Source organism: Paraburkholderia sp. GAS42 (assembly GCF_050436565.1).
Lineage (GTDB): Bacteria > Pseudomonadota > Gammaproteobacteria > Burkholderiales > Burkholderiaceae > Paraburkholderia.
The window spans coordinates 115,343-172,076 of sequence record NZ_JBNDML010000010.1 but is presented as its reverse complement, the minus strand read 5'-3'; the positions used below and the strand labels follow the sequence as shown (position 1 = coordinate 172,076).

The 56,734-nt window shown below is 61.5% G+C and carries 56 protein-coding genes (2 of these 56 cut by a window edge); 21 read left to right on the top strand and 35 right to left on the bottom strand.

Translation table 11 applies throughout. From position 1 onward, the window contains the following. From ltaE to P3T16_RS16950, 3 genes are all read right to left on the bottom strand, one after another. Window positions 1–405, bottom strand: the 5' portion of a protein-coding gene (gene ltaE, locus P3T16_RS16960) for a low-specificity L-threonine aldolase (RefSeq protein WP_429343142.1). The gene continues 600 nt to the left of window position 1, outside the view; the window shows 405 of its 1,005 coding nt (coding positions 1–405); the start codon lies at window positions 403–405; the stop codon falls past the left edge of the window. Window positions 406–542: 137 nt separating this feature from the next. Then, the gene (locus tag P3T16_RS16955; protein ID WP_429343141.1) at window positions 543–1,280 is read right to left on the bottom strand and encodes a peptidoglycan DD-metalloendopeptidase family protein; all 738 of its coding nucleotides are present in this window, start codon (window positions 1,278–1,280) and stop codon (window positions 543–545) included. A 28-nt stretch (window positions 1,281–1,308) separates the two neighbouring features. Beyond that, window positions 1,309–1,620 (bottom strand): cupin domain-containing protein, encoded by a 312-nt coding sequence (locus P3T16_RS16950; protein WP_429343140.1) that lies wholly within the window; start codon window positions 1,618–1,620, stop codon window positions 1,309–1,311. Window positions 1,621–1,966: 346 nt separating this feature from the next. Between P3T16_RS16950 and P3T16_RS16945 the strand changes: the two genes are divergently transcribed. Then, window positions 1,967–2,287 (top strand): hypothetical protein, encoded by a 321-nt coding sequence (locus P3T16_RS16945; RefSeq protein WP_429258398.1) that lies wholly within the window; start codon window positions 1,967–1,969, stop codon window positions 2,285–2,287. A gap of 59 nt (window positions 2,288–2,346) precedes the next feature. On the opposite strand, the gene P3T16_RS16940 is transcribed toward P3T16_RS16945, so the two are convergent. The 9 genes from P3T16_RS16940 to P3T16_RS16900 all read right to left on the bottom strand — a co-directional run bounded on the left by P3T16_RS16940 (window position 2,347) and on the right by P3T16_RS16900 (window position 10,298). Continuing rightward, window positions 2,347–2,658, bottom strand: a complete 312-nt coding sequence (locus P3T16_RS16940) for a DUF4148 domain-containing protein (RefSeq protein WP_429258399.1) — start codon at window positions 2,656–2,658, stop codon at window positions 2,347–2,349. Between the two features lie 257 nt (window positions 2,659–2,915). Then, entirely contained in the window at window positions 2,916–4,325 is a 1,410-nt protein-coding gene (gene gndA, locus P3T16_RS16935) for an NADP-dependent phosphogluconate dehydrogenase (RefSeq protein WP_429258400.1), read from the bottom strand. A 125-nt stretch (window positions 4,326–4,450) separates the two neighbouring features. Next, window positions 4,451–5,065 carry a DUF938 domain-containing protein gene (locus P3T16_RS16930; protein ID WP_429258401.1) on the bottom strand — a complete coding sequence of 205 codons (615 nt, stop codon included), beginning with the start codon at window positions 5,063–5,065 and terminating at the stop codon, window positions 4,451–4,453. A 26-nt stretch (window positions 5,066–5,091) separates the two neighbouring features. After that, the gene (locus P3T16_RS16925; RefSeq protein ID WP_429343139.1) at window positions 5,092–5,994 is read right to left on the bottom strand and encodes an NAD-dependent protein deacetylase; all 903 of its coding nucleotides are present in this window, start codon (window positions 5,992–5,994) and stop codon (window positions 5,092–5,094) included. Beyond that, window positions 5,991–6,179, bottom strand: coding sequence for an oxidoreductase-like domain-containing protein (locus P3T16_RS16920; RefSeq protein WP_429258508.1), 189 nt, complete (start codon window positions 6,177–6,179; stop codon window positions 5,991–5,993). The genes P3T16_RS16925 and P3T16_RS16920 overlap by 4 nt, the downstream gene beginning before the upstream one ends. 123 nt (window positions 6,180–6,302) lie before the next feature. Beyond that, window positions 6,303–7,070 carry an SDR family oxidoreductase gene (locus P3T16_RS16915; RefSeq protein ID WP_429343138.1) on the bottom strand — a complete coding sequence of 256 codons (768 nt, stop codon included), beginning with the start codon at window positions 7,068–7,070 and terminating at the stop codon, window positions 6,303–6,305. A gap of 54 nt (window positions 7,071–7,124) precedes the next feature. Further along, entirely contained in the window at window positions 7,125–8,021 is an 897-nt protein-coding gene (locus P3T16_RS16910) for a glutamate/aspartate ABC transporter substrate-binding protein (protein WP_429343137.1), read from the bottom strand. A gap of 38 nt (window positions 8,022–8,059) precedes the next feature. Then, window positions 8,060–9,307: a D-amino acid dehydrogenase gene (locus tag P3T16_RS16905; RefSeq protein WP_429343136.1), complete on the bottom strand. Its 1,248-nt coding sequence runs from the start codon at window positions 9,305–9,307 to the stop codon at window positions 8,060–8,062. Between the two features lie 103 nt (window positions 9,308–9,410). Then, window positions 9,411–10,298 carry a LysR family transcriptional regulator gene (locus P3T16_RS16900; protein WP_429343135.1) on the bottom strand — a complete coding sequence of 296 codons (888 nt, stop codon included), beginning with the start codon at window positions 10,296–10,298 and terminating at the stop codon, window positions 9,411–9,413. A 487-nt stretch (window positions 10,299–10,785) separates the two neighbouring features. Here P3T16_RS16900 and P3T16_RS16895 point away from each other — a divergent pair, with 487 nt between their 5' ends. Next, the gene (locus tag P3T16_RS16895; protein WP_429343134.1) at window positions 10,786–11,640 is read left to right on the top strand and encodes a polysaccharide deacetylase family protein; all 855 of its coding nucleotides are present in this window, start codon (window positions 10,786–10,788) and stop codon (window positions 11,638–11,640) included. A 103-nt stretch (window positions 11,641–11,743) separates the two neighbouring features. Here P3T16_RS16895 and P3T16_RS16890 read toward each other — a convergent pair whose 3' ends face one another. Continuing rightward, on the bottom strand, window positions 11,744–11,995 hold the full coding sequence (locus tag P3T16_RS16890) for a GlsB/YeaQ/YmgE family stress response membrane protein (protein WP_429258408.1): 252 nt from the start codon (window positions 11,993–11,995) through the stop codon (window positions 11,744–11,746). A 102-nt stretch (window positions 11,996–12,097) separates the two neighbouring features. After that, on the bottom strand, window positions 12,098–13,525 hold the full coding sequence (locus tag P3T16_RS16885; RefSeq protein ID WP_429258409.1) for a DUF2252 domain-containing protein: 1,428 nt from the start codon (window positions 13,523–13,525) through the stop codon (window positions 12,098–12,100). Between the two features lie 473 nt (window positions 13,526–13,998). Between P3T16_RS16885 and P3T16_RS16880 the strand changes: the two genes are divergently transcribed. From P3T16_RS16880 to P3T16_RS16870, 3 genes are all read left to right on the top strand, one after another. After that, window positions 13,999–14,547 (top strand): hypothetical protein, encoded by a 549-nt coding sequence (locus tag P3T16_RS16880; protein ID WP_429343133.1) that lies wholly within the window; start codon window positions 13,999–14,001, stop codon window positions 14,545–14,547. 158 nt (window positions 14,548–14,705) lie between these two features. Continuing rightward, the gene (locus tag P3T16_RS16875; RefSeq protein ID WP_429343132.1) at window positions 14,706–15,326 is read left to right on the top strand and encodes a LysE family translocator; all 621 of its coding nucleotides are present in this window, start codon (window positions 14,706–14,708) and stop codon (window positions 15,324–15,326) included. Window positions 15,327–15,551: 225 nt separating this feature from the next. Next, the gene (locus tag P3T16_RS16870) at window positions 15,552–16,529 is read left to right on the top strand and encodes a 2-dehydropantoate 2-reductase (RefSeq protein WP_429258412.1); all 978 of its coding nucleotides are present in this window, start codon (window positions 15,552–15,554) and stop codon (window positions 16,527–16,529) included. Between the two features lie 104 nt (window positions 16,530–16,633). Here P3T16_RS16870 and P3T16_RS16865 read toward each other — a convergent pair whose 3' ends face one another. The 3 genes from P3T16_RS16865 to oxlT are packed head-to-tail and all read right to left on the bottom strand — an operon-like array spanning window position 16,634 to window position 20,493. Next, window positions 16,634–18,091 carry an aldehyde dehydrogenase family protein gene (locus P3T16_RS16865; protein ID WP_429343131.1) on the bottom strand — a complete coding sequence of 486 codons (1,458 nt, stop codon included), beginning with the start codon at window positions 18,089–18,091 and terminating at the stop codon, window positions 16,634–16,636. Between the two features lie 59 nt (window positions 18,092–18,150). After that, window positions 18,151–19,146, bottom strand: coding sequence for a LysR family transcriptional regulator (locus P3T16_RS16860; protein WP_429343130.1), 996 nt, complete (start codon window positions 19,144–19,146; stop codon window positions 18,151–18,153). 18 nt (window positions 19,147–19,164) lie between these two features. Further along, window positions 19,165–20,493, bottom strand: a complete 1,329-nt coding sequence (gene oxlT / locus P3T16_RS16855; protein ID WP_429343129.1) for an oxalate/formate MFS antiporter — start codon at window positions 20,491–20,493, stop codon at window positions 19,165–19,167. 357 nt (window positions 20,494–20,850) lie between these two features. Between oxlT and P3T16_RS16850 the strand changes: the two genes are divergently transcribed. Together P3T16_RS16850 and P3T16_RS16845 are read left to right on the top strand one after the other, a co-directional pair. Continuing rightward, window positions 20,851–21,798, top strand: a complete 948-nt coding sequence (locus P3T16_RS16850; protein WP_429343128.1) for a LysR family transcriptional regulator — start codon at window positions 20,851–20,853, stop codon at window positions 21,796–21,798. 99 nt (window positions 21,799–21,897) lie between these two features. Continuing rightward, on the top strand, window positions 21,898–22,206 hold the full coding sequence (locus P3T16_RS16845; protein WP_429343190.1) for a hypothetical protein: 309 nt from the start codon (window positions 21,898–21,900) through the stop codon (window positions 22,204–22,206). A 65-nt stretch (window positions 22,207–22,271) separates the two neighbouring features. Here the strand turns inward: P3T16_RS16845 and P3T16_RS16840 are convergent, their stop codons facing one another. The 6 genes from P3T16_RS16840 to P3T16_RS16815 all read right to left on the bottom strand — a co-directional run bounded on the left by P3T16_RS16840 (window position 22,272) and on the right by P3T16_RS16815 (window position 28,287). Continuing rightward, window positions 22,272–23,027, bottom strand: a complete 756-nt coding sequence (locus P3T16_RS16840) for an NAD(P)(+) transhydrogenase (Re/Si-specific) subunit beta (protein ID WP_429343127.1) — start codon at window positions 23,025–23,027, stop codon at window positions 22,272–22,274. A gap of 41 nt (window positions 23,028–23,068) precedes the next feature. Then, window positions 23,069–23,887, bottom strand: coding sequence for a fumarylacetoacetate hydrolase family protein (locus tag P3T16_RS16835; RefSeq protein WP_429343126.1), 819 nt, complete (start codon window positions 23,885–23,887; stop codon window positions 23,069–23,071). 49 nt (window positions 23,888–23,936) lie between these two features. Beyond that, window positions 23,937–25,184 (bottom strand): formyl-CoA transferase, encoded by a 1,248-nt coding sequence (gene frc / locus P3T16_RS16830; protein ID WP_429343125.1) that lies wholly within the window; start codon window positions 25,182–25,184, stop codon window positions 23,937–23,939. Window positions 25,185–25,645: 461 nt separating this feature from the next. Next, window positions 25,646–26,389, bottom strand: a complete 744-nt coding sequence (locus P3T16_RS16825; RefSeq protein ID WP_429343124.1) for a GntR family transcriptional regulator — start codon at window positions 26,387–26,389, stop codon at window positions 25,646–25,648. Then, window positions 26,367–26,582: a hypothetical protein gene (locus P3T16_RS16820; protein WP_429258421.1), complete on the bottom strand. Its 216-nt coding sequence runs from the start codon at window positions 26,580–26,582 to the stop codon at window positions 26,367–26,369. Before P3T16_RS16820 ends, P3T16_RS16825 begins: the two co-directional genes overlap by 23 nt. Window positions 26,583–26,781: 199 nt before the next feature. After that, complete coding sequence (locus P3T16_RS16815) at window positions 26,782–28,287, bottom strand: methyl-accepting chemotaxis protein (RefSeq protein ID WP_429343123.1); 1,506 nt, start codon at window positions 28,285–28,287, stop codon at window positions 26,782–26,784. On the opposite strand from P3T16_RS16815, the gene P3T16_RS16810 reads away from it, so the two are divergent. From P3T16_RS16810 to P3T16_RS16770, 9 genes are all read left to right on the top strand, one after another. Beyond that, complete coding sequence (locus P3T16_RS16810; RefSeq protein WP_429343122.1) at window positions 28,286–28,603, top strand: hypothetical protein; 318 nt, start codon at window positions 28,286–28,288, stop codon at window positions 28,601–28,603. The two genes, P3T16_RS16815 and P3T16_RS16810, sit on opposite strands and share 2 nt — an antisense overlap. A gap of 79 nt (window positions 28,604–28,682) precedes the next feature. Beyond that, window positions 28,683–30,080 carry an L-lactate MFS transporter gene (locus P3T16_RS16805; RefSeq protein ID WP_429343121.1) on the top strand — a complete coding sequence of 466 codons (1,398 nt, stop codon included), beginning with the start codon at window positions 28,683–28,685 and terminating at the stop codon, window positions 30,078–30,080. Window positions 30,081–30,090: 10 nt separating this feature from the next. Next, window positions 30,091–30,219, top strand: coding sequence for an MFS transporter small subunit (locus P3T16_RS16800; RefSeq protein WP_429258424.1), 129 nt, complete (start codon window positions 30,091–30,093; stop codon window positions 30,217–30,219). Between the two features lie 584 nt (window positions 30,220–30,803). Continuing rightward, a complete protein-coding gene (locus P3T16_RS16795) occupies window positions 30,804–31,565 on the top strand; it encodes a hypothetical protein (RefSeq protein WP_429343120.1) in 762 nt (253 codons plus the stop codon). Window positions 31,566–31,602: 37 nt separating this feature from the next. Then, window positions 31,603–32,991 carry a DUF1254 domain-containing protein gene (locus tag P3T16_RS16790; protein WP_429343119.1) on the top strand — a complete coding sequence of 463 codons (1,389 nt, stop codon included), beginning with the start codon at window positions 31,603–31,605 and terminating at the stop codon, window positions 32,989–32,991. Between the two features lie 6 nt (window positions 32,992–32,997). Continuing rightward, on the top strand, window positions 32,998–34,611 hold the full coding sequence (locus P3T16_RS16785; RefSeq protein WP_429343118.1) for a DUF1214 domain-containing protein: 1,614 nt from the start codon (window positions 32,998–33,000) through the stop codon (window positions 34,609–34,611). Continuing rightward, a complete protein-coding gene (locus tag P3T16_RS16780; protein ID WP_429343117.1) occupies window positions 34,608–35,057 on the top strand; it encodes a YMGG-like glycine zipper-containing protein in 450 nt (149 codons plus the stop codon). The genes P3T16_RS16785 and P3T16_RS16780 overlap by 4 nt, the downstream gene beginning before the upstream one ends. A 38-nt stretch (window positions 35,058–35,095) precedes the next feature. Further along, entirely contained in the window at window positions 35,096–36,079 is a 984-nt protein-coding gene (locus tag P3T16_RS16775) for a SphA family protein (RefSeq protein WP_429343116.1), read from the top strand. Window positions 36,080–36,156: 77 nt separating this feature from the next. Then, window positions 36,157–36,762: a hypothetical protein gene (locus P3T16_RS16770; protein WP_429343115.1), complete on the top strand. Its 606-nt coding sequence runs from the start codon at window positions 36,157–36,159 to the stop codon at window positions 36,760–36,762. 129 nt (window positions 36,763–36,891) lie between these two features. On the opposite strand, the gene P3T16_RS16765 is transcribed toward P3T16_RS16770, so the two are convergent. The 6 genes from P3T16_RS16765 to ugpQ all read right to left on the bottom strand — a co-directional run bounded on the left by P3T16_RS16765 (window position 36,892) and on the right by ugpQ (window position 42,496). Next, window positions 36,892–37,296, bottom strand: coding sequence for a transposase (locus P3T16_RS16765; RefSeq protein ID WP_429343114.1), 405 nt, complete (start codon window positions 37,294–37,296; stop codon window positions 36,892–36,894). Between the two features lie 213 nt (window positions 37,297–37,509). After that, window positions 37,510–38,577, bottom strand: coding sequence for an ABC transporter ATP-binding protein (locus tag P3T16_RS16760; protein ID WP_429343113.1), 1,068 nt, complete (start codon window positions 38,575–38,577; stop codon window positions 37,510–37,512). Window positions 38,578–38,595: 18 nt separating this feature from the next. Next, the gene (locus P3T16_RS16755; RefSeq protein WP_429258433.1) at window positions 38,596–39,405 is read right to left on the bottom strand and encodes an ABC transporter permease; all 810 of its coding nucleotides are present in this window, start codon (window positions 39,403–39,405) and stop codon (window positions 38,596–38,598) included. Further along, a complete protein-coding gene (locus P3T16_RS16750; protein ID WP_429258434.1) occupies window positions 39,402–40,340 on the bottom strand; it encodes an ABC transporter permease in 939 nt (312 codons plus the stop codon). The genes P3T16_RS16755 and P3T16_RS16750 overlap by 4 nt, the downstream gene beginning before the upstream one ends. Before the next feature lie 164 nt (window positions 40,341–40,504). Further along, window positions 40,505–41,617: an ABC transporter substrate-binding protein gene (locus tag P3T16_RS16745; protein ID WP_429343112.1), complete on the bottom strand. Its 1,113-nt coding sequence runs from the start codon at window positions 41,615–41,617 to the stop codon at window positions 40,505–40,507. A gap of 96 nt (window positions 41,618–41,713) precedes the next feature. Beyond that, window positions 41,714–42,496 (bottom strand): glycerophosphodiester phosphodiesterase, encoded by a 783-nt coding sequence (gene ugpQ / locus P3T16_RS16740; protein ID WP_429343111.1) that lies wholly within the window; start codon window positions 42,494–42,496, stop codon window positions 41,714–41,716. A 253-nt stretch (window positions 42,497–42,749) separates the two neighbouring features. On the opposite strand from ugpQ, the gene P3T16_RS16735 reads away from it, so the two are divergent. Beyond that, window positions 42,750–43,520 (top strand): DeoR/GlpR family DNA-binding transcription regulator, encoded by a 771-nt coding sequence (locus P3T16_RS16735; RefSeq protein WP_429258437.1) that lies wholly within the window; start codon window positions 42,750–42,752, stop codon window positions 43,518–43,520. A gap of 19 nt (window positions 43,521–43,539) precedes the next feature. Here P3T16_RS16735 and P3T16_RS16730 read toward each other — a convergent pair whose 3' ends face one another. Further along, the gene (locus P3T16_RS16730; protein ID WP_429343110.1) at window positions 43,540–45,210 is read right to left on the bottom strand and encodes a Na/Pi cotransporter family protein; all 1,671 of its coding nucleotides are present in this window, start codon (window positions 45,208–45,210) and stop codon (window positions 43,540–43,542) included. A 335-nt stretch (window positions 45,211–45,545) separates the two neighbouring features. Here P3T16_RS16730 and P3T16_RS16725 point away from each other — a divergent pair, with 335 nt between their 5' ends. After that, window positions 45,546–45,788, top strand: a complete 243-nt coding sequence (locus tag P3T16_RS16725; RefSeq protein ID WP_429258439.1) for a DUF3820 family protein — start codon at window positions 45,546–45,548, stop codon at window positions 45,786–45,788. Between the two features lie 29 nt (window positions 45,789–45,817). Here the strand turns inward: P3T16_RS16725 and rfbC are convergent, their stop codons facing one another. Further along, window positions 45,818–46,369, bottom strand: a complete 552-nt coding sequence (rfbC, locus tag P3T16_RS16720; protein WP_429258440.1) for a dTDP-4-dehydrorhamnose 3,5-epimerase — start codon at window positions 46,367–46,369, stop codon at window positions 45,818–45,820. A gap of 106 nt (window positions 46,370–46,475) precedes the next feature. Next, window positions 46,476–47,537 carry a dTDP-glucose 4,6-dehydratase gene (gene rfbB, locus P3T16_RS16715; RefSeq protein WP_429343109.1) on the bottom strand — a complete coding sequence of 354 codons (1,062 nt, stop codon included), beginning with the start codon at window positions 47,535–47,537 and terminating at the stop codon, window positions 46,476–46,478. 345 nt (window positions 47,538–47,882) lie between these two features. Here rfbB and P3T16_RS16710 point away from each other — a divergent pair, with 345 nt between their 5' ends. Next, complete coding sequence (locus P3T16_RS16710) at window positions 47,883–48,815, top strand: phytanoyl-CoA dioxygenase family protein (RefSeq protein WP_429258442.1); 933 nt, start codon at window positions 47,883–47,885, stop codon at window positions 48,813–48,815. 9 nt (window positions 48,816–48,824) lie between these two features. Here the strand turns inward: P3T16_RS16710 and P3T16_RS16705 are convergent, their stop codons facing one another. Beyond that, window positions 48,825–50,057: a glycosyltransferase family 4 protein gene (locus P3T16_RS16705; protein ID WP_429343108.1), complete on the bottom strand. Its 1,233-nt coding sequence runs from the start codon at window positions 50,055–50,057 to the stop codon at window positions 48,825–48,827. Between the two features lie 366 nt (window positions 50,058–50,423). On the opposite strand from P3T16_RS16705, the gene P3T16_RS16700 reads away from it, so the two are divergent. Then, entirely contained in the window at window positions 50,424–51,629 is a 1,206-nt protein-coding gene (locus tag P3T16_RS16700) for a hypothetical protein (RefSeq protein ID WP_429258444.1), read from the top strand. A gap of 67 nt (window positions 51,630–51,696) precedes the next feature. Further along, window positions 51,697–53,364, top strand: coding sequence for a beta-glucosidase (locus P3T16_RS16695; RefSeq protein WP_429343107.1), 1,668 nt, complete (start codon window positions 51,697–51,699; stop codon window positions 53,362–53,364). Between the two features lie 106 nt (window positions 53,365–53,470). Here P3T16_RS16695 and P3T16_RS16690 read toward each other — a convergent pair whose 3' ends face one another. Further along, window positions 53,471–54,892 (bottom strand): glycosyl hydrolase, encoded by a 1,422-nt coding sequence (locus tag P3T16_RS16690; RefSeq protein ID WP_429343106.1) that lies wholly within the window; start codon window positions 54,890–54,892, stop codon window positions 53,471–53,473. Window positions 54,893–55,394: 502 nt separating this feature from the next. Continuing rightward, on the bottom strand, window positions 55,395–56,734 hold the 3' portion of the coding sequence (gene wbaP / locus P3T16_RS16685; RefSeq protein ID WP_429343105.1) for an undecaprenyl-phosphate galactose phosphotransferase WbaP. 130 nt of this gene lie beyond the right edge of the window; 1,340 of the gene's 1,470 nt are visible here — the last part of the coding sequence; its start codon lies off the right edge, out of view; its stop codon occupies window positions 55,395–55,397.

Here is a 56,734-nt window from a genome sequence, read left to right as displayed (position 1 = left end):
GAGCGCGAAGAGACGCGTGCGCGCGAAGTGATCGTCGATCGGCTTGATGGCGGCGGCGACCTTGTCGAGCGGCAACGTGCCATCGGCGGCATTTTCGAGCGGTTGCGGCTGGATGCTGCCCAGCACGGCCGCGCCGCCGCCTTCGTATTTGTACGTGTGCGCAAGCTGGCCGACGATGTATTCGTCGCCGCGCGCGCAATGCGCCATCAACGCGGCGAGATTGCTTTGCGTGCCGCTCGGGAAGAAGAGTCCGGCTTCCTTGCCGGTGCGTTCGGCGACCGTCGCCTGCAGCCGCAGGACGGTCGGGTCGTCGCCCCAGACGTCGTCGCCCACTTCGGCCGACGTCATGGCGGCCAGCATCGCCGCTGTGGGACGCGTGACGGTATCGCTGCGCAAATCGATCATGTGTATGTCCTGTACAGGCTGTCGGAGCCGTGCGGCGCGGTGAAGGTTCGCGGCGCCCCGGCGGATGGACCCGATAGTGTATGCAAATATGTTGAGAACCGCACGAACGCCGAGTGTCGCTCGATCACGTGGGCGAATCAGCCGCCCGGCTTCGGCAGCAAACTCAATGGATCGACCGGCTTGCCGCCGCTGCGCACCTCGAACTGCATCGAGCCGGAGCCGTTCGCGTCGGCGCCCATCTCGGCGATTGTCTGCCCCTGCGTGACCGCGTCGCCTTCCTTCACGAGCAACGCGCGGTTGTGGCCATACGCGGTGATGATCGTCGCGTCGTGCTTGATGATGATGAGCGGCCCGTACGCCTCCATGCCGGTGCCGGCGTAGACCACGCGCCCGGCCGCCGACGCCTTGACCGGGTCCCCGGGCTTGCCGCCGATCACGATGCCTTTTCTTGCTGCATTGAACGTCGACAGGATCGGGCCGCGCACGGGCCACATCAGCCGGACTGTCGATGCCTCCGCCGCGGGCGCGCCGCCAGCCGGCGGCACGACACCGCCCGGACCCGTCACGACCGCGGACGGCGGCGCGACGCGCAGGATCTGCCCCGCCGTGACCGGCGCGCCCGGTGCCAGGTGGTTCCAGCTCGCGACATCGTCCGCGCGCTGACCGAACGCGGTTGCCACCGACAGCAGCGAATCGCCGGGATTCACGCGGTAGTAACCCGCGGGCACGCCGCCTGAGGACTGCTGGTACGACTGGAGAGGCGGGCTCGGGCGCGTCGCGTCGGTCCATGGGACGATCGTGCATGCGCCCACCGATATCGCCACGCCTGTGACAAGCACAACCTGCGCCGTTCTGAGCGGCCATGCTGGTGTCATCGTTCGTCCTCGCTCCTGTTGCACTGCGTCAGACGCTGCCCCCGGTTTCGATCACCAGAATGCGCGCCTCACCGATCGGATAAGCGACATGCTCTGTACCCATAGACGCGTAAAACACATCGCCAGTTTCCAGAATGGCCGATTGTTCGTCGCCTTCGATGCGATATCGCATCTCCACCCGGCCATCGAGCACGGCGAACACTTCCTCGCCGTCGTTGACGTGCCATTGATAAGGCTGGTCGGTCCAGTGAAGGCGGATCGAGATGCCGCGCATGCTGGCAATGTCGAGCGCGCCCCACGGGCGGCTGGCTGTGAAGTTCCTGCTGCGGATGATTTTCATGGTCGTGCCGTGCGTTCCGTGTTCGCGGCGCGATCAGGCCACAATCAGGTCAATCATGCCAATCACGTGCGATCTCGTGCGTGGACCCGGCCGACCTATGCGTGCCGGGTCGGATGCATGGAGAGGAATATGCTGCCCGGGAGAAGGTGCCGGACCATTATATGACCCGTCAACCCCGCGCAGGCCGCCGGGGGCCCGTGCTGGCAGCTTTTGAAACGGAATCGGCGGTCCGGAGGCTGCATTGATTACCCCCGGCGCTGGCCTATACTGCCCTTTGCTGCCGCGACGCACCGCGGGTGAGCCGATTGCCGATTACCGCGATGTCCTGTCCGCGAGGAGTTCGAGGATGAACAAAGCCACATTTCTGGCCCTGCAGCTCAACGTCGAGGATGTCGCGACGTCGCCTGGGCTGGCGGAGTTGCTGAATACGCACCTCGTCTTTGCCACCGATGTCGCCGAGGCCGCCGACGCCCTTGTCCAGCTGGCCAGCATCGCCCGCCTGTCGAGCGGCGTGGAGGCGACCGTGGAACTGCCCGCGGTCGCGATCGAGCGATTACGTGAGGCGCTCGACACCTTGAGCGGCTACGACGAAACCTGGCTGCTCGCGCTGGAGCCCAGCCGCGAACTTTTCGACGATATTGGCCGCCGTCATCGCACGCTGCACTGAACCATAAAAGAAAACGCTGACCGGAGCGATCCGGTCAGCGTTTTTTATTGCAATCCAGCTTAATTGCCGAAGAAAACCGACAGCGGACCCGGCTTTTCAGCGCGTGCACCGACTTGCGACGAACCGTTCGTCGCTGCGCCGTAGCTGGTGTTCACCGGCGTGCCGTTCTGCGCCGCGATGCGGGCTTCGGCTGCCTCAATGTGAACAGGATAGCTGTTACGGTCGTCGAGCGGGCTGTAGCCGGCCTTCTGGAGTTGCACGAGTTCTTCGCGGACCTGAGCGCGCGTAACCGGTTCGTTCGACTGGGCAAACGACACAACGGGCGCGGCGAGGACGGCTGCAACAACGGCTGCCTTGATCAGTGCTTTCATGGTGACTACCTCCGGACATGTACCTGGATCGCTTCGGGACCGTGCCCTTCAGCGTATTGGTGCAAGTCTAGAGAAGTCGGCTCATAGGGAAAACCACTAATCCGGGTAATATCTATTTCCGTAATCGCAACAATCCCGACGCTCGGATGCCGCTTGTCGACGGCACTCGCAGGCATTCCAGCAACAGTTCACGCGGCACAGATAGCGGGCCCGAAGGCACCGCCACTGCGCCGGTAGCAAACGCTACTCGATGACGCTCAGGACCAGTTCGCGTGGAAGCTGCCCGGCTTGTCGACGCGCTCGAACGTATGCGCGCCAAAGAAGTCACGCTGCGACTGCACGAGATTCGCGGGCAGGCGCTCCGAACGATATCCGTCGAAGTACGCGATCGCCGAGGCGAACGCCGGCACCGCCACCCCCGCCTGCACCGCTGCGACGACCACATCGCGCAACGCGCCCTGGTACTTCGTGGCGATATCGTTGAAGTACGGATCGAGCAGCAGGTTCGCGATCGTCTTTTCTTTCGAATAGGCGTCGGTAATCTTCTGCAGGAAGCGGGCGCGGATGATACAGCCGGCGCGGAAAATCTTCGCAATCGTGCCGTAGTCGAGATCCCACTTGTATTCGTCCGAAGCCGCGCGCAGTTGCGCAAAACCCTGCGCGTACGAAATCACCTTGCTGAAGTACAGCGCACGCCGCACCGATTCGATGAAGGCCGCCCGATCGCCGCTGAACGCCTTCTTCTCCGGCCCGGTGATGACCTTGCTGGCCGCCACGCGCTGATCTTTCAGCGACGACAGCACGCGCGCGAACACGGCTTCGGTGATGAGCGGCAACGGCGCGCCGAGATCGAGCGCGTTCTGGCTCGTCCACTTGCCGGTGCCCTTCTGCGCGGCGCGATCCAGAATCACATCGACGAGATCCTTGCCGGTTTCGTCGTCTTTCTTGCCGAAAATCTTCGACGTGATTTCGATCAGGTAGCTGTCGAGTTCACCTTCGTTCCATTCGGTGTAGACCTTGCCAAGCTCCTCGTTCGACAGGCCGAGCACCTGCTTCAGCACCCAGTAGCTTTCGGCGATCAGCTGCATGTCGCCGTATTCGATGCCGTTGTGCACCATCTTCACGAAGTGGCCCGCACCGTCCGCGCCCATGTACGCAACGCACGGCTCGCCGTCCGGCGCCTTCGCGGCGATTTCGGTGAGGATCGGTGCAACCAGATCGTACGCATCGCGCTGTCCGCCTGGCATGATCGACGGGCCTTTCAACGCGCCTTCTTCACCGCCTGACACGCCCGTGCCGATGAAATGCAGGCCCGCTTTCGCGAGTTCCTGGTTACGGCGGATCGTATCGGTGAAATGCGTATTGCCGCCGTCGATCAGAATGTCGCCCTTTTCCAGCAGCGGCTTGAGCGATGCGATGGTGGCATCGGTCGGCGCGCCGGCTTTGACCATCATCAGGATGCGGCGCGGCTTTTCCAGCGAGTCGACGAATTCTTCCAGCGTGTAAGCCGGCACGAGCTTGCGATCCGGATATTCGTTGATCAGCTCGTCAGTTTTTTCGCGGGTCCGGTTGAAGACGGAAACCGCGTGACCGCGGCTCTCGATGTTGAGCGCCAGATTGCGGCCCATGACCGCCAGCCCCACCACGCCGATTGCCTGCTTGCCCATGATGTGAATTCTCCAGATTCCAGAAAGACGGGATGCCGCGACGGATTGCTGCCCGCGCGGCGTCGAGGGTGAAAGGATAAAAGAAATGGCCGGATGCCGCTTGTCTGCGACACATACGGCGCACGTTAGCGCTTGCGGAACACGAGACTGAAGTTGTTCGCGGGCATCGCTACCGGTTCTTCCCCTTCGAACGCCGCCGCAGCGGCCAGTTCCACGACGGCTTCCATGTCGCGCACGCCCCACTCGGGATTGCGGCTCCTCAACTGCTGATCGAAGGCTTCATTGCTGTCAGCCGTATGCGCGCCGTTGCGGCGGTACGGTCCGTAGAGAAAGATCACGCCGCCGCGCTCCAGTATGCGCCCGGCGCCGGAAAAGAGCGCCTCGGTCGCGGCCCACGGCGAGATGTGGACCATATTGATGCAGACGATTGCGTTCGCGGCTTCGATGCCCCACGGCGTACGACGCACATCGAGCGCGAGCGGCGCGCGTACGTTCGCGAGACCCGCATGCGCCGTCCACGCAGCAATCGAAGCGCGCGCGTCAACGTCAGGATCGCTCGGCTGCCATGTGAGTCCGGGAAGCGCCGCCGCGAAATGCGTCACATGCTGGCCGGTGCCGCTCGCGATCTCGAGCACGGTGCCCGTTTGCGGCAACGCGTGTTGCAGCACGGCAAGAATCGGCTCGCAATTGCGTTCCGCGGAAGGCGAGCGCTGTCGCAGGTTCGGATTCGGTGTGTTCATCATTTCGGTAAAAGGGCGTGCGCGGGTTATGCGCCGGGTCGTGCGCCGGCTTCTGTCGCGAGCTTCGCTGCAAGTGCCGTCAAGGCGTCGGCGCAGGGCGCGGCTACTTTCAGCGCGAGCAGCGGATCGGCGCGCGTTTTGCCAAGATTGATCGCAGCAACGGGTTTGCCCGCTTTCCCAGCCCACACGCAGAAGCGATAACCGGAATAGACCATCAGCGACGAACCCACGACCAGCACGGCATCCGCGGCTTCAAGCGCACGCCCGGCCGACTCGACGCGTTCGCGCGGCACGTTCTCGCCGAAAAACACCACCGAGGGTTTCAGCAGACCGCCGCAGGTTGGGCACGGCGGAACGCGGAATGTATCCAGATCGTGCCATTCGAGATGCGCATCGCCATCGGCGGCGGGTTCCGCGCTGGCTTCGAGCAGCGCCGGGTTCTCTGCTTCGAGCGTGTGCTGGATGGCGGCGCGTGCATGCTGCGCGCCGCAGTCCAGACACGTCACGCCGCCGATACTGCCGTGCAGTTCGATCACGTCCGTGCTGCCCGCGCGTTGATGCAAGCCGTCGACGTTCTGCGTCACGAGCGTTTCAACGTGACCGGCGGCTTCCAGCTGGGCGAGCGCGCGATGCGCCGCGTTCGGCGCGGCATCGGCGACCACCGGCCAGCCGATCATGCTGCGTGCCCAATAGCGTTTGCGGGAATGCTCGGCGCCGAGAAATTCCTGCAGCGTGATTGGTGGCGAGCGCTTCCACTCGCCGTTTTCATCGCGATAACCGGGAATGCCGGAATCGATACTGATGCCCGCGCCGGTCAGCACGAAAAGCCGCGGATAACGCCGCACGAAATCATGCAATGCAGACAGCGCTTGCGGTTCGATTGCGGAGGTGCCGCTGGCGGCGGTCGCGGGTAACCGGGGTTGGTTCATGAACGGGGACGGCTGGGCTTTTTTTCGTGAGCACCACGGGAGCCACGCGTGCGATGGCGCGCTTCCCATGCGGCGAGCGCGACCCGATAGCGCTCGAGCTCGTCTGCGTAAAGATCGAAAATGCACGGGTCGCAACCGCTGCCGCAACAATCCTCGAGCTCCGGCTGCCTGGGCGGCACCGGCATCGGGTCGTCCTCGGTCGAAGCTTCGGGCACGACGGTATCCGGATGATGACTGGGATCAAACAGTATAGGGGGAACCCGCCCGGCGCGCTGCCGGCCGCCGCGAAAGCGGCCGGGTGAATGTGCCTAACCGCGTCCGACGTACGGCATCTTGCTCGCCATGATTGTCATGAACTGGACGTTCGCGGACAACGGCAGATCGGCCATATGCAGCACGGCATCAGCAACGAGGCCGACGTCCATCAAAGGTTCGACCGCCGTTTCGCCATTCGCCTGCGGTACGCCGCGCGCCATGCGTGCGGCCATTTCCGTCGCGGCGTTGCCGATGTCGATCTGCCCGCAGACGATGTCGTGACGGCGGCCATCGAGCGAGACAGATTTCGTGAGGCCGGTGATCGCGTGCTTGGTTGCCGTGTAGGCAATGCTCCATGGACGCGGCGCGTGCGCCGAGATCGAGCCGTTGTTGATGATGCGTCCGCCACGCGGCGACTGCGTCTTCATCATGCCGAACGCCGCACGCGTGCAAAGGAAAGCGCCCGTCAGATTCGTGTCGACCACCGAGCGCCAGTCGTCGATACTGATTTCGTCGATGTCGACGGGCGGCGCATTGCGACCCGCGTTGTTGAACAGCACGTCGAGCCGGCCATAGCGCGCGTGAATCGCATCGAATAGCGCCGCCACGCTGGCTTCATCCGTGACATCGCACGCGACGGCCAGCGCGTCCTCGCCGCGTTGCGCCGCCGCTGCCGCGATGTCGTCGAGCGGCGCCTGCCGGCGGCTCGCCAGCACGACGCGATAGCCGCGCTCCAGCAGCCGCTCCGCCGTCGCGCGGCCGATACCGCTGCCCGCGCCCGTGATCAATGCGACCTTACCCTGCTTCGTGTCCGTACTCACAACGTTTCTCCCCATGTTTGCGCGCCGGACGTGAAGCCTCGATCGAAGCGCCCGCTAGTCGAGCGCCCGGTCGTTCGGGTTCGCGAGCAGCGACTTCATTTCCGACGACAGCGGATAGTTCAGGTTGATTCCCTTCGGCGGCACCGGCTGCGTGAACCACTTCTGATAAAGCGCCGCCGCTTCACCGGAAGTCTGCATCCGTGCGATCACACCGTCAGCCAGTTTCTTGAAGCCCGGGTCTTCCTTGCGGAACATGCACCCGTAGACTTCGGACAGCGGCGACGTGCCGGTGATCACGTATTCGTCCGGGTCCGCTTCCTTTGCCTTCGCACCATACAGCAGCGGATCGTCCATCACAAACGCAACCGCGCGATCGCTCTTCACGTTGAGAAAAGATTCAGCGTGATCCTTCGCGCTGATCAGGCGCATGTTCATGCCCTTCTCGTTATTCATCTGCCGCAGCAGGCGTTCTTCCGTCGTGCCCGCCGTGGTCACAACCGTCTTGCCCGCAAGGTCAGGAAAGTCTTTCACGCCCGAGGATTTTTTCACGATCATCCGCATGCCGTACTGGAAGAAGCTGTTCGAAAACGCCACCTGATTGTCGCGCTCCTTCGTGTGCGTGGTGGAACCGCATTCGATATCGACCGTTCCGTTCTGCACAAGCGGAATCCGATTCTGCGACGTGATCGGAATTTCGCGGACCTTCAGGTCCGGCATCTTCAGTTCTTTCTTCACCTCATCGACGATCTTCAGCGCGATGGTCTGCGAGAAGCCGATCACATGCTGCTGCTCGTCGTAGTACGAAAACGGCACCGACGATTCGCGCACGCCCAGCACGATCACGCCGGTGTCGTTGATTTTTTTCAGTGTCTGGCTCTGCTCTTCGGCGTGTGCGCCTGCTCCCAGCGAGCAGGCGATGGCAAGCGACGTCAGTGTGGCTACCCGTTTCATGGTGTCTCCTTTTATCAGCAGTGTGTGGATTGTGCGTGTTACCGGTTCAATGCATATGCCGCCATATCGACTGACGGCGTGCGTCCGGCCAGCGTGTCAGCCATCGCACGCGCGCTGCCGCAGGCGAGCGTGAAGCCGAGCGCGCCGTGTCCTGTGTTGAGCCAGACATTGTCGTGGTGCGTAGCACCGAGAAGCGGTTTGCTGTCCGGCGTGGCGGGACGATGACCGCACCACGTAGCCGCGGCGGCGTAGTCGCCGGCCTCCGGGAAAATCTCCTGCGCCTGCTGCGACAGCAATGCGAGCCGGCCATCGCGCTGCGAAACCTTCATCCCCGCAATCTCGACCATGCCGGCGATCCGCAGACGGTCGCCAAGCGGCGCGTAGACAATCTTGCGATGCAGATCCGTCACGCTGACGCGCGGCGCGCGGCCTGGTGCTCCGGGAATCGTCAGGCTGTAGCCGGTCAGCGGATAAATGGGCAGGCGGATGCCCAGCGAGGCCACCAGCGGCACACTGCCCATGCCGAGCGCGACAACGAACGCATCGGCTTCCACGTCGCCATGCGGCGTAATCGCAGCCACTGCGCGCCGCCCTTCTATCCGGATCCCACGCACAGGCGTTTCGTACTGGATCGCGACGCGATAACGCTCCTCAAGCACACGGGCAAGTGCGACGCCGAAACGATGACAGTCTCCCGCTTCTTCCGACGGTGTGTGAATGCCGCCCGCCAGCAACGGCCGTGCGCGTTCGAGCGCAGGCTCCAGCGCGACACACGCAGCTGCGTCGAGCGCGCGCTGCGCCGAACCCGCGGCAACGAGAGAGTCCATCTTGCGGCGTGCGTGATCGAACTCCCGCGCGTCGCGATAAACAACGAGCTTGCCGTTGTGCACGTAATCGAAATCGATCGACTCGCGCTGCACGAGTTCATGCATCGATGCGCGGCTCGACGCGCCCAGCGCCAGCAGTTCCATCGCGGTCTGCCTGCTGCGCGTGGCGCGGCAGGCGCGCAGAAACGCGACGCACCAGCGCCACTGATCAACGTCGAGGCGAGGCACGAAACGCAATGCGGAATCGCGCGCGAGCAGCCACGCAGGAAGTTTCGGCAGCACGGCAGGGTCGGCGAGCGGCGTGACGTAGCTGTAGCTCAGTTGACCGCCGTTCGCAAAGCTCGCTTCGAGCGCAGCGCCCCCGCGGCCTTCGAGCAACGTCACCTCGTGGCCGTCACGGGCCAGAAAATAAGCGGTCGTTAGCCCTACGACGCCCGCGCCGAGTACACACACACGCATGAATCATCACCGTCTGCAGAATCTGTTCGACGCAGTGTGACGCAATGAAAATGCGTCATCAAATGAGCAGAAGCGAGGCTGCATAACCCAGGGTTAAGTCGTCTCAAAGCGCAAACGGTGCCCGCAGTACATCGAGAAACGCCCGGCCTGCCTGCGAATCGAGGCCCCCGTCGCGCCATAACGCGAACACCCCCACCGACATCGCGGGCTCGACTGGACGGATCGATACCGGCTCACCGCCCGCGCGCGCGGTCAATTCGTCGAGCAGCACGCAACCGACGCCGCGCGCCGCCAGCGCCCGGGCGACGTACCACGTCTGCGCTTCTATGGTCGCGACGTGTCCGTCGAGCCCTTGCGCCTCCAGCGCGTTACCGATCAATTCTCCGAGCGGATCGGTGTTGCCGATGCTGATCCAGTCGCCTTCCACGATGGTTGCAAGTGCAACCGGTTCCGCTGAACTGTCCGGCCCGTCATGACCAGGCGGCCCGACGCACACCACTGCGGCACGACCGAGTTCCACGGCCGTAATGCCTGGACGCGCAGGCGGATTCAGCGCGACGGCGAAATCGAGATCACGCGTGAGCAGTGCGTTGAGCAGTTCTTCCGTATGGCGCGTCTGGATCTTCAGCGACACATTGGGGAACGCCTGCCGGAACGCCTGCACAGCCTGCGGGATCAGCCTCAAGCCGAGGCTCGGCAAACAGCCGATCCGCAGATGACCTTCCGGCTGCAACGCAAGGTTGCGCGCCAGATCACGAATGCTGTCGAGGTTGTTCTGCAGCTTCTGCGTTTCGGAAAACAGCAGTTCGGCTTCACGCGTCGGTTGCAGGCGGCCGTGCACGCGGTTGAAGAGCTTGATGCCGACGCTGCGCTCGGCGTGCGCGAGGATCTTGCTCACGGCGGGCTGCGAGACGCACAGCAGTTCGGCCGCTTTCGACAGCGACCCTGTGCGCATGATGGCGTGAAAGACTTCGATGTGACGCAGACGCATGACGTGTGGGGTATTGAGTCGTGAAAGACCGCATGAACCAGACGTCAAGGATAGCGTTTTCCGTCATGCCCCTTTCTGCACTGCGACTTCGACTGGCGTGGCCAGATAAAAAGAGCGGGCGATGGCCGCACGCCATCGTTTCGACTGGAACACAGTGACGTCTCCTTTTTGTTCGGAACGGGCTATCAGAGCTATCAGGACTGGCAGGGCTGCCAGGACGGGGCAAAAACCAGGCTGCAGGCCGGATTGCGGCACGCGAAGCCGGGCCATGACGAAAACAGGGAAACCGCAGGAACAACGTGGAACCGGAGAGGCAGAGGGATGCAGCGGAACGGCGCAAGAACGGTCTGAGGGAAGGTACGCGACCTGTATGGCGGAGATGTGTCGGCGTGGTCCGCCGCGCGCAAATGGTATCTTTGACAGTTCAGCGCAGTTTTGCGCGCACTCGCAGCCTTTCCTGGAAGGAGGAAGGCGGACAGAACGCATCATGATCGAATCCAGACCGGCCCTGCCACGCGGGCCACATCCCTCTTCCGCGCGACGCTGGCGGTACGATGGCTTTCCGCCGATGCTGAAGGCCACTATCGCCTGGCACGCACTCGCGCTCGCCGGTGTTCTCAGCGCGCCCCATGCGTGGCCGTGGTGGCTCGCGTTCGTGATGATCAATCACGTGATCGTGACGGTCGCCGGGCTGTGGCCGCGCTCATCGCTGCTCGGGCCGAACTGGACCCGGCTGCCCGACAGCGCGGGCAATGCGGACGCGATCGCACTCACCATCGACGACGGGCCCGATCCGGTCGTCACGCCGAAAGTGCTCGACCTGCTCGATGCCTGGGGCGTGCGCGCGACGTTCTTCTGCATCGGCGCCAACGCGCAACGTCATGCTGCGCTGACGCGCGAGATCGTCGCGCGTGGACACGCCGTCGAGAACCACTCGCAGGTACACGTTCACACGTTTTCGGTGACGCCGCCCGGCGCACTCAAACGCGAGATCGAAGCAGCTCAGCAGACGTTCGAAACGCTCACCGGCGAGCGTCCATACTTTTTCCGCGCGCCCGCCGGGCTGCGCAATGTCTTTCTCGAACCGGTGCTGGGAAAACTCGATCTGCGCCTTGCCGCGTGGACGCGGCGCGGCTTCGACACGCGCGAACGCGATCCGGAAGTCGTCGCGCGCCGGCTGCTCGATGGACTCGCCGCCCGCGACATCCTGCTTCTCCACGACGGCAACGCCGCCGTGACCGATGATGGCGAACCGCTGGTGCTGGCAGTGCTGCCGCGCGTGATCGAAGCGGCACAGCGTCAGGGGCTGCGCTTCGTTACCCTCCGTGAAGCACGCAACTGAAGCACATAACTGAGGCGTACAACTGAAGCGCGCTACGCCACATGAAAAAGGGCGCGCGAGCCGCCGTCTGGATCAGACGACGCCATGCGCCCCAACCGACGCCCTACATACGTTTTTTGACGAAGCCGACGATCACAAGCAGGATGATCGCCCCGATCACCGAGGCGATCCATCCCGCCGCCTGGCCGGGCTGATACCACCCGAGCGCACGGCCCAGGTAACCCGCGATCAGCGAACCGACAATGCCCACGACGATAGTCATGATGATGCCCATGCTGTCGTCGCCGGGCTTCACCGCCCGTGCGATCAGCCCTACGATCAGACCCACAATCAGCGTACCGATGAGCGAAAGCATGCGAATCTCCCAGTGAACAAGCTGTTACACACGAATATTGCCGGCCGGGAAACGCCACGCGACTGATTTGCCTTGCGCGTCGTGTGCCCGCGTCCGGCCGGACTACACGCGAAAATCGGCGGCCATGTCTTCGTCTGTGCGCGCTTCGAGATCGCCATTGCGGCACGCGTCAAGGAATACCTCATAGTCTTTTTCGACCTGATCGGCGTACGCGAAAGCATAGTCGGCCAGTGCTTCCGCAAACTGGTCACTGCGGCCAATGTAGGCGCTGATCTCGATCGCCTTGCCGCCTGCCTTTGCATGAGCACGCGCCATGATCCAGCCGCACAGCCGCGCGTACCCTTCAAGCAGGTCGTTGTCGAACAGCTCGATGTTGGCGGACACCTTCATGTCGCGCAACTGTCGGAAGTAGAAGTGTCGCCCTGAAGGACCCGTTGCCCAGCCGAGGAAGATATCGCTGACGGCCTGTAGCGCGCGCTGCCCGCGCACGACGCGCTCGCCATGATGCTTGATCCCCGACGATTTGAAGTGCTGCGGCGTCTTGTAGTACTGGCCGATGACCGACTGGCGCGCTTCCTTGATCTGGAGGAACAGGGGTTTATCGTGGGGGTCGGTGTTGAGCATCACAAGACACCGCGTGCCTACACTCCCCACGCCCACCACCTTGAACACCAGATCCTGCGGCACGAAGTGGTTGAGCAGTTCGCGCCGGTCGTGCGTCAGCGTCTTCATGTACTCGCCGTACATGTCGTCCACCAGCTTGTGCCAGTCGCCGAGCCTGAACCAGTCGTCTTCTGCGTCGAACAGCGTGTTGCTGCCGTGCACGTGAAAGAGACCCGGTGGTGCATCGCGTATCTGCCACGCATCGCCGACGCGTTCGGCCATCTTCTCCATCACGCTTTCCTGCGTGCGCGACGCCGCCTTCTCCATGCCGCGCCGCGTCTGGCGGCGGCGCTCGGGCGTAAGCGCCGTCTCGATCATCCGGTCGAAGGTGATGCGCTCGTACCAGAGTTCGAGCGTGCCGTACTCCGAATATTTCTGCATCCAGTCGCGGTACATCGTTACCGCTGACATCACGAGCCCGTGCGCCATGCCGCGGCTCAGCCGCATATGCCGGGCCGCGACGACGAGACTCGCCGTCAGACGCTTCAGGTCCCATTCCCACGGGCCAAAAGCGACTTCGTCGAAGTCGTTCAGATCGCAGACCAGTTGCCGTTCGGGGGTTGCGAAGCCGCCGAAGTTCATCAGATGTCCATCACCGCAGATCGGGATGGCGATGCCCGTGTCCGGCACCTTGCTGAGATCATGCGCCTGCAGGATTGCAGTGCCGCGAAAGAACGTGAATGGCGACACCGCCATACGTCCATAACGCAACGGCACGAGACGGGACACACGCCCTTCGCTGCTCTTCTTCAGCAGCGCAATGGGGTCGCGGTCGAGATCGCCGATCGCGCGGTGACTGGACCGCCTGCTATGTTCCCGCGCGGCACGACCGGCCGCTTCCCGTTCAGCGATGGTGCTCGACGTCATGCATTTCTCCGTTTTTTCGAATCATCATGGACTGGCATGCGCCGGTCGCGCGTCCGGCTGTGTACGGATAGCCGCGTTCGCGCTATCGCCATCGGGCGCCTCCCGGGTTCGGAAAGCGGCCGGAATGCGCTGACATCCTGGCGGCGGGCATCGCCTGTATTAAATCCTGCGACGGACGCCAGCGCAAGGGGCCGGAACATGGCGCCGCACTTTATGACAATCGAGCCCTCTCGCTATGCGCTTTCGCACAAAGATCGATGTGTTTATTTCGATTGTTTAGAATCGACACCGGACGGGACGAAATCAACCGATCAGGACAAACCCTTTCTCATGCGAGCGCCCTTGCCTTTTCGGACACATCTCATTTCACAATCACATCATCTTGCCGACACTTCGACCTCTTTTGAGAACCGTATGCAACGTGGCGCATCGCACCAGGTCTGCATCCATCGAACCGGCGAGCCTTTAACGACGTGAACCTTTCCCTCTTCGCCCGCAGCGGTGCGCTCAGCAGCGTGATGCTGCTGTCGGCCTGCTGCTTCTTCCCGAGCTATCGGCACAAGACCGACACGATTCCTCCCACGACGGGCTCACTGAGCGTCGCGCCCGCGTCCGAATTCGCGTATCTGCCCGCGCAGGCCGGCCAGTTGTCGCCGAACCGCATCCAGAACACCGCAGTGTCCAGTATCACGCTCAAGAGGAACGTCGATGCCAGCGTCCGCGATGCTGTCGCCAGAACGCTGACGCGCGCCGGCGTCGATACCGCCGACACCGCGCGCATCCTGAGCGCGCGCATCGAAGCGTTCTCAGTGGAAGACGCGCGCTCGCCCGCATGGTGGACGCTGAAGATGCACTACGTCCTCATCGAGGCCGACACCAAGCGCGAACTCTACGCGTCGACGAAAACGGTGCGACGGCAGTTCCATACGTTCACCAACAACACGATCGCGCTCGAAGATACTGTCGCGGCCAATGTGTCCGCGCTGCTGGTCGATCCGGATTTCGTCCGCGTTCTGCATTGACCCGGCATTGACCCGGCATTGACCCGGCATTAACCCTGCATTGATCCTGCATTGATCAGGCGCGGCGTCGCCAGTTCGGTACAATCGGCCAGACCTGCCTTATGGCCGGTTGCAGCTTCCCCCGCGAAAGCAACCGGCGTTCATTCAGCGAGCCGCTTATGTCACTCACCGCCTGGCTGTTCTTCCTGCCCGCCTGCTTCGCGCTGAATATGGCGCCAGGCCCGAACAACCTGCTCTCGATCAATGTCGCAGCGCGTCATGGCTTTTTGACGTCCGTCATCGCAGGCACCGGCCGGCTCGTCTCGTTTGCCGCCATGCTCGCGCTTACCGCTACCGGGCTTGCCGCCGTACTGCATGCTTCTGCATGGGTATTCCTTGGCATCAAGCTGGCAGGCGCGGGTTATCTCATCTGGCTTGCGATCCAGTTGTGGCGCAGCAAAGCGACATCGTTCGAGTCCACGAAACACGAAGAGGCATCGCTCTGGCGCCTCGCGCGACACGAATGCCTCGTTGCCGCAGGCAATCCGAAGGCGATTCTGGTTTTCACGGCCTTCCTGCCGCAATTCGTCGACATCACGCAGCCAGTGCTGCCGCAGTTCACTGTGCTCGGCGCGAGCTTTCTCGTACTCGAATGGATTGCGATTGCGCTCTATTCCGCGGCCGGCATGTGGCTCGGGCGATGGCTCACGCGTGCCGATGTGCGCCGCTGGTTCAACCGCTGCTGCGGCACATTTCTGGGTGCGATCGGCCTGAGCTTCCTGCTCGTGCGCCACAGCTGACCCTGATGGCCGCACACGACGCACCAAAACGACAAACCATAAGTCTTTGCTAATGCTTCAGGTCAGCAACTTTAACTATCATCAATCGATGCATCCTTTTATTCTCGAATCATCGCCTGAGCTGGCCGCGTGATCGCGCATCGCTGATGTAACGGCACTTCCCGCGCGGGCACGCTGAATTTGCAGCAACGGGCAGACGGCTTTCAATCGTCACTGGGGCAAACCATGAAGATCTGTGTCTTCGGAGCGGGAGCAATAGGCGGGCTGATGGGAGTGCAACTGGCGCGGGCAGGCGCCGATGTGAGTTTTGTCGCGCGTGGCCCGCATCTCGCGGCGATGCGTGAGCACGGCGTGCGGTTGCAGATGGATGGCGAGGAAATCTCCGCCAAAGTCCGCTGCACATCGGATCCGCGCGAACTCGGCGTGCAGGACTACGTGATCATTACGCTGAAAGCGCATTCATTGCCCGGTGTCGTCGAATCGATGCAGCCGCTGTTCGGCAAGCACACGGCCATCATCACCGGCACGAACGGCATCCCTTACTGGTACTTCTATCAACACGGCGGCAAGTTCGCGGGCACGCGTCTGAATAGCGTCGACCCGGACGGTTCGCAGTGGTCACGGCTGGGCCCTGAACGCGCGATTGGCTGCGTGCTCTACCCTGCCGCGGAAATCGCTGAACCGGGCGTGATCAAGCATGTGTACGGCAAGAAGTTTCCGATCGGCGAGCCCAGCGGCGAACGTACGCCGCGTATCCAGCAGTTTCACGAGATGATGCAGGCCGCCGGCTTCGATGCGCCGATTCGCGAGAACATCCGCGATGAAATCTGGCTCAAGCTGTGGGGCAATCTGTGTTTCAACCCGATCAGCGCGCTCACGCACGCGACGCTCGATGTCATCACGAGCGATCCTGGCACGCGCGCGTTGTCGCGCGCGATGATGATCGAGGGAAAGCAGATCGCGGAACAGTTCGGCGTGCATTTCCGCGTCGATGTCGAGAAGCGGATTGATGGCGCAGGTGCTGTCGGCGCGCACAAGACCTCGATGCTGGTCGATCTGCTGCACCGGCGGCCGATGGAGATTGACCCGCTGCTGACCGTCGTGCAGGAGATGGGGCGTCTCGTCAACGAACCCACGCCGACCATCGACATCGTGCTCGCGCTCGTCAAGCAACGCGAAAAGATGGCAATGCAGGGCGATTGAGTCGGTAGCGTGGCCGTTACTTCACGTGCGTGAAGATGGGGTCCGGATGCGTCGCATCCGGGCCCCTTTGCTTTTGATCTCGGAGAATCAACGAACAGTGACGCTCAGTGATCGAGCGAGAGCCACACGCTTTTCGGTTCCGTGAAGTTCTCGATAGCGACGTCGCCGTGCTCGCGACCGAAGCCCGAATCGCCCGAACCGCCCCACGGCAGACGTACATCGGTATAGCCGTACGTGTTGATCCACACCGTGCCCGCCCTCAGCTCATGCGCGACACGATGCACGCGACCGATGTCCTTGCTCCACACGCCTGCGGCAAGGCTGTAAAGCGTGCCGTTCGCAATGCGGATCGCGTCGGCCTCGTCGTTGAAGCGAATCACGCTTGCCACCGGCCCGAAGATCTCCTCCTGCGAAATACGCATTTCGTGTTCGACGTTCGCGAACACGGTCGGCTCGACGAAGAAGCCACGCTCACCGATCCGCGCGCCGCCCGTTACCAGCGAAGCGCCCTCTTTTTTGCCCACGTCGACGTAATCAAGCACGGTCTTCATCTGCGTGGCCGACACGAGCGGGCCCATCGTCGTTTCGCGCTCAGTCGGGTCGCCGACGCGGATCGATTTCGCACGCGCCGCCAGCCGTTCGACGACTTCGTCATACACATTGCGATGCGCAAGAATGCGCGAGCCGGCCGAACACACCTGCCCCGTGTTGAAGAAAATGCCTGACGCAGCGGCGCGCACGGCGTTGTCGATATTCGCGTCGTCGAAAATGACATTCGCCGACTTGCCACCGAGTTCGAGCGTCACACGCTTGAAATTGCTCGCGGCGCCCTGCAGGATGCCACGACCCACTGAGGGCGAACCCGTGAACGTCACCTTGTCGATGCCCGGATGCGCGACGAGCGCGTCGCCCACCACGCGTCCCTTGCCCGTCACGATATTCAGCACGCCGGGCGGCACGCCCGCTTCGAGCGCGAGTTCGCCGATGCGCAACGCCGAAAGTGGCGTGATTTCAGCGGGCTTCACGATCATCGTGCAGCCGCACGCAAGCGCAGGCGCAATCTTCCACATGCCGATCATCAGCGGGAAATTCCACGGCACGATCGCGGCCACCACACCGACCGGCTCGCGAAGCGTGTATGTGAGCGCGTCGGGACGCACCGGCACGACCTGACCGTTGATCTTGTCGCACCAGCCCGCGTAGTACGTGAGCGTATCGATGGCAGCGGGCACGTCCTGACGCAACACCGACGCAACAGGCTTGCCCGCGTCCAGACTTTCGAGTGCGACGATTTCATCCTGATGCGTGCGCAACAATTCGGCGAAGCGGTTGAGGATGCGTCCGCGTTCCGCCGCGCGCAGCCGGTTCCATACCTTGAGCGCAGCACGTGCTGCCACGACCGCCGTATCGACATCCGCCGCGCTGCCCTGCGCGACCAGCGCGATCGGTTCCTCGGTGGCGGGGTTCAGGTCCACCGAGTATTCGCCCGTACCCGGCGGCAGGCGCTTGCCATTGATCAGCAGATCATGACGTTTGAGGTCCGCTGTTGTTTGAGTGTCCATTGTCGTGCTCCTTGCAAAAGATCATTCATTGCGCGTCCCGAAGCACAGGACCGCGCGGGCTACGGCATCCTTAAAGGGGTGCTTAAGGCCGTGCCAATGCCCGGCGTCACCGCGGATGCGCGGGCGCCGATGCCGGGCCACGCCGAACCATTGGCGTGACCCTGGGGATGAGCTTCCTTGAAAAACTGCGACCAGACGGCTTCTGCGTTCGGTCGGAGTGAGCGGTTCTTGCGACGCACGAGCATCGTCGTGAGCGCGACTTCCGGGAGTAACGGGCGCGACACGGTACGACCCGAATGGGCGGGCCAGTGCGCATCGACCGGCAGAATGCCGACGCCGAGCCCCAGTTCGATCATGCGCAATACCGCAGCCACGTGTCCCAGTTCCTGAATCGGACGCCCACGCGTGCGCAGCGCACCGAGCGCGCGATCCACGCTCGCGCGGCTGCCGGCATCCGCATTCAGCGTGACGAGCGGTACGTCATCGAGCGCGGCCCACAAAAGCGTCGGACGGTGTGCAAGCGGATGGGCTTCGGGCAACACCGCGCAGAGCGGCGTGGAAAACAGCACCTGCGCATGCATGCCGGTGCACGCGGCAGGATCGAAATCGGAGACGACGCCGAAATCGACCTCGCCATGTTCGACGCTCGCGAGCACGGCCGCCTGCGGCACGTCCTTGACGGAGATGATCAGATCGGGGAAAACCGCCGCGCAGCGCGCGAGACCACCCGGCAGCCAGCTCGACGACAACACCGGATTGCTTGCGATCACAACGACCCCGGTGTGGCTCTCGTGCGCGGCGCGACCCTCGCGCAATGTGATGTCGATTTCGTCGAGTAAACGGCCGATACGGCGTTCGAGACTCGCGCCGGCCGTCGTCAGCTCGACCTGACGCGTCGTGCGGTCAAAGAGTCTGAGCTGGATCGCGTCTTCGAGTTCGCGCACGCAGCGGCTGACCGCCGACTGCGTCAAATCGAACTCGCGCGCCGCGCGAGTAAAGCTCCGCTGGCGCGCAACGGCGACAAACACCTTCAATTGATGCAGCGAGATGTTCATGGCGCGAGGGGCCGTGCGTTATTCACCCGTCTGCTCCGGCCAGTGGCTCAGACGCGAGGCACTTTTGGTGTGCACGACCGGATTGTCGCTCGCATCCACCCAGCGGGCGCGCATCGGCGCGAGGATGAACTTTGCCGAGATACCCGCCGCAATCGTGATGACCGCCGCGACGATGAACACCAGGTTCCATCCGCCCGTCGCCGACAGCACCGAAGCGATCGGCACGATCAGCGAAGCCGTTCCCTTCGCCGTGTACAGCGTGCCCGCGTTGGCGGCCGCATATTTGCTGCCGAAGGTATCGGCGCAGATCGCCGGGAAGATCGAAAAGATTTCCCCCCAAAAGAGGAAGATCAGCGCGGCGAACGTCATGAACGCATACGGATTCGTGCCATATTGCATCAGCCCGAGCAGCGCCAGCCCTTCACCGATAAAGATAAAAAACATCGTGTTTTCACGGCCGATCTTGTCGGAAATGAACCCGCAAAAAGGACGCGTGAAGCCGTTGCAGATGTTGTCGATCGACAGCGTTGCGGTGAGGAGCGGCAGCGTCATGCCGAAGAACGTCATCGGAAGTTTGGCGAGGCCCCAGTCTTTTGCGATCGGACCAATCTGCGCGGTTGCCATCAAACCGCCAGCAGCTACAGCGACGAACGATGCGTAAATGATCCAGAAAACCGGCGTCTTGATCATCTGGCCCGGCGTGTAATCGATTTTCGATACTGTGAAGTTCTTTCTCGGCGCAGCGGCTGCACGCGGCTTCGGTTTCTTGAGCAGCAACGCCAGCATGAGAATGCAGACGCCCTGGAAGATGCCGAAGAAAAAGAACGTGTCCTCGTAGCCCTTGCGCGTGATCATGTTCGCGATCGGGATGACGGTAACGGCAGCGCCCGCGCCGAAGCCTGCCGCTGTCAGACCGGCAGCAAGCCCGCGCCGGTCGGGAAACCACTTCAGCGCATTCCCCACACACGTACCGTACACACCGCCCGCGCCGATCCCCGCGATGACCGCCGCCACGTAGAGTTGCGGCAAAACGGTCGCATACGAGTTGATGACCCACGCGACGCCTGCGCACACCGCGCCGACGGCCACCACAGGGCGTGGACCGAACTTGTCGACGAGCCACCCTTCCACAGGTACAAGCCATGTCTCCGTCAGGATGAAGATGGTGAAAGCGAGTTGAATCGAGGCTTCGCCCCAGTGATGCCGCGCGTTCATCGGCGCGACGAAGAGTGTCCACGCATATTGCAGGTTCGCCACGAGTGCCATGCACACCATGCCAATGACGAGTTGAGTCCACCGGTTCCCTATAAAAGAAGGGGCCGGCGGTTGCTGGGTGAGGTCGTCCATTTGCCTTGTCTCCGCTATCTATTCAGTGCAGCAGGCCTGATCGCCATACTGTATGCATTTCACCTTATAGTTACGACCCGAAATTAATGTCTTTCGGGAGTATTCAGCACCTGCATTGCCATAATTAAATTCCATATAAAAAGCAATGCAAAAATCATCAAACTGGCAGGACGGTCTTTCTTTAATCCGACTTAACCCGGCTGCGCCTTGCTACGTATGCTCCAGACCCCTACACGTTAACCCGGTGCGCCTGCATGGAAAATCGCCGTCTTACAGAACCCATGCTAGGGTCATTGCTCAATAACTAATAATTAAAGTTTGTTATTATGTAGATTCACCTTTGCTTATACATCGGCCATGACGATGAGAAACGCAACACTTCGCCAGTTGAAGGTCTTCGAGACCGTTGCCAGGCACCTCAGCTTTTCGCGCGCCGCGGAGGAATTGCATCTCACGCAGCCCGCCGTTTCCACCCAGGTGCGCCAGCTTGAAGAACACGCGGGCCTGCCGCTCTTTGAGCAGCTCGGCAAGAAGATCTATCTGACGCCGGCAGGCACCGAGATGCTTCACTACAGCCGCGCGATCATCCAGCAGTTTCATGAGGTCGACGAAGCGATGGGCCGGCTCAAGGGTGTGTCGGGCGGCACGCTCAACGTGGCGGTGATCAGCGCCGGCGACTATTTCTTTCCCCGCCTGCTTGCCGAATTCACGCGGCGCTATTCGGGCGTCGCGCTGAATCTTGCCGTGCATAACCGTGAAGAATTGCTGCATCAGTTGTCGACCAATCAGACCGATCTCGCGGTCATGGTGCGTCCGCCGCACGAAATGGATTCGATCAACGAGCCGTTCGCGCCGCATCCGTATGTGATCGTGGCCGCGCCCAATCATCCGCTCGCGAAAAAACGCAACATCAAGCTGAACCAGCTGGCCAGCGAGGCGTTCATCGTGCGCGAGCGCGGCTCGGATACGTGGAATTCGATGGAAGAAGGCTTCGCCGGCCGTCTGACGAATCTCAAGATTGCGATGGAGATCAAGAGCACCGAGACCATCAAGCAGGCGGTCATCGCGGGCATGGGCATCGCGTTTCTGTCCGCCCACACCATCAGTCTCGAACTGCAGGTCGGCAATCTGGTGGTGCTCGACGTCGAGGGCTTTCCCGTGATGCTCAACTGGTACGTGGTGCACCGGAAGAACAAACGCCTGCCGCCCGTTGCCGAAGCGTTCAAGCGCTTTCTGATGGAAGAAGGCGCGAACCTGATCGAGCAGATCACGAAGCTCAAGGAATCGAGCGTGTATACGCGATAGCGTATGGTTTTCCAATAAAACTTTAACTATTGCCGATCGGTGCTCATGCCTATGCTTGAGTCGAGCCATTTCACTCGACCGCCTGGGAGCACGATGATGATCAATCACGCTTCGGTTCTGTCTCATTCCACCACGCGTGCTGCCCGCACCATTGCGGACAGTCCTGACGATGCGCACCTGAGCGCCTGGAACGCAGCATTCAGCGACCTCGGGCTGCGGTTCCGCTGGGACCGCGACACGCTCGATGCGCTCAATGAGTTCAGCAGTGAACTCGCTCGCATTACCGCGTACATCGAGCGGTTTCACGCCCATCTGCACAAGGCATACGACGCCGACTTTCTGGCCCACCTGATCCTGCAGAAAAAGCGCCAGAACTTCGATGCTTTCACGCCGCAACGAAGCGCTTGATACGTACCAGCACATGCCTTCCTGCACGCGCTTGAATGATTGCGCGTGCAACCTTTCCCTGCCGGTCACTTTTCGACCGGCGTTCCCACCGGGTGACGCATTGCGCGATAACGCTGCCTTCCACGATAGCGCCACTCGACGCCGCGCCGGTATGCACCCGAGCGCTGCACATCGCAATCGTCGCGCAGCGACCAGCACGGCGTCGAGAAATCGTCGCCCGCTACGATGTGCGAAGGATCGCCGCGCAATTCGATGCGCTCCAGGATGCCGCGCCGGTGAATGACGCCGCAGCGCGCATGAACGCGCGCACCTGGCGTCGCGAATGCGTGCGCGTGCGGCTCGTCGTCGGCGGCGGTCATCATGTGTGCGCCAAGCGCAGCGGCCAGCAGACTCATCGCGAGCAGCGCGGCCACGTCGAAGTTATGAGTGTCTTCGGTGACGAACGCGTAGCCGAGCCATGCGCATAGCAGCAGCGCGACGACGTTGACAATCTTGTAGCCGGGAAACGCGGCGTTGCGATCCACCAGCAGGCCGCGCAACTTGAAGAAGGCGATCACGGAGCCCGCAAACACAAGGCCGCCGATGAATACCGCGACGCATGATTCGACCCGCTCGATCCCGACGGGCATCGCCGAAAGCAGATATCGCGCGAAGCCCGCGCCGATCACCATCAGCCCGACACCGCTGCCCAGCAACGTCAGGAAACCCGGCCGATGCAGCAGATCGCGACGGCGAACCGTCCGCGCACAAAAAGTTGCGCCCACAACAGTCAACAGGATGCCGAGAACTGCATAGACGGCATTGCCCAGTGCTTCCGGCATGTCTCCTCCTTCCCCGACGCCGTTGTACGGCGTCGCCCAGATCAGACGGAAATACTCGCGGCCGTGATAGCGGCCTGTATTGTGCTCGCGCCTGCAAGCGCGAGCGTATTGCTCAACGTGCCAATGCCCTCGATCGAAATCGACACGGTCGCACCGTCCTTGATTGACCCGACGCCCAACGACGTTCCGCAGGCGATCACGTCGCCCGGTTCCAGCGTCAGGTCATGCGAAATCATGCTGACCTGTTCCGCCGGCGAGAACACCATGTCCGACAGCGGATAGTTCTGCCGCTCCACCCCATCGACGGTCGTCACGACATGGCACGCGTGCCAGTCGAGACCCGACACAATCGCAGGACCGACACAACAGAACGTATCGAAGCCTTTCGCCCGGCACCATTGCGGAAAGTGCGGATTCTCGTTGAGCAGCTCCGCGGCCGTCACGTCGTTGATGATCGTGTAACCGAAGATCGATTCGGCGGCTTCTTCGACGCTCGCTGCACGACAGCGCCTGCCGATTACGATACCGAGTTCACCTTCGTACGCGATCTTGCCGCTGTAACTGACTGGCCGCTGGATCGGATCGCCTGATCCGATCACCGATTCTGCCGGCTTGATCAGAAAAAGCGGATGCGACGGTACCGGCTTTTCGAGCTTTGCAGCCAGCGCGTGGAAGTTGTTCCATAGCGCGACGACCTTGCCAGGCGCACAGGGCGCGATCTGCGTGAGTGCGCGCGTCGATAGCACGGCGCCTGTGGGCACCGGATGATGAAGGCCCGCGTACTCGTGCAGGTAGCCGTTTTCAACACGACCGAAGACGATGTTGCCGTCGTTCGACTTGAAGCGCATCCAGGTTTCCACGGTCAGTTCCTCGTGAGTGAGTGCAATCTTCTCGTGTGAACGAAAAGCGTCAGATGGCGCCGGCCACGCGCAACGCGCTGATCTGCTCCAGCGAATAGCCGAGTTCGGCCATCACCTCTTCGGTGTGTTCACCGAGCAACGGCGAGCGCGTCACTTCAGTGGGACTGTCCGACAGCTTGATCGGATTTCCGACCGTCAGATACTTGCCGCGCAACGGATGATCGACTTCAACGATCGTGCCCGTCTTGCGCAGCGACGGCTCCTCGGCGATTTCCTTCATCGAGAGGATCGGGCCGCAAGGGATGTCGTACTTGTTGAGGATTTCCATCGCCTCGAACTTGGTCTTCGTCATCGTCCAGCGCTCGATTTCAGCGAAGATTTCCTTCAGACGCGGCAGACGCGCGGCGGGTGTCGCGTATTCGGGATCGGTGGCCCATTCTTCCTTGCCGATCACGTTGCAGATCTTCGCCCACACGGGCGCCTGCGTGATGAAGTAGATGTATGCGTTGGGGTCGGCTTCCCAGCCCTTGCACTTCAGGATCCAGCCTGGCTGGCCTCCACCTGACGCATTGCCGGCGCGCGGCACCGCTTCGCCGAACGTGCCGTTCGGGTACTGCGGATACTCCTTCATGACGCCGGTGCGCTCGAGGCGCTGCTGGTCGCGCAGTTTCACGCGGCACAGGTTCAATACGCCGTCCTGCATGGCGGCGAGCACCCGTTGACCGCGGCCCGTCGACACCCGCTGAAAGAGCGCCGTGACGATGCCCAGCGCGAGATGCAGCCCGGTGCCGCTATCGCCGATCTGCGCGCCGCTGACCACCGGCGGGCCATCGTCGAAGCCCGTTGTCGAGGCCGCGCCGCCCGCGCATTGCGCGACGTTCTCGTAGACCTTGCAGTCCTCGTAGGGTCCCGGGCCGAAGCCCTTGACGGAGGCGACGATCATCTTCGGATTGAGTTCCTGGATGCGCTCCCAGGTGAAGCCCATGCGGTCGAGCGCGCCCGGCGCGAAATTTTCGACCAGTACGTCGCATTTCTGGATCAGCGCTTCGAGAACCAGCTTGCCTTCGGGGTTCTTCGTGTCGATCGTGACCGAGCGCTTGTTGTGATTGAGCATCGTGAAGTACAGGCTGTCGACGTCTGGAATATCGCGCAGCTGCTCGCGCGTGATGTCGCCTGCACCCGCCCGCTCTACCTTGATCACATCGGCGCCGAACCATGCCAGCAACTGCGTGCACGTCGGACCCGATTGCACATGTGTGAAGTCGAGAATCCGCACGCCGTCGAGCGCTTTGCCCATGTCATGTCTCCTTCAATGATGTCTGCGTTTTACGTGCACACCGGTTCGTCGTGCGTCACTGCGTCTTTCGTGAGATCGACCTGCCTTGACCGACACGGTATGTGATATATCACATTCATTCAAGCGTAATTTCGATGCTGTTTTTGTGGCCGGATATCCGCTTCAGCGGCTTGTGGCGCGGGTTTCAGACTCGAATCGCACCGCAGAACCGCGATGCGACTGAGGGAAAATACCGAGCTGCATTCATTCACGATCCGTTGTGATATATCACATACCGGATTTCATGACGCGTCAAGGGGAGCTTTCCCGGCTTTTCGGTCGGAGAGACGCGGAACGGGCCAGGTCAGGAAGGAAGGTCGACGCGGACACGGACACATCGACAGGAACGCACAAAGACAACACGGCCAGCGGTGAAGCCGCCGCTGGCCCTGTTGTCTTTCACTCACCGTCAATGAAACCGGTCAGTCGAGAAAATCGCAGTTCGCTTCGACGAATGCAGCGAGATCGAGCGAATGCTGGCGCGTGAGACGCTCGGCCAGTTCGGTATCGCGTTTCTCAAGTGCCTCGATGATGCGCAGATGGTCGACGATCGAACGTGCCGCACGGTCACTCTGCGAAATCGTCATACGACGGATCGCGCGCACGTGGATAAAGATGTTCTTGATCGTATCGAGGATGATCTGCGACTTCGACAGCTCGACAATCGCCTGGTGGAACGCAATATTTGCGTCCGAGTATTCAGCGATGTGCTCGGCCGGCGTGGCGTCGCGGAAATTGTCGAACATGTGCCGCAGCCGGGCGATTTCCGCGTCGGTCGCGTTCTGCGTGGCGAGGCGCGCGGCCATGCTTTCGAGCGCCGCCCACATCTGGATCATCTCGACAATTTCACGCTTGCTCTTGCGCACGATATAGATGCCACGCCGCGGCACCATGCGCAAAAAGCCTTCCTGCTCCAGCAACGTCATCGCTTCGCGAACCGGTGTGCGGCTCACGCCGAGCGTTTCGCTCAGCACGCGTTCGTCGAGGCGGATTTCCTCGCGCGACTGGTAGATGTCCGCGTCAGCAATCGCCTGACGCAGCATTGCGTAGGCCTGATCGCGCAGGCTGGCGGTCGCATTGATGGGCTGGAGTGACAGCGTCAACGATGCGACCGGATGTGCAACCGCGGGTGTAGCCACTGCTTCAGTTTGAAGTTCTGACGACATTCATCGCCTCTTGTTGAACACGCGCACGATGCGGCGTAGCGGCGGGGGCCGTTTCACCGAGGCCGACGTAACGGCCATGCAACGCGGCCAGTTCGGCAACCGGCTGCGGAATCCATTTTGTCAGTAAAACCGTGGCAGCGGAACCCAGACCAACCATACCGATGGCAAGCAGCGATAGAGAAACAAAATCCATTTGAAGCTCCGAATGATTGAGTGAATGACTCAATCATATGCTGCATCGCCGCAAAAATCAATATTTGGTATGTGATATATCACAAAACTGTTGCTTCCAGACATCACCGCACACGGTAGCACGGGCGGGATAGTGCGCAACGGCTTCGCGCCTCCTGCGCGGCGCACGCCGAAGCGGGCGCGCGCAGACGCGCTCGACATCATGCAGCCGCGCTGGCTTCGAGCCGGAATACAGCGACCGCCTCCTTCAGCAGTTTCGACTGCGACCTCAGCGATTCCGCGGCCGCGGCCGCCTGCTCGACGAGCGCCGCGTTCTGCTGCGTCGACTGATCCATCTGCGTGACGGTGACGTTGATCTGTTCGAGGCCGTGATGCTGCTGCTCAGCTGCGTTCGATATCTCCGACATGATGTGCGTCACGCGCTGCACCGAAGCCACGACATCGCTCATCGTCACGCCGGCGCGTTCGACGAGCGCTTCGCCGGACCGGATCCGCTGCACCGAACTGCCGATCAGCGACGCGATTTCCTTCGCCGCTGCGGCCGTGCGCTGCGCGAGGCTGCGCACTTCGGCGGCCACGACGGCGAAACCCCGTCCCTGCTCGCCCGCTCGCGCGGATTCGACGGCTGCATTGAGCGCGAGGATATTCGTCTGGAACGCGATGCCGTCGATCACGCCGATGATTTCAGCAATCCGCTGGGAATCGCGCGAAATGTCGCGCATCGTGCTTACCGCTTCGTGCACTGCCCCGCCGCCCGCGACCGCCGTTTCCGATGCCTGCTGCGCGAGCTGGTTAGCCTGCTTCGCGTTGTCGGCGTTCTGGCGGACGGTGATCGTCAACTGTTCCATGCCGACGGCGGCCTTCTCTAGCGCGGCGGCCTGCTGCTCCGTGCGTGAAGACAGATCCGTGTTGCCATGAGCGATTTCCTGCGCGCCCGTGTGAATCACGTCGGTGCTGCTACGCACCGTGACCACCGTGCGGCGCAAACCATCCTGCATCTGTCTGAGCGCGCCCAGCAGCGCGCCCATTTCATTGCTGCGCTCGCTTTGGATTTCGCCCGACAGATCGCCGCCCGCGATCAGACGAAACTGCGCGATCGCGTGTTCGACCGGACGGATGATCGCGCGCATCAACGTCATGCGGCCAGCGATGCTCACGGCCAGCAGCAGCACCGTGACGCCCACCAGCACTTCCACGGTCAGCGCGAAGCGGCTTTGCGCCTGCAGGAAACGCCCTTCCTGGCGCTGCATCAGACGCGCTTCGAGCGCGGCGACCGCGCGCGCATATTCACCGGCGACCGCTTCGGTTTCCTTGCCCTGAAGTGTCTTGAAACTGATGAAGTCGTTGGTATCGAGTGCCTTGAAAGCGGGCAACAACGCCTGCGAAACGAGCTTCGCACGCGTGCCGCCGAGACGCTCCACGTCAGCACGCAGATCGGCGTCTTCCTTTGCGATGCCATCGAAACGTTTGAAGGCAGCATCGGCGACCGTCACGGCACGATGCGACTCTACGAGCAGTGCCGGATCCGGCTCACCAAGACCATAGAGCGCGTAATAGCTGTTCATCAACAGACGCGCGCGCAGCAATTCTTCCGAACTCTGGTGCAGGGCGACCAGCGCTCCCGTGTCATCGCTATACATTTTTTGTAGCGCAACGTTGCTCATGCGCGTCCCCGCAATGCCCATCGCGCCGATCGCAATTGACATGAGTGACAACACGCCGATAACGGCGGTCAATGTCGCCCGGATAGACAGTTTTCTGAACATGCGCTTCCTCGCAGGATTGGTCTTGCACGCCTTGCTAGCGACACGCGCCCGACAAACTGCATGCTCGGAAACCCTAACCGTCCTGGTATCTGAATTCACCCCCGAAAATAAGGCGCAAAACACACTATGTGGGTCGAAAAATCAGCGCGCAGCCCACTGCCAGCAAGGCTTTAGTCGAGCAGCGAACATCTACGGGCAAACCAGTTATGCATTCCCGTCTCATATTGCCAACGCGAGCCACACCTCATATCGTTGAGCGCGCAACTTCGAGGCCCCGCTAAAGAACCAGCGAAAAAGAGCCGATAACAATCAATTACCCTTTAGAGAGACCGACCATGAGCAGCACGACCGACCACTCGGGCAGTCCGGACTCGTCCGGCTTCTTTTCCAAACAGGCTACCGTCGCACGCGCGGGCTTCTCACGCTGGATGGTTCCGCCCGCTGCACTCGCCGTCCACCTTTGCATTGGCCAGGCCTACGCGTTTTCGGTGTTCAACGGTCCGCTCACGAAAGTCATCGGCATCACACAGTCCGCCCCGGACGACTGGTCGCTCACGACACTCGGCTGGATCTTCTCGCTCGCCATTGTGTTCCTCGGCCTCTCTGCCGCGTTTGCAGGCAAGTGGCTCGAACATGTCGGTCCGCGTCGCACGATGTTCACTGCGGCGTGCTGCTTTGGCGGCGGTTTCATCGTGTCGGCAGCGGGCGTATGGCTGCATCAGATCGCACTGCTCTATCTCGGCTACGGCGTGATCGGCGGCATCGGACTCGGGCTCGGCTATGTGTCGCCGGTGTCGACGCTGATCCGCTGGTTCCCGGACCGTCGCGGCATGGCAACCGGCATGGCGATCATGGGCTTCGGTGGTGGCGCAATGATCGCTGCGCCGCTGTCGGTCGCGCTGATGAACCACTTCAAGAGCGCAACGAGCAACGGCGTCGCCGCGACGTTTGTCGTGCTCGGCATCGCGTACTTCATCTCGATGACGATCGGTGCATTCGCGATCCGCGTTCCGGCAAAGGACTGGAAGCCGGCTGGCTGGACGCCGCCTGAAACGTCGCACAAGATGATCACGCGCAATCACGTGCACATCGACCAGGCGTTGAAGACGCCACAGTTCTATCTGATCTGGCTCGTGCTGTTCCTGAACGTGACGGCGGGCATCGGTATTCTTGGCCAGGCATCGGTGATGATCCAGGAGAGCTTCAAGGAAACGGTCACGGCTGCAGCCGCGGCGGGCTTCGTCGGGCTGCTGTCGCTCTTCAACATGGGTGGCCGCTTCGTGTGGGCGTCGACCTCGGACTTTATCGGTCGCAAGGCTACGTATTTCATCTTCTTCGCGCTCGGCGCCGTGCTGTACTACGCGGTGCCTGGTTTCGCCGCGTCGGGCAACATCGCGCTCTTCGTGCTTGCTTATTGCCTGATCCTGTCGATGTACGGCGGCGGCTTCGCGACCGTCCCCGCGTATCTCGCGGACATGTTCGGCACCGTATTCGTCGGCGGCATTCACGGGCGTCTGCTGACGGCGTGGGCCGCTGCGGGCGTAGCTGGCCCGGTGCTGGTCAACTACATCCGCGCATATGAAGTGGCGCATGGCGTGGCCAGGGCCGACGCGTACACGATGACCGTGCACATCATGACCGTGCTGCTGGTGGTGGGCTTCGTCTGCAACCTGCTCGTCAAGCGCGTCGACGACAAACATCACATGAGCGAAGCGCAGCTCGCCAGCCAGTAAGGAGACTGACATGACCCAATCGAACGCCACGCATCCGACCAGCAAGGGCCAACTGGTCATCTTCTGGGCCTACGTCCTGATTCCCCTCACGTGGGGCGTCGTGAATACGCTGATCCAGGCCATGAAGCTGTTCAGTTAGGCACCCTTTGAAGTTTTCTTACCGAAAAGCCAGGCGTGATGCCTGGCTTTTTTATTTCGAATCTATCCCCGCAGTTCTGCACGAAAAGTCTTAAATATTCTGGCATTTGCAGTTCGACTGCCAAAAATCAACCTCGCCTGACCTTCACCTTGACGCAACACACCGATTTCGAAATAATCACCGAGATCATTTAAGCTTTCGATAGTGTTACAAATTATTCGTGTAACGCTTTGGAACGTTTGTTAGTATTTGCAAACCGTCGGGACATACGAATCCATTTTTATTCGCCGCATCAAGTGCTGTCTATCCTTTAAGGAGGCTCTCTGTATGTGCGTGAGAACGGTTCTACCTACACCCTCATAGCGGGTATGCCGGTTATGTCCAGACCGGCCTGCGATCTCTTGTTACTGTTGCTGGAAGTTTATTCTGCCGCGCCCTCGGCGGAATGGATCTTGTCCGGCCACTAATCAGTCCAGTCAATATGCTTAATGCGTATTCCGGTTTGCGAAAGCAAAGGGATACACACGCCCAACGCAGTTGTCTTTTTTATTGAATATATGAACCTTGCTCAACGATTTATCCGGGTGGCGTTACTTTCAATATTATTTTCCGCTCAGGGCGCGCAAGCTCAGACCGCGGAAGACGCCAACAAGAGTAACAACCCGCTCAATCTTGCTGCATCGTTCAATGTCCAGAACTATTACACGCCGAGCGTTTTCGGCACGAGTGCACACACAAACGATCTTCTGCTGCGTCCTACCGTGCCGGTCGCGCCAGGTCTGATCGGTGTCCCGCAGATCTTCCGCGGCACGCTGCCGATCAGTACCCGCCCTGACCCGACGGGCGGCTATAACACCGGCCTCGGCGACATCAATCTGTTCGACATCTTCCTGCTGAGCCAGGGCGACGCCCAGATCGGCGTCGGGCCGCTGCTGACCATGCCGACCGCCACCGACCCGAGCCTCGGCACGGGCAAATGGCAAGCCGGTCTTGCCGCGGTCGCCGTGAGCGCGACGAAAGCCCGGCTGCTTGGCGCGCTGGTTCAGTGGCAGCACTCGTTCGCCGGCCAGAGCAGCCGGCCGACCACGCAGTCGCTTACCGCGCAGCCCTTCGGCATCTTCAACCTGCCCGGCGGCTGGTATATCCGTTCGACCGGCACGTGGACCTTCGACCTTCAGCACGGCAGCTATTACATTCCGGTCGGCCTCGGCGCCGGCAAGGCATGGAAAGGCGGTTCGACCATCTACAACGCGTTTATCGAACCGCAGTACTCAATCGCCCACTCGGGCGCAGGGGTTCCGCAATTCACGATTTTCGCGGGCCTGAACATGACCTTCGGCAAATAGCCACCGAGCCACCGTATCTCACAGGATGATCGGAACGATGAAATATTCGACTGTCATAAGCGCCGCAGCGCTCGGCTTAAGTCTCACGATGGGCAGCACCGCAAGCGCTCAGGCGCAGGACACGGCCTCTCCGGAAGAAGCACGCGCGATCGCGAAAGACGCGTTCATCTACGCGTATCCGATGCTCTTCAACTACAAGACGATGTACCAGCAGGCCATCGATCCGAAGTCGAAGTCGTACGTCGGTGGCTTCGGCAGGTTCAGGAATTACTCGCATCCCTACGGTCCCGACAACAAGGAAATCGTCACGCCGAATAACGACACCCCGTATTCGTGGGCGTGGCTCGATCTGCGTCGCGAGCCGTGGGTGCTGACGGTGCCCGAAGTGCCGGACAATCGCTACTACGTCTTCCAGTGGATCGACCTGTTCACGTACAACTTCGCGTACGTCGGATCGCGCACGACCGGTAACGGCGCGGGTCATTACCTGCTCGCAGGTCCGGGCTGGAAAGGCGAAACGCCGAAAGGCATCGACAAGGTGCTGCGCCCGGAAACCGACATCATCCTGACGCTGGGGCGCACCGCGCTTGGTGGCCCGAGTGACGTGAAGAATGTGCAGGCGATCCAGGAAGGCTACAGGCTGACACCGCTGTCGTCGTTCGAACACAGCGCGCCGCCACCCGTCGTGCCGAAGCCGACGTTCCCGAAATGGGACGAAGCAAAAGCGACTTCGATCGATTTCATTTCATACCTGAACTTCCTGCAGACGTTCACGCAACCGCCCGCGCCATCCGAAGCGGAACTGCTCCAGCGTTTCGCGAAGATCGGCATCGCACCGGGCAAGCCGTTCGATGCAGCGGCGTTGCCGCCCGAGACGCGCGCGGCAATCGAAGCCGGTGTCGCCGACGGCAAGGCGGCGCTCGCCGATGCCGAAAAGCACACCACGAGTTCGTTCGGCATCTTCGGCACCCGCGAGGACCTGAATGGCGACTACATGAAGCGGGCCGTCGCGGCTGCGATGGGTATCTACGGCAACACGAAGGAAGAGGCGGTATACGTCGGCGCCCACGTGGACGCGGATCATAAACAGCTGGTTGGTTCGCAGCCCTACGTCCTCCATTTCGACAAGAAGGATCTGCCGCCGGCAAAGTTCTTCTGGTCGATGACGATGTACGACCTGCCGGGCCGTCACCTGGTGCCCAATCCGCTCAACCGGTATTCGATTGGCGACCGCACCCAAGGCCTGAAGTACAACGCCGACGGCTCGCTCGACATCTACGTCCAGCACACTTCCCCCGGTGCCGACAGGGAAGCGAACTGGCTGCCCGCTCCGCAAGGTGCTTACGACGTGATCATGCGCATCTACGGCCCCGGTCAGGCAGTGTTCGACGGCACGTGGAAATTTCCCGAGCCGAAAAAGGGATGACGTCGCATGGACGCCGCGGAGCACAACGCGAACCGAAAGGCTGCAACGTGGCTGACCGCCACGGTGCTTGCTTCGATCGCCGCTCCTATTCTGGCGAAACCTCAAACCGGCATGGCCGTGGCGCAGCGCGTCGCCGCGGTGCCGGCGCCGGTGGCGGGTTATTCGGTCAGCGAGGCTTACGTGCGGCTCGTCGCGCGCCAGATCTACGTGTGGGCGTGGCCAATGCTCAGTATGTATAACCGCGTTTCCGTTCTGAAGCAGGTGTCGAAAGCCGGTCGGGCTGGCGGCGTCGTGCCCGTCGCCCCGGTAAATCGCCTGGCGATGCTGCACGACTACGTCGATCCGCACGCGCGCCATGTCGCCTGCCCCGATCAGGATGTCGTGAGCGGGTCGGCGATGCTGGATCTCGACGCGTCGCCGGTGGTGATCCAGGTGCCGGACTTTGGCGAGCGCTTCTGGATTTACCAGCTGGTTGACATGCGCACCGACGGCTTCGCCGCGCTCGGGCAGATGTACGCCACGAAGCCCGGCTTCTATCTCGTCGTCGGGCCGCACTGGCAAGGCACCGCGCCGAAGGGCATCAACAAGGTGCTGCGCGCGACGACGTCGATGGCGGCGTTCATGCCGCGCGTCTTCATGGAAGACACCCATGCCGACCGTGTCGCCCTCCGGTCGGTCATCAACCTGATCGCCGTGTATCCGCTGGCGGACTACGACGGCGCGATGAAAAAGACCGACTGGTCCGCGCTGCCTTCGCTCCCTGCCGTCGTTCCGGCAACCCCGCTGGCAACCGTGTCATCGACCGTCACGTTCGCCATGTCGCAGGGTGAAGACGAAATCCGCTGGGTCATGCCGGAACATTTCCTCGACCAGTTGCCGCTCGTGCTCGACCGCGTGCCACCTCTGCCCGGCGAGGACGCGTTCTATACGCAGGCGCGCGCGTTGCTCCACGCGACGCAACGCGACGCGACATTGAAAGCCGCCGCGCAGGACGAAGCAGTCCAGACGGAAACCGACGTGATCGCACCGGCCATCCGCTTCAGTGCGTACGGCACGAAGCTGGCCGGCAACTGGACCACGCTCGAGAACGGCGCCGCGTTCGGCACCGACTATTACACGCGCATGGCAGCGGCGAAATCGAATATTTTCGTCACCAGGGCGAACGAAGCGCGCTACTTTTATCTGGACGACGATGCATCGGGCGTGCCGTTGAACGGCGCGAACGCTTACGCAATGACTTTTCCCGCGGGCAGAACTCCACCCGTCAAAGGATTCTGGTCACTGACGCTCTATGACGCACGTCACTTCCTTTCGCCGAACATCGAAAAACGCTACTCGCTCGGCACCCGGAACCGGGCGCTGCACTACAACGAGGACGGCTCGCTGACGCTTTACATCCAGTCGACGCCGCCTACCGAAGACAGACAGCCGAACTGGCTTCCCGCTCCCGAGGGAAAGCCTTTCTCGCTGTCGTTGCGGGCCTGGTGGCCACCAGCAGACGTGACGACGGACGGCACGTGGACGCCGCCGCCTGTCACGCGAATCAGTCAGGGTGTAGTCGACATCATCGACATCGTCGATATCAATGACAACGCCAATAGCAAGGAGAAGGAAACTTGAAACGTGTACCGATTGCGGTCATGCTCGTCGCGGTGAGCTGCGCCGTATTTGCACAAAAGCCCCCGGTTTATCCCGCGAAGGGACAAAGCCCCTCACAGCAGGCATCGGACGATAGCGCCTGCTACAGCTGGGCGAAACAGAACACCGGCATCGATCCGGCGGTCGTTGCGCAAACGCCGCCGCCGTCCGGGCCGACAGGCGCGCGGGTCGCTGGCGCGGCGCGCGGCGCGGCGGCGGGTGCAATCGTCGGTGATGTTGCGAATGACAACGCCGGTCACGGCGCGGCTGTCGGCGCTACGGCCGGCGCGCTGGCCGGTGGCGCAAGAAGCCGCCGCCAGCACGCAGCACAGGCGCAGGCGGCGCAGAACACCCAGCAATCAGAGATGACGACCTACTGGCACGCGTACGGCGCGTGCATGCAGGGTCGCGGCTATACGGTCTCGTAACGTTGCCGACACGGAAAGCTCACAGGGAGTCAACCAGGATGAAAAATTTCATTCAACACTTCGGACGGCCGATGCGCCACGCACGACGCTCCGGCGCGACCGTCACGCTCGCCGCCGGGCTCGCGGGCCTCGGCTTCGCGCCGCTGGCTCAGGCAACGGAAGGCGGCGTCGGCCGGCCGATTACAGGCATGCAGGTCACGCCGTACGCCGGCGTCGTGCCACCGACCTCCGACTGGATCGTATCGCTGTCCACGATCTACTACCAGGGCTCGCTCGGCGCGAGCAAGACGCTGCCGGTCGCGGGCACCGTCACCGCGGGTCTGAACTACCAGATCGTGTACACCATGGCGAATGCGGTCAAAACGTGGGGCATCACGGCGGGCGGATGGAACTTCGCGTCGTCGTTCGGTGTACCGGTGCAGTACACGAACGCGTCGTCTTTCCACGGACGTCTGCCTGACGACCACGCCACCCAGTTCGCCGACATCTTCTTTGTGCCGGTCGTTGCGGGTTATCACCTGACGAAGACGGATCACATCGCATTCAGCGTGCAGATGTATGCGCCGACCGGCGCCTATAACACCAGCCGTCTTGCCAACGCCGGCCAGAACACGTGGACGTTCACGCCAACCGTCTCGTACACGAAGCTCTTCCCCGCTCAGGAGATCGAACTGTCGGCGAACTACGGCGTCGAGTTCTACACACCGAACGACAAGACCCACTATCACAACGCGCCGATCAGCGTGCTCGACCTGCTTGCGCTCAAGCGCTTCAACGGCGGCTGGGGCGTCGGCGTGGTCGGCGGCTGGATCCAGCAGCTGGGCGACGACACCGGCGGCATCGCCAGTCTGACGGACGGTGCACGCGGTCACGCGGTCGGTATCGGTCCGATCGTGACGTGGTCCGGCAAGGTCAGCAAGACGCCTGTATCGGCGTCGCTGCGCTGGGTCAATGAGTTTGCGGTGCAGGCGCGCCCGAAGGGGAACGCGGTCCTGCTGTCGGTCAGCGCCACGTTCCAGTAGAGGTGACTCGTGCGCGAACAGCACCTGCACCTGCATCTTCTCTCGCAACACAACGCAGTAACGTAAAAGGAGTAGTCATGAAGTCAACCCTGAAAACCGGTCTGAAACGCACGACGATCAAGGCAGCCATGCTGTTGACGGTGGCCCTGTCTTATCCGGCGTTCGCGCAGAACGCCAGTTCAGACGACGCGCAGAAGGCCGTCGGCGCCGCCGCGCTCGTGCACGTTCAGGCAACCGTCATCGGAATCGACCCCGTGTCGAACAGCGTCTCGCTGCGTGGCCCGCGCGGCAACGTCGCGGTGATCGACGTGGATCCGCAGGTCGGCGACGTGAAGAAGCTGCAGATCGGCGACAAGGTCGACATCGCGTACAGGAACGCGATCCTGCTGGCCGTCGACAAGACGAAGTCGAACGGCATTCGTGAGCGCGTCGAGACGAACGCGGCGTTGCCGGCGTCCGATGGCGTTGTGGCGTCCGCGCGCCGGGTCGAAGTGCTGGCCACCGTGCAGAAGATCGATCGCAAGAAGCGACTCGTGACGCTGCGCGGGCCGGTTCGCACGGAAGTGCTCGAAGTGGGGCCGGACGTGTCGATCGACAAACTGAAGGTCGGCGATACCGTACACGCCGTGTTCGTCTCTGCTGCGGCGGCCGAAGTCATGCGCGGTGGCACCCAGGTGAAGTAAGTGCGATGCCCGGTGCTGCGTCGCCGGGCAGCTGTTCGCCATGTAGAAAGGGGCGCGGTCGACGCGCCCCTGAAGATTCGCCGGTCCGCCGGGCCAGTTGCGGCTTGCCCGTTCGCCGGGTTCCGACGGTCAGTCGACTACGCGGGCCATCGGCCGGACACGGTCCCGCCAGCGCGCCGCAGCAGCCGTTCCCGCGGGCGCGTTCTGCGCCACCGGTTGTGCGCGATGCATGCGCGCCGCGATCGCTTCGCACATCGCGTCGCCGGCCTCGCCGTAAAGGTCATGCATTGCACGCTGCAGCACGCCTGATTCGAACCACACCTTGAAGCGTCGGTGGCAGGTGCGGTAGTCCGGGTAACGGGTAGGCAGCGCGGCCCACGCGGCGCCGCTCGACAGCACCCAGAGCACGCCGTTCAACACCATTCGCGTGTTGCGTGGCGGTCGCCCGCGCGGATCCTTGCGGGCGCGAAACGCGATAAAGAGCGCTTCCACGCTGCTCCATTGCGCGTCGGTCAGGTCGCGGTGCAGTGCCATCTGAACTCCGTATCTGAACAGTTCAATCACAATACCGGTTGCCTCACCGGTGTGACATCTGGCAAATAGAAGAACTGTGGTCTGGCACGCATTAGGTGCGCGCCATGTGCGGCCCGGCGAACATTCGTCCCTTTAGCCGCCCAGGATTCTGCTCAAGTGTCTCAATCCCAGCGGCCGGCTTCCCCCTCAGGCGTGAACGATGCGAACGCCGGATCAGCCGCCCTCTTCCAGCACGAGCAGATTCTCGTGAGAAAAGCCCAGCGCGACAGGCTGGCCACGCTCCGGCAAGCTGCGATTCGGATCGTTGAATACGTCGAGCGAGATGACCGCTTCCTGCACGCGTGCGCGAATCCGCACAACGGCGCCAAGAAAGCTGACGTCCTCGACCGTCGCGGCCAGCGTGTTGCGGCCCGGCGAAGGCGCTTCGAGCACGATTGCCTCGGGCCGCAAGGCGAGCATGCGCTTCTTTCCGGCGTCATCCGGTGCAAGCGTTTGAGTCGTGGTCAGTTCCTGTCCGTCGACGGCCATTCTGCCGCTCGACGGATCCACGACATGTCCCGTCAGGATGTTAAGCGTGCCGACAAACGACGCGACAAAGCGCGTGCGCGGATAGTTATAGATTTCCGACGGCGTACCGACCTGCTCGACACGCCCTTCGTTCATGACGACAATCCGGTCGGAGATCGACAGCGCCTCTTCCTGATCGTGCGTAACGAAAATCGACGTAATACCGAGCTCGCGTTGCAGCGTGCGAATGTCCTGTCGCAGCGAGATACGGATCTTCGCGTCGAGCGCCGACAGCGGTTCGTCGAGCAGCAGCACCTGCGGTTTGCCGGCGAGCGCGCGCGCCAGCGCCACGCGTTGCTGCTGTCCGCCCGACATTTGCCACGGGTAACGGTCAGCGAGATGCGGCAGCTTGATCAGTTGCAGCATTTCGTCGACACGCTTGCGGATCTCCGCGTCAGGCCGTCCCCCGACACGCAGACCAAAGCCGATGTTGTCCGCGACCGTCATGTTCGGAAACAGCGCATACGACTGAAACACCATGCCGACCTTGCGTTGACGTGTGCGCAGATGCGTGACATCGCGTCCATCGAGACGGATCGTGCCGCGCGTCGGACTTTCGAAACCCGCGATCATGCGCAGCACGGTTGTCTTGCCGCAACCGGACGGCCCAAGGAAAGTGATGAATTCGCCGCGATCGATCTGCATATCGAAGTGATGCAGGGCCGTGTTCGATCCGAACGTCTTGTGCAGGTTTGCTATTTCAAGGAATGCCATGACGGGCGCCTTCATTCATCAGGGTTTCTGTGCGGCGAGCGCCGGTCCACGGGGCGCTGTACGCGCGGATCCGAACACCTGGATCAAACCCATCGACGCCCATGTAATGGCAAACGCAATGATCGCGAGCGCCGAAGGCTCATACGCGCGATTCGCACCGATCAACTGCAGATACGGGCCGAACGCCGGCCGGTCGAGCAGACTCGCGATCGTGAATTCACCGATCACCACTGCAAACGTCAGGAACGCGCCCGACAGAATGCCCGAGCGGATATTCGGAAAGATCACCTTGAAGAGGATCGTCGGCCAGTTTGCGCCGAGACATTCGGCGGCTTCCGTCAGCGAGCGCACATCGACGGCGCGCAGACCTGCATCGACCGCGCGATACATGTAAGGCAGCGAGAGCGTCACGTACCCGAATACGAGCAGCACATCGGTCGCACGCTCGTTGCTGGTAAGCGGCAGAATCGAACTGCTGTTGTACATGCGCAGATAACCGAACACGATCACGATTGCCGGAATCACGAGGGGCAGCAGCGTGATGAATTCGACGATCGGCCGCAGCTTTGGCAAACGCAACTGAACCCAGTACGCGGTCGGCACCACCAGCAGAATGCCGACGACAATCGTCAGCAACGCCATCAGGATCGAGTAGCCAAACGAAGCCTGAAAATGCGCATCGGCAAGTACGACGCGATACGCTTCGAAGCTATACGTGCCGCGCTTCATGCGCAGACTGAACTCGAACGTCGCGATCAACGGAATCAGGAAATACAGCGAACCGACGATGATCGCGATCCACGCGCCTGCACGTGACTGGGATTTCATCGACGCCCCCTTTCCGCGCGCGAACGCAGCCAGATATAGCCACCATTCGAAATGCCCGTTACGAGGATCATGCCGAGTGCGAGCGCATAGCCCAGGTTCGGGTTATGCAGCACGTCACCACGTATCTGCGCGTACAACAGGATCGTCACGATGTTGAGCGAACTGCCTGTCAGCGCATACGCAGTCGCCACAGCGCCGAACGAATTCGCAAACAGCAGCAACGCGGCGCCCAGCACGCTCGGCCACAACACCGGCAACGCCACATAGCGCCAGTACTGGAAAGCCGTGCCGCCGAGGCAATCGCAGGCTTCACGCCATTCGCGCTTCAGGCCATCGAGCGCGGGTGTGACGATCAACACCATCAACGGAATCTGGAAGTACAGGTACGTTAGCGTCAACCCCGAAAAGCTCAGGATGCTGAAGCCGGTCGAATACAGATTCAGGCCTGTGTATTTTTTAAGCAGCACAGTCACAAGCCCGACGCGCCCCAGTGTGCAGATAAACGCGAACGCAAGCGGCACGCCGGCAAAGTTCGACGCGACGCCGGAAAACGTCATCAACGTCGGGCGAATCCAGCCGGGTAGCTGGCCATGCACGGCGGCCCACGCGAGCAGCGAACCGATCACCGCACCGCCGAACGCCGATGCGGCGCTGACCTTGAAGCTGATCCAGTACGCGTCGATGACGCCCTGCGAGAAGAGGTCGCGGAAGTTCACCAGCGTGAAATGGCCCTGCGGATCCTGGAACGCACCGACCATCAGAAAGGCGGTTGGCAGGATCAGAAACAGCAGCGCGAACACGAAGAACGGCAGCACGCCGATCCACGTCCACAACGACGCGGACTGTCCCGCGCCCTTCGCGGGCGGCGATGGCGTCAGCGCAAGCGGCGCCTGCAACTCCGGCGGCACAGAGCCAACATTCGGTGGACTGCTCATAGGTCAGGGAACCCTCAGACAAAGAAGCCAGCGCGCGTCGCGATGGCTGCGGCCGCAACTTGACGACGCACTCCGGATGAGCCACAGCCACGGGCGACGCAGACCGCGCGCCGCCCGCTGCTCCCGTCGCCGTGCTGCTAATACTATGACGGCGGGCGCTCGTGTTACTTCACGTTGGCGCCGACTGCGGCATCCCACTGCTTCGAAATCGTCTCCTTGTACGCGTCCTGTTGCTGGAGCGTCGGGAACACGGCGTTCTTATAAAGCGCTGCGGGCGGCAGTTTGTCGAGCAGCGCCTGCGGCACCTTCTTCGCAGCCGTCAGTTCGTTGTAGCGGATCGGATGGCAGTAACCTGTCAGCCAGCCGATCTGGCCTTCGTCCGAGTACAGGTATTCCATCCACAGTTTCGCCGCGTTCGGATGCGGCGCGAATGCGCTGATCGCCTGCACATAGACGCCCGCGACAACGCCCGTCTTCGGCACCACGACCTGCACCTTCGGGTTGCCCTTCAGTGTGTCGCGGTCGGCGAGCGCGTTGTAGTCCCATCGCACAATGATCGGCGTCGTGCCCTGCGCAAGCGATGCGGCCTTGCCGATCACAGGCACGAAGTTGCCGCTTTTGTTCAGATCAGAGAAATACTTGAGACCGGCCTTGTCGGCCTTCGATGCATCGCCCTTCGAAGCCGAAAGGCCCGCTGCATACACGCCCATGATCGCCTGATTCGCCGAGCGCGGATCGCCCGCAAGCGAGACTGCGTTCTTGTACTCTGGCTTCTGCAGATCCGACCAGTCGGCCGGCGCCTTGTCGATCATGTCCGCGTTGATCTCGAAGGCCAGCACGCCGTAGTAATCGCCATACCAGTTGCCGTCAGCGTCCTTGACCGCGTCGGGAATCGACTTCCACGTCGACACCTTGTACGGTTGCAGCAATCCAGCCGCCTTTGCCGTGGGGCCAAACGACAGGCCGACGTCGATTACATCAGGCGCCTGGGGACCCTTGTTGCCCTTGTTCGCCTTGATCGCTTCGAGTTCATCGCCTGAACCCGCATCGGGATTCAGCTCGTTGATCTTGATGCCATATTTGGCCTGAAAGGCCGCGATCATCGGGCCATACCCGCACCAGTCGTGCGGCAGGCCAATCACGGTCAACTGACCTTCCTGCTTTGCGGCCGCGACGAGCGCGTCAGGCGGCGCAGCGGCGGCGCTGTTCATGCAGATTGCCGCGGCAGCGGCGATTGCCGACACCGAAATAAAAGAATGTGCCCAGGTCCGGTTCATGTTTTTTCCACCCTTTGCCGACATTGCTACGTTGGGAAAACTGCTATACGTGTGGGTCTTCGGTGCTGCGTCGCGCCTCTTTTGCGCGTGTCGCGTCTATCCCGCGGCCGGCGCAGCAGCCGCGCCGGCCCGGATGATATCGATGCGATCTGTACAAATTATGTCAACGCCCCATTCAGTCAGTTCGCTCGCGCGCAGCGGTTCGTTGACCGTATAGGCGAGCACGCGCAGACCAGCGGCGTGAATATCCGCAACCAGTCGCGCGTTCAGGTGCCGATGGTCGGCATGCAACGATACGCACTCGAGTTCGCGAACGATGCGTAGCCAGTCTTTGGGCACCGCCTCGAACAACATGCCGCGCGGCAGCTCGGGCACGGCATCGCGCGCGGCGGCAAGTGCTTCGATAGAAAACGACGACAGCAAGGGCTGTGTCTGCGTACGCCAGAGATCCAGTGCGGCGCGCGCGACGAGATGTCCCGTTTCCACTTCCCGGCCTGGGCACGGCTTGATTTCTATATTAGCGGCGAGGGTGTCGCGCGCACAACGCTCGGCCGCTTCGGCAAGCGTGGGAAGGCGAACACCCGAAAATTGCGGATTGAACCACGCGCCCGCGTCGAGGTGTGCAAGTTCCTGCCAGGTGCGGTCGACAGCCGGACCGAAGCCGTTCGTGGTGCGCTCCAGCGTATCGTCGTGGAGCAGATAGATTTCGTCGTCGGCAGACAGCTTTGCGTCGAACTCGACCATGCGATAACCGTAGCGCACGCATGCGTCGAACCCGGCAAGCGTGTTTTCAGGCGCCAGCGTGCCACCACAGCGATGGGCAACCAGCGGCGGATATGGCCAGCTCGAAGAACCAGCGCGATCGTTCGAATTTCCCAAGTCTCTCTACCTTCGTCTACCTTCGCCTACATTCGATCCACCAGCCGCGCCGGCACTCAGACATGCGACATGTTCCGGGTTCGGAGCAAGGCTAGGAGCAATTACACGAATTTGCAAGCTGACAAAAAAATGCAATATTGGTCGGGTAAAACCGGTTGATAATCGAGCGCGCGGATGCCCGCTCACCTTTCCAGACGCGCTTTAAACGTCGTGGCTAAAGGCGTCTGGACAGATTCTATCGCCGGGGAACAGCATGTGGCAGGAAGACCGACATCAGCGCATTCGCGCACTGCTCTCGACGCTGCAACGGGTATCGACCGAACGCATCATGGCCGATCTCGGTGTCTCGCGGGAGACTGTGCGGCGCGATCTGCTCGATCTCGAAGCGCTCGGCGAGCTAAGGCGCGTGCACGGCGGCGCGATCAAGCCTGCGGACGAAGCACCGATCGCCGAACGCGCCCAGACGCACGTCAAGTCGAAGACGGCTATCGCTCGGGCGGCCACGGGCATCATCAGCAGCGGGCAGACGCTCTTTATCGATGCCGGCACAACCACCGCGCTCCTCGCCGAAGAACTGGCCAAGCTCGCCAATCTTACGATCATTACCAATTCGATCGATGTCGCGCTCAAACTGCGCGGCGCGACTGAATCAGGCGAAAGTGCGAATGAAGTCATCCTGCTAGGTGGCACGCTTAGCGAGCGAGCGCTGGCAACCATCGGCGGCACGACGATCGCGGAAATCCAGCGATACCGCGCCGATGTTGCATTGCTGTCGCCGGTGGGCATCGACCATCGCAGCGGCGCAACCAACTTTGATCATGCCGAAACGGAAGTGGCGCGCGCGATGGTCGGCAACGCGGACCGCGTGGTAATTCTCGCGGACTACAGCAAGATCGGGCAGCGCAGCCGCATCGCGTATTGCCCCGTCAACCGTATCGATCTCTTGATCACGAATCGCAAGGCCGCCGAGGCGGCGGGGTTTTCCGCGCTGAAAAAGAAGCTGGAGCAGGTGATGCTGGCGTAGGCGCCCGACTCGCGCGGCCTCACTCGGCGGCAACGTGGATCGCATCGAGCGTGCGCTTGCGAAGTCTTGTATCGTGCAACGCGCCGGCTGCATCCAGCACCGGATACGCCGTCGAACAGAACAGCGAGTTCAGGCGTTTCATGTCGCTGATCATGTCCAGATGCAGCGCGCTGGTCTCGATGCTGCGCACCGTCTGGCCCGAAAGACGGTCGAGATGCTTATAGGAATAGGCACGTTCAAGATCGCGAAAACGCTCCTTCTCTGACAACAGCAACTCCGCGCAGCGCAAGTCGCTGTTCAGGAACACAGACAGCCCGAGTTGCAGGTTGCTGACAAGCCGCCCATGCAGGTCTTCCAGTTCGCCCAGCCCTTCCTCAGAAAACGCAAGACGGTGCGAGATTTTCTTCTCTTCGATATCCGCAACGATCCGTTCAATGATGTCGCCGGCGTGCTCCAGATTGATCGTTAGCGAAATGATGTCGGTCCAGCGGCGGCTGTCGGTCTCGTCGAGCTGCTCGCGTGAAATGCGCGAGAGGTAGTCCTTGACGGCTGCGTAGAGAAAATCGACGTCGTCGTCCATGCGTGCGGTGTCGCGCGCCTTCTGCAAGTCGTTGCGATGGATGAGATCGGCGACATTGTCGAGCATCGTGCGGACGATATCGCCGATACGCAGCACTTCGCGGGCCGCGTTTGCCAGCGCGAGCGTCGGTGTGGGCAGCGCTGCAGGATCAAGGTGAAGCGCACGCAGTTCCCCGTTCGGATCAGGCCGGTCTGGCAACACGCGGCAACAGAAGCGAGCGACTGGATCGATCAGCGGCACGCAGGCCAGACAGCGCAGCGTGTTGTAGATCAGGTGAAACCCGACCACAGCTTCACGCGGCAAGCTGATTAACATAGGCAAACCTGCTGCGAGCACCGAAGTGAACGGCAGGATCAGTAACGCGCCAGCCAGCTTGAACGCGAGGCTGCCAAGCGCGAGCCGGCGCGCGGCGGCGTTCTGTGCAACCGTGCCCGTGAGCGCAAGAAGCCCGCTCCCGAGGTTCGCGCCGATCACGAGACACAGCGCCACCTTCAGCGAAATGACGCCCGACGATGCCAACGTCGCAGTCAGCAACACCGCCGCCAGGCTCGAGTATGAAATCATCGCGAAGGCTGCGCCGACGAGCGCGTCGAGCAGCGTATCGCCGGTGAGCGCGCCGAACATGACCCGCACGCCGGCGCCATGCATCATCGGCTGCACGGCTTCGACAATCAGATGAAGCGCGAGCAGGATGAGGCCGAGACCGATCGCGGTGCGGCCAATCTGCCCGGCGCGCGTCTGCTTGCGCGTCAGGAAAAGCGGCACGCCGACGAGGACGAGAATGGGGGATAACCACGAGAGATCGAGCGTCAGGATCCGCGCCATCAACGCAGTGCCGACATCGGCGCCGAGCATGATCGCGAGACCGCTGGTCAGCGGCAGCAGCCCTTGAGCCGCAAAGGACGTCACGATGACGGCCGTTGCGTTGCTGCTCTGCACGAGGCTCGTGACCGCGACGCCGGCCCCGAACGCCCTGAACCGGCCGTTGGTGCTGCGGCCAAGCACGCGCCGCAGGTCCGCGCCCAGCACCCGCAGGATGCCCGTGCGCACGATGTGCGAGCCCCAGACCAGCAACGCCACACCCGACAACAGGTTAAGGAGAATCAGCATAAGGCAGTACGATACTCAGGCAGTGCGACGCGAGAACGGCTCCGGTCATGAGCCCTGCCTCCCGCGCAAGCGCGCCGGGCGCAGCGCTCATAGCTGCTAGTGTTGCACAATTTTGCCTTTTTGCGATTTTGTGTATTTAAAACCACGCCCTGCCCACTCGATCGACGGCCACGGTCGAGGCAGTGATCGAAGCTGCTGTTCGCATTCTGGAAACGGAAGGCTTCGAGGGCTACACGCGTCGGCCTCGCCGCTTGCGCACGCCAAAGACACGGACCGCTAATGAGGCATCATGGCGATTCATCGCCGCAAGTCCGGCGCAACAGACAGACATCGCAATGAACCCGGAACACCTGGAACTTCTCGTCACCCGCGTGATGCCCTATGGCAAATACAAAGGCCGGCTGATCGCGGATCTGCCCGGCCCTTACCTCAACTGGTATGCGAACAAAGGGTTTCCGCGGGGCGAGATTGGCCAGTTGCTGGCGCTAATGCAGGAAATCGATCACAACGGCCTTTCTTCGCTGCTGGAGCCGTTGCGCCGGCGTCACGCGAGCGGCCGTGAATCGCGCGGTGGCTGATGGGGACCTGGCACGCCGGCGTATGGACGTCAGGCAAAGTATTCCGCTTCATACAGCAGCTTTCCGGCCGCGTCTTTGGGCGCAAGCACCGGATCGAACTCGATCGGCCAGTCGATATTGATTTCCGGATCGCACCACAGGAGGCTGCGTTCGTGTTCGGGAAACCACACGTCAGTCGTCTTGTAGACGAACTCCGCCGTCTCCGATAACACAACAAAGCCATGTGCAAACCCGGGCGGCACCCACATCTGCCGACGGTTTTCCGCACTGAGATGCGCACCCGTCCATTTTCCGAAGGTCGGTGAACTGAGGCGAATATCCACCGCCACGTCGAATACTTCGCCAGCGATCACGCGGACGAGTTTTCCCTGCGGATGCTGGATCTGATAATGCAAACCGCGCAGCACGCCGCGTGCCGAGCGCGAATGATTGTCCTGCACGAACTCGACGCCACTGGCGACGTTCTCCGCAAAGTCGCTGGCGTTAAAGCTCTCGAAGAAAAATCCACGCGCATCACCGAACACATTCGGCTCGATCACCTTGACTTCGGCAAGCGCAGTGGGGATCACCTTGATAGCCATGCCGACCTCTCCATTCAAAGGTACTGGATTAACATTCCGCTGAGATTCCTCATATCGCGCGCAATACGTGATGCGTTCCGTTCGCTTGAGCACTTTCGCCGCGCCGTTACGCACTTTTCGCGTAATGGGTTTCCACCCATTTGCGGTAATCGCCTGACGCTACCTCGCCGACCCAGTGCGGGTGATCGAGATACCACTGCACCGTCTTCGCGAGGCCGCTTGCAAACGTCTCGGCTGGCCTCCAGCCGATTTCGCGTTCCAGCTTGCGCGCGTCGATTGCATAGCGCCGGTCGTGACCCGGCCTGTCCGGCACCCATGCGATCTGGTCCTTGTAAGAGCCGGTGCGTTTTGGCCTGAGCTCGTCGAGCAGATCGCACAGCGTACGCACGACCTCGATGTTCGTTACTTCGTTCCATCCACCGATGTTGTACGTTTCGCCCGGATGCCCCTTCGACAGAATCGCTCGAATCGCGCTGCAATGGTCGCCGACGTAGAGCCAGTCGCGGACGTTCTTCCCGTCACCGTAGACGGGCAGCGGATCGCCAGCCAGCGCCCGCGTGATCATCAACGGGACCAGCTTTTCCGGGAACTGGAACGGTCCGTAGTTGTTGGAACAATGGGTCGTGAGCGTGGGGAGTCCATAGGTGTGGTGCCACGCACGCACCAGATGATCCGAGCTGGCCTTTGAGGCCGAATAAGGACTATTGGGCGCATACAGGGACCGCTCCGAAAACGGCGTGTCGCCGGCGTCGAGCGAGCCGAAAACTTCGTCCGTCGATACATGCAAAAAGCGGAACGTGCTCTTTTCGCCGTCCGGCAACGTGCTCCAGTAGTGGCGCGCCGCTTCGAGCAAGGTGAACGTGCCCATCATATTGGTCTGCACAAAGTCTGCGGGTCCGTGAATCGACCTGTCCACGTGGCTTTCTGCCGCGAAATGCAGGATTGCGCGTGGCTGGTATTCGGCGAGCAGTACATCCATCGTCTCCCGATCGCAGATGTCGGCACGCACGAAGATATGGCTGAGATCACCATGTAACGACCTGAGCGTGCCCAGGTTGCCGGCATACGTGAGCTTGTCGACATTAACGACAGCTTCGTCCACGCCGTCCAGCCAGCCGATTACAAAGTTTGCGCCGATGAAGCCGGCTCCGCCCGTCACGAGAATCATGAAATTCCCCTTAAGCCTGTGGTGAGCCTCAAAAGAAAGGCCAAAGAATCCAGTCGGCCCGCTCCGGCACCCGGGTCCGGCGAGACAGCAGACCATTTCGCATCCTTCGTTCTGAATCGCCCGCTGAAAAGCGTGTACGCAACCGCACAGAACGATGTTGCCCCGCTACCTAGCATCAACTCCAATTTTCCGACTTAAGGAGGACATGATTTCCACAATGGAATTCTTACGGGTGGCACGTCCCTGTGCGGAAGCGTCACAACCGCCTGGTCCGACGTTTCCGCTTTCTGCTTCCTGATCCCTTGAACGCATACTTCAAGCTGCCAGCTCACTTCGGGGCCTGCCGTGGCAATATCGACAGAAAAACTTGAATTTGAAGAACAAACCCGATCCTCCGGGCCACTAAGCGACGAGCAGCTGCGAATCCTGAATGAACAGGGATTTGTCACGTTGCCCTCAATCGCGCCCGCAGCCGACGTTGCAAAGATCGACGCGACGATCAAGGATCTGCTCGCGCGCAAAGTCGGGTTCAAGGAAGGCGCGCGTCGCGATCTCGTCGACCCGGACGACGGACCGGGTTCCGACAAGCTGACCGAGCTGGTCTGGCCTCACAATTACGCGCCCTCGCTGCATAAGAGCGATTACTTCAAGGCAGCGCTGGCGATCGCACGGCAGGTGCTTGGCCCTGATGCAACCTTCGCTTTCGATCACGCCATCTTCAAGCCGCCGCATCACGGCGCCGAAACGCCGTGGCATCAGGACGAGGCCTATCAAACCGATCTCGACCGCGGCCGCCAGCAGGTCGCCATCTGGATGCCCACCAGTGAAGTCACCCCGGCAAACGGATGCATGCGCTACATTCCGCGCTCCCATATGATCGGCGTCCTCGCGCATCAGCCGCTTAACCGCGACGAGCGCATTCATGGACTCCAGTGCATCGGCGCTTTCAATCCGGCAGACGCTGTCCATTGCTCGATGCCCGCCGGCGGCGCTGTCATTCACGCCGGAAGGACCCTCCACTCGGCCGGCCCCAATCTGACCGCGCACCCGAGGCTCGCCTACATTCTCGTATTCGCCGGCCCGCCGCGTCGTGAAGGCGCACCCCGTGACTTCGAATGGCACAACCGGCGGCAGGAGACCTCGGCCCGCCGGCGTCGGCAGTGGCTGCGCCGCGGCGGTGCGGTCATCGAATTCGTACGGCATGCGCGACGTTACCGGTACTACGATCCCGTGACGCTGATACGAAGGGTCGCCCGCGTTCTGCGGCGCTCTGACTAAACGCCCTGATCAAACCTGAGCGGCGTGAGCGCCAGGCCCGACGGCCTTTCTGCCACCCGGCTGGCGTTCCAGCACGGCCTGCAACTGTCGCGCGGTAAGTTCCCAGCGAAACGCCGCGGCATGCTTGTAGCCGCGCGCGCGCCAGACGTCACGCAACGCGGCGTCCCCCATCATGTCCTCGATCTTGCTGGCGATGTCTTCGACTGAGTGCGCGTCGCAATACATCGCGGCATCTCCGCACACTTCAGGCAGCGCCGCTTCACGCGACGCAATAACCGGGCACCCGCAATACATCGCCTCCAGCGGCGGCAGCCCGAAACCCTCGTAAAGCGACGGGAAAACGAAGCACGCCGCGTTTTTGTACAGAGATTTCAATTCGCTATCCGTAACAAATCCTGCGGCGACGATATTCGGAGAGACGTCACACCCTGCTTTCGCTTTCGAATTGAAAACCCGTAGATCGCACCCACCCACAACAACGAATTTCCAGTCGTGCCTCGCGCCCAGACGCTCGATAGCCGCGAGAACGCGCGCAAGATTTTTGCCCACCGAAAGATTGCCGACGACCAGCACGTAGCCGTCGCTTCGCACATCCAGTCGCGTCAGGATCGAGGTATCGGGCTCGATCCTGTCGAAGTGATCCACACCATTGCGGATCACCGAAATGCGCGAACCGTCGACACCCAGACGCGTCATGATTCTCTGCTTTGAAAACTCCGACACGGTCACGATATGCGTTACCGTCTGCTTCAGGATAAAAAATGCAACGCGATACCAAAGCCTGAATTTCCACGAATAGTTTTCCGGCAGATCGTAGACCGCGACGTCATGCATCAGCACGAGCTGACGGCGCGCCAGTAGCGGGCCGATGTTGCAGAGACTCAGCAGCATCCGGCCGCCTGTCGCGAATGGGAGTGCCAGTTGCTCCCATAGCGGTCCCGTGAGCCAGCGGAACACGGTTCTCGATCTGGGCAGCACGACATCGGCGTGCGCATCGGCGGGAAGCAGCGTCGGCAGATCCGTGTCGTCCGGATACAGCCGCTGAAATGCGACAGCCAGTTCGTAGCCAACGCGCTGCACACCCGTTATCCGCTGTGACGCAAACTTGCCATTAATGGCAAACCTGAGCGTGCTCTGCGGCATGTTCCGGTCATGCGACATCTCTCCAGCCGTCACTGGCACCGCGCCGTCGACGATCGCGTCCACAGGACCGGCTTCCGGCCGGTTCAGAAACTGGCTCATCAGGTAACGCTCCCGTCCATGACATCACGTGTGGCAAGATCACCGTACGTTCTCGTCGAGCGGCGTAGAAGCCGCGTGTCGTACGTGTAAACGTGATGTCATTAGGCTATCGCGCGCGGAACCCGATCAGTACGGTTTCACACACATCCTCACGCGGGTCGTCACAGGCTGCGCGCCCCAGCTGCCTTTGCGGTCAGCGACATAAAAGAAGGCCGCCTTAAAGTTCGGTTCCGCACTGAGCGGGGAGCCCGCCCACCCTACCTTGAGACGATGTTGCTGTCGAAGAGGGCGCGTGCCGGCTTCCGCCCCCGATCCACGCTGCGAAAATTCCATGACTCGAGCGCACGAAAGGCGCCGGAGATGCCAATGTACGCAAAAGTCGTCTCGATGCTTTTCTACATGTTCTTTACCTGTGTGATTTTCAATCCACAGGTTTCTGGCGTCACGATCTACCTGTATGTCCTGATCCCGTTTCTCGACCCGGGATTCAGCGCGTTTCTCCTTGCCACGTCTCGCCGATGGGGCGTCCCGGTTGTCATCGCCGTCGCGGTCTGTCTGCTCAGCTTGCCGATGGCCGCGGCCAAGGTCGTGTCCGTCGCGATCTGTATCGGCTACCTCATGTACACGTTTTCACGGCGTATCGAATATCTGCATGTGTGGATGGCAATCAATATCGTCTTCGCGCTTGCGCAGTTCGTTCTCTACTACGTCGATTACGATCTTGCCGTCCAGTTGGGGCCTGACCAGGTTTCATCCATGCTGTGGGGCGATTCGGCGACCCAGACCAACACTAACTTCTACGAAATTCTCTACTTCGCACGCGTCAGCGGCTTCTCACGCGAAGCGGGATTTTTTGCGTCGCTGCTGGTCGCGTCGTTCATGATCTATCTGATGGAGCGGCGGCCCATCAACCGGGCAATGGTCGTGTTGTACGGCATCGGGCTCGTCATCAGCTTTTCCAAGGCGTCGATGGTGCTGCTCGTGTTCGCGATCCTGTACGGCTTTCGCCGCCAGCTACGGGCGATCCATCCGCTGGTTTCATTGGTGTTGTTCACCGGCGCTTCCATGGCGGTCGCGCTTTATATGAGCCAGCATAATTTCTTCGGATCCGAGACGTTTGCGAGCCGGCTATCGGGATACCCGTTTCTGTTCGACGCGCGGTTCTCAGACATCCTGAAAGGCGTCACAGCACGTCAGCTCAACGCCGAATATGGGTACCTGTCCTACATTTCCATGAGTCAGGCGCTTTACGAAATCAACGATGTCACCTTCACAAGCGTCCCAGGGATGATCACCGATATGGGCCTTGTCGGCGGTCTGCTGCTGCTTGGCGTACTGGCATTCACGGCCAGCGACGGCTTTGTTATCCTGCTGTTCCTGCTCCTCACGGCAACGGTCAGCCTGATCATGGTGACGTCGTTCGTGCCCCTCGCCTGGCTGATCTGTTACTGGCCGCGATTCGAGGCATTTCGTGCCGCCACGGCGCAACGCGCGTTCGTGCTCAACCAGCGAAGAGCGGTCGTACGGAGTAGACGATTGAGCAACGCGCGCGGCCGCCCGGCGGCTACGTGACGCCATCATGCGTCGGGACATGACCCGGTTCTGCCGTCCGGAAAACGCGGAGCAAACCAGAGGGCGTATGCGCGCGACCTGGCCTCGCCCGCATGGTTTCAATACGCCTGCGCGACGCCTTCGCACACTGCTGTGCGCCTCCCTGCTGTTCACTGCTTCGATCCCGTGCATCGCGCAGACCTCCATTCGAGTGGGCGATCCTGCCGGATCGCTGATCGTTTCAGGCGGCGGGAAAAAATCGGTCACATTGCTTGTCGCGCCGTCGGCCGATGCGGGCACGGGAACGTTGACCGTGCGCGTTTTGCCCTATGACCAGAACGGCAGGATCGCGGACGTTCCGCTCGCCTCGTATCAACGTCAGATCAGCGATATGTCGCGTGAAAACACGATCAGCATTCCCGTGGCGACCGACCGTCCGGGCCTCGCGCGGATCGACTCAACGCTGACCACCGCCGACGGAGCGACGCGTGGACACATGGCAGTCGATGTTGCCGTCGTGCAGGAGCGCAAGACGATCGCCCCCCCCGACTTCGGCGTCGTCACGCACTTTGCGCAGAACCAGGGATCGCCCGCGGTGGTGCTTCCGCTCGTGCGGCAAGCCGGCTTTTCGTGGATCCGCGACGAACTCTACTGGGATGCAATCGAGAAGACGCCTGGGGAGTTTCGCTTTCCCAAACAGTTCGACACCTACATTTCCGCGTGCGCGAAACTCGGTATCTCACCGCTCGCCGTCCTGAGTTACGGCAATAGAGGCGCTTACCCGGCGTTGTTCTCCAGTTCCCTGTTTCCTGAGTCGCCGGAAGCGCGCGCGCGATTTGTCCGCTACGTCGACGCGGTCGTCGAGCGATACGGCAAGACTGTGAAGTCCTGGGAAGTGTGGAATGAACCGGACTTCAACAAGGTCGGCTACACGCAGTATCTGGATCTTCTGAAGGACACGTACCGGACCATCAAGCAACGCAGCCCCGACTCGACGGTTATTTCGTGTGGCGGCGGAGGCGCTGGCGGCGGCCCAGGAGCGGACTGTATGGTGGCCCTCATCAAGAACGGTGGGTTGAACGACCAGGACGGCTTCAGCGTTCATCCGTATATGCCGCCCAATACGCCCGAGAAGGGATACAAGGCGGTCGGCGCGCCCATCGACGCGGTCAGCATCCCGACAACGTGGCCGTACCTGAAACAGTTTGCCGCCGATCATGTGAAGGCGGACGGACGGCAACTTCAGGTATGGGTGACGGAACTGGGCTGGCCCGTCAATCCGAAGGTGCCGGGGCAGGATGAAGCGACGGAGGCGGCCAATCTGGCGCGCAGTTACCTGCTGTCCCGGCGCTATGCCACCGTTCGCGTTCTATTCTGGTACGACTTCATCGACGACGGCCCGGACCCGAACAACCCCGAGCACAACTTTGGAATCCTGCGGCACGATCTTTCGCCGAAGCCTGCGTTCGTTGCAGCTTCCGTGTTGAGCAGCACGCTGGGTAATCGCTCGTGGAGCAAAACGCTCGTCGACACGGATGACACCAAGGCATATCAGTACGGCACCGATAGCCCGGTGATCGCCGGCTGGACGATCGGTCCGGACGAACGGATCGCGAGCATCAGCGTGCCTGCGGGTAACTATATCCAGCGCGACTGGCAAGGCATCGAGACGCGCACGACGATCACTTCGCAGCCTTTCAGCTGGCGAGTGGGGCCACTTCCCCGCTATCTGGTTCCCGCGCGGTCGCCGCAGTGAAACGGCAGCGGCGACGGCGGAACACGACGCGACGCGGGTGGTCATCAAGGTGCGGGACGCGCGGGAACACTTCGTCCCACGCGGGCTCACAGCAGGACGATTACGTTCACACCGGATTGGCAGCGACGAAGTTCTTGAAGGATGCGTAGCACGCCTTGCGTGTCGTGCCGTCGGCGGCCAGCAAACCGTACGTATCGGTGCCCGTATCGAACAGCTGATACATCATGACGGACTGCAGGTTGTAGGTGCTCCGCATCGTGTAGTACTCGTTCAGCGTCGTGGTGACGTAGGTCGCCTGCGTCGCCGCGTCGTCCGACAGCTGATAGCCCCATTCGGTCAGCCAGATCGGCAGGCTGAACGAATCCCTCAGGATCTGCAGCACGTCGGTGAGACCCTGGGAACCGGCGCGACGGATGTCGCCCGAGCTTTCGTACCAGTGGAACATTGTGACGTCCCAACGCAGGGGCGTCGCGCCGGATTGACCGGTCGACGTGCCATTCGGCTGCACGCCATTCCATAGCATCTGCAATGCTTCATAGGCGAGCGGCACCCCCACGTTGACGCCGCATTGAATGGTCGGATCAACTGATTTGACGCCGTCGATCAAACCTCGAAGCACGCCACGGAATGCCGGCCAGATCGCCGGATCGTAATCGGTCGCGAGGTTACCTCCGCCGTGGATCAGGCCATTTGAATCGAGTTCGTTGCCGCATTCGATGTATTTGACGAGACCCTTCAGCGGCGTAGCGATCGATACCGCGAGCTGGTGGCCGAGGTTGTACGCGTCGGATTCCGAGGCGTGCTGGTTATACGTGTTCCACACGTTGATGCAGGGCAGGATCGAGATGCCCGTGCCTGCAAAGGCGCCCTTCAGTGCGTTCGCGACGGTCTGCGCCATGCCGGCATCGGCCACGTCGGCGCGATAGTTGGTCACGCCCAGATCCTGGAGGATCGCGACCTGCTGCGCGGGCGATATGGTCTGATAGGCCGTGGAAGTCCACGCCATGTGGCCGTTCATTCCGTAGAAGAGCTTGGTGGACGTCGCCGCCGCCGCGACAGTCGTCGGGTCCGGCGTAATCGCCCAGCCACCCTGCGAATAAACGCTCCAGGTGTTGGACGCGTCCTGCGCATAGACCACGTGATTCAGGTACACGAGCCATGTCGGGCGGATGTTGCAGCCGGTATTGACGCCGTTACGCAGCACGACTGCGTCGCCTCCGATCGTCCACTGGTTTTGCGCGCTGTCGACAATGCTCGTCGCTGGCGGTAGCCGGGTGCCGTTCGCCGATTCTGCGGCGGCGCTTTGTCCGCGCACACCCGGGGCGGCGGCAGCGTTGCTACCCGCGCCGTCGGAGCCGCCACCGCCGCCGCAGGCGGAAAGCGCCACGCTCCCCGCACCGGCCAGCAGGCCGGCGAGAAATTTGCGCCGCGGAACGCGGGACCCGCTCACGGTGTGAACCGGTTCCGTCATTGCCGAAATGGAAGAAACGATGCCGTTATTCTGATCCCTGCGTTTGACCTGATTCATTTGTCCGAGTTTTAGTTTCGTCAAAGCGATGCAGTATAGCGGTATCTTTTTGCTGATTTTTAAGTGCTGCTGGCAAAACTTTCCAATAAGCAAGAAACACCCTGGTTCGTCAGAGGATTGAGGAAAACGGGTTTCGCAGAATATTTGCAGAATTGCCAAACGCTTATGCGGCAAATCGAACAAAATCAGTCATTTGAGACGGAAAAACGAACCAACGGCGGGAGCATATCCAGATCTGAACGGGGTCGGAAGGAGGAAATTTTTCTCCTTTCCGGGAGGCATCGCATGAGGATACGAAAGCGCGAATGAGTATAAAAATTACAATAACAATTGCATTTATATTATGAATTACCGCATACCCTGATCAATACAACATATATTCGGTAAATTGTTTAATTATCATATAAATAAACAGGTATGCCTTACCTGACATAATGCACCACGCGGGTGCTTTTCGCGATCGCGTGGCGGTCACCGCACGACCCGACTCCTGAGTCGCCGGTTAATAAGCGCCGTCGCGGCGCAACACGACACCAACCGTCTTGAACAGGATCGCGATGTCATACCAGAGCGACCAGTTCTTCACGTACCACGCGTCAAGAAACACACGCCTCGCGTAGTCGGTGTCGTTGCGCCCGCTCACCTGCCATAGACCCGTCATGCCCGGTTTGGCGAGCAGATAATAGGCAGCCTCGTCGCCGTATCGCTCGATTTCCTTTTCGATGACCGGACGCGGCCCGACGAGACTCATGTCGCCTTTCAATACGTTCCAGAGCTGCGGCAGTTCGTCGAGACTGGTCTTGCGCAGCAACGCGCCGATCGATGTGACGCGGATATCGTTTTTCAGCTTGAAGTCCTTCTCCCACTCGGCACGTGCGACTGGATCGCGTTCCAGCAGCGCCTTGAGCACCTTGTCGGCGTCCGGCACCATCGAGCGGAACTTGTAGCACTTGAACCGCCTGCCGTTCTGGCCAATTCGCGTGTGACCAAAAAACGCGGAACTGCCGTCCTGCGCCACGAGCGTCATCAGGATCGCGAAGAGCGGCAACAACATCAGCATCAGGAACCCGCCAACAGCCAGATCGAAGGCCCGCTTCACCACAATGGCTGAAAAGCGCGCGAGATTGTTCTGCACGCGCAGCATCATGACTTCATGACCGAAGAAGTACGACATGTCAGTGCCGGACAGGGGCACACCACGCATCGACGCCATGACGGTGACGTCGCGAACACCATTCTGTGTGAGCCCACGAACCCAGGCGTCGCGCAGCGCGCGATGATCGTGTTCAAGCGCGATGACGACCTGCACGCCGGGCAACGACCTGAATGTGGCGGGTGTCACGCCGTGCACGACGGGCGCATCGGACACCGCGATGTCTTTCGTGTTCACTTCGGGCGCGACATAGGCCACCACGGCGACGCCCAGAAATGCCTGGCTCGTCAGCGCCTGCTTTGCCTCCATCGCGTTTTCACCGCAGCCTATGATCAATGTCGGCCGCTTCCAGAGACCCGCGTAGTCAAGAGCGCGCTTCATCAATGACCGGCACGCCGGCACGAGGACGAGTGCGCAACTCCAGATCAATGCCCACCATCCTCGCGAGAACAGGCCTTTTGTCAGCGTGGTGAGCGCCAGATGAATGACGGCCAGCACGATCAGTGTCCGGAAAATTTCCTGGAACTCACGCCACATCGGCTTGCGGCACGTGTAGTGTCGCAGCCCTCCCCAGAACCATGCGGTTCCCGCCACCGCGAGCAGCAGGTAAATCAGCACCGGCTGGTTCGCGAACGTCGCCCGAAAATCGGATAGATCGGCAGACTCGAACGTACCGAGAAAATGGGTCG

Excerpts from the sequence above, each read along its gene's own strand:
- P3T16_RS16955 (WP_429343141.1), bottom strand. The coding sequence starts at position 1,280 with ATGACACCAGCATGGCCGCTCAGAACGGCGCAGGTTGTGCTTGTCACA.
- P3T16_RS16950 (WP_429343140.1), bottom strand. The coding sequence starts at position 1,620 with ATGAAAATCATCCGCAGCAGGAACTTCACAGCCAGCCGCCCGTGGGGC.
- P3T16_RS16945 (WP_429258398.1), top strand. The coding sequence starts at position 1,967 with ATGAACAAAGCCACATTTCTGGCCCTGCAGCTCAACGTCGAGGATGTC.
- P3T16_RS16940 (WP_429258399.1), bottom strand. The coding sequence starts at position 2,658 with ATGAAAGCACTGATCAAGGCAGCCGTTGTTGCAGCCGTCCTCGCCGCG.
- gndA (WP_429258400.1), bottom strand. The coding sequence starts at position 4,325 with ATGGGCAAGCAGGCAATCGGCGTGGTGGGGCTGGCGGTCATGGGCCGC.
- P3T16_RS16930 (WP_429258401.1), bottom strand. The coding sequence starts at position 5,065 with ATGAACACACCGAATCCGAACCTGCGACAGCGCTCGCCTTCCGCGGAA.
- P3T16_RS16925 (WP_429343139.1), bottom strand. The coding sequence starts at position 5,994 with ATGAACCAACCCCGGTTACCCGCGACCGCCGCCAGCGGCACCTCCGCA.
- P3T16_RS16920 (WP_429258508.1), bottom strand. The coding sequence starts at position 6,179 with ATGCCGGTGCCGCCCAGGCAGCCGGAGCTCGAGGATTGTTGCGGCAGC.
- P3T16_RS16910 (WP_429343137.1), bottom strand. The coding sequence starts at position 8,021 with ATGAAACGGGTAGCCACACTGACGTCGCTTGCCATCGCCTGCTCGCTG.
- P3T16_RS16905 (WP_429343136.1), bottom strand. The coding sequence starts at position 9,307 with ATGCGTGTGTGTGTACTCGGCGCGGGCGTCGTAGGGCTAACGACCGCT.
- P3T16_RS16900 (WP_429343135.1), bottom strand. The coding sequence starts at position 10,298 with ATGCGTCTGCGTCACATCGAAGTCTTTCACGCCATCATGCGCACAGGG.
- P3T16_RS16895 (WP_429343134.1), top strand. The coding sequence starts at position 10,786 with ATGATCGAATCCAGACCGGCCCTGCCACGCGGGCCACATCCCTCTTCC.
- P3T16_RS16890 (WP_429258408.1), bottom strand. The coding sequence starts at position 11,995 with ATGCTTTCGCTCATCGGTACGCTGATTGTGGGTCTGATCGTAGGGCTG.
- P3T16_RS16885 (WP_429258409.1), bottom strand. The coding sequence starts at position 13,525 with ATGACGTCGAGCACCATCGCTGAACGGGAAGCGGCCGGTCGTGCCGCG.
- P3T16_RS16875 (WP_429343132.1), top strand. The coding sequence starts at position 14,706 with ATGTCACTCACCGCCTGGCTGTTCTTCCTGCCCGCCTGCTTCGCGCTG.
- P3T16_RS16870 (WP_429258412.1), top strand. The coding sequence starts at position 15,552 with ATGAAGATCTGTGTCTTCGGAGCGGGAGCAATAGGCGGGCTGATGGGA.
- P3T16_RS16865 (WP_429343131.1), bottom strand. The coding sequence starts at position 18,091 with ATGGACACTCAAACAACAGCGGACCTCAAACGTCATGATCTGCTGATC.
- P3T16_RS16860 (WP_429343130.1), bottom strand. The coding sequence starts at position 19,146 with ATGAACATCTCGCTGCATCAATTGAAGGTGTTTGTCGCCGTTGCGCGC.
- oxlT (WP_429343129.1), bottom strand. The coding sequence starts at position 20,493 with ATGGACGACCTCACCCAGCAACCGCCGGCCCCTTCTTTTATAGGGAAC.
- P3T16_RS16850 (WP_429343128.1), top strand. The coding sequence starts at position 20,851 with ATGACGATGAGAAACGCAACACTTCGCCAGTTGAAGGTCTTCGAGACC.
- P3T16_RS16840 (WP_429343127.1), bottom strand. The coding sequence starts at position 23,027 with ATGCCGGAAGCACTGGGCAATGCCGTCTATGCAGTTCTCGGCATCCTG.
- frc (WP_429343125.1), bottom strand. The coding sequence starts at position 25,184 with ATGGGCAAAGCGCTCGACGGCGTGCGGATTCTCGACTTCACACATGTG.
- P3T16_RS16825 (WP_429343124.1), bottom strand. The coding sequence starts at position 26,389 with ATGTCGTCAGAACTTCAAACTGAAGCAGTGGCTACACCCGCGGTTGCA.
- P3T16_RS16820 (WP_429258421.1), bottom strand. The coding sequence starts at position 26,582 with ATGGATTTTGTTTCTCTATCGCTGCTTGCCATCGGTATGGTTGGTCTG.
- P3T16_RS16810 (WP_429343122.1), top strand. The coding sequence starts at position 28,286 with ATGAGTGACAACACGCCGATAACGGCGGTCAATGTCGCCCGGATAGAC.
- P3T16_RS16815 (WP_429343123.1), bottom strand. The coding sequence starts at position 28,287 with ATGTCAATTGCGATCGGCGCGATGGGCATTGCGGGGACGCGCATGAGC.
- P3T16_RS16805 (WP_429343121.1), top strand. The coding sequence starts at position 28,683 with ATGAGCAGCACGACCGACCACTCGGGCAGTCCGGACTCGTCCGGCTTC.
- P3T16_RS16800 (WP_429258424.1), top strand. The coding sequence starts at position 30,091 with ATGACCCAATCGAACGCCACGCATCCGACCAGCAAGGGCCAACTGGTC.
- P3T16_RS16790 (WP_429343119.1), top strand. The coding sequence starts at position 31,603 with ATGAAATATTCGACTGTCATAAGCGCCGCAGCGCTCGGCTTAAGTCTC.
- P3T16_RS16785 (WP_429343118.1), top strand. The coding sequence starts at position 32,998 with ATGGACGCCGCGGAGCACAACGCGAACCGAAAGGCTGCAACGTGGCTG.
- P3T16_RS16775 (WP_429343116.1), top strand. The coding sequence starts at position 35,096 with ATGAAAAATTTCATTCAACACTTCGGACGGCCGATGCGCCACGCACGA.
- P3T16_RS16770 (WP_429343115.1), top strand. The coding sequence starts at position 36,157 with ATGAAGTCAACCCTGAAAACCGGTCTGAAACGCACGACGATCAAGGCA.
- P3T16_RS16765 (WP_429343114.1), bottom strand. The coding sequence starts at position 37,296 with ATGGCACTGCACCGCGACCTGACCGACGCGCAATGGAGCAGCGTGGAA.
- P3T16_RS16760 (WP_429343113.1), bottom strand. The coding sequence starts at position 38,577 with ATGGCATTCCTTGAAATAGCAAACCTGCACAAGACGTTCGGATCGAAC.
- P3T16_RS16755 (WP_429258433.1), bottom strand. The coding sequence starts at position 39,405 with ATGAAATCCCAGTCACGTGCAGGCGCGTGGATCGCGATCATCGTCGGT.
- P3T16_RS16750 (WP_429258434.1), bottom strand. The coding sequence starts at position 40,340 with ATGAGCAGTCCACCGAATGTTGGCTCTGTGCCGCCGGAGTTGCAGGCG.
- P3T16_RS16745 (WP_429343112.1), bottom strand. The coding sequence starts at position 41,617 with ATGAACCGGACCTGGGCACATTCTTTTATTTCGGTGTCGGCAATCGCC.
- P3T16_RS16735 (WP_429258437.1), top strand. The coding sequence starts at position 42,750 with ATGTGGCAGGAAGACCGACATCAGCGCATTCGCGCACTGCTCTCGACG.
- P3T16_RS16730 (WP_429343110.1), bottom strand. The coding sequence starts at position 45,210 with ATGCTGATTCTCCTTAACCTGTTGTCGGGTGTGGCGTTGCTGGTCTGG.
- P3T16_RS16725 (WP_429258439.1), top strand. The coding sequence starts at position 45,546 with ATGAACCCGGAACACCTGGAACTTCTCGTCACCCGCGTGATGCCCTAT.
- rfbC (WP_429258440.1), bottom strand. The coding sequence starts at position 46,369 with ATGGCTATCAAGGTGATCCCCACTGCGCTTGCCGAAGTCAAGGTGATC.
- rfbB (WP_429343109.1), bottom strand. The coding sequence starts at position 47,537 with ATGATTCTCGTGACGGGCGGAGCCGGCTTCATCGGCGCAAACTTTGTA.
- P3T16_RS16705 (WP_429343108.1), bottom strand. The coding sequence starts at position 50,057 with ATGAGCCAGTTTCTGAACCGGCCGGAAGCCGGTCCTGTGGACGCGATC.
- P3T16_RS16700 (WP_429258444.1), top strand. The coding sequence starts at position 50,424 with ATGTACGCAAAAGTCGTCTCGATGCTTTTCTACATGTTCTTTACCTGT.
- P3T16_RS16695 (WP_429343107.1), top strand. The coding sequence starts at position 51,697 with ATGCGCGCGACCTGGCCTCGCCCGCATGGTTTCAATACGCCTGCGCGA.
- P3T16_RS16690 (WP_429343106.1), bottom strand. The coding sequence starts at position 54,892 with ATGAATCAGGTCAAACGCAGGGATCAGAATAACGGCATCGTTTCTTCC.